This is a genomic window from Arthrobacter sp. E44, assembly GCF_041877125.1.
Lineage (GTDB): Bacteria > Actinomycetota > Actinomycetes > Actinomycetales > Micrococcaceae > Arthrobacter.
The window spans coordinates 1-57,255 of sequence record NZ_JBHDJA010000015.1; the positions used below are offsets into that span (position 1 = coordinate 1).

The window sequence follows — 57,255 nt, forward strand, 5'->3', positions numbered from 1 at the left end:
CCTCGGGGCCGGCGTCGGCAATGCTCAGCAGCACCTTCCCGGTAGCGGGATCCTCGACGTCGAACGTCTTGCCCGAAGCGGCGTCGCGCCACTCACCATCGATGAGCAGCCCGGTGGGAACGGAGGCCAAAAGCCGGGTTTCGCGCTCGGCGGTAACGGCCGGCTGTGCAGTGACAGTCACGATGACTCCCTCGTCAGTAGGGTTGTGGCAGCCCGCCGCCGCGGTTCGGAGTGACCGGGATCATGGGGCTGATTAACAGCCAGACTACTGCGGGGCACCGCCAGGGTCTACGCCGTTGCGCACTGCAGAATCGCAGCTTTGCTGTGCAGCTGCACAGGAATCGGAAGGCCCCTGCGGAGGTTACCGGGCGGCGAGCACAGCCGAATACAGTTCCCGCTTGCTCACGCGCGCGTCATCGGCAACGGCGGCTACAGCCTCCTTCAACCGGATGCCCTGGTTCACCAGCTCGTTGACTGCCGCGACGTGGTCTTCCGGGGTTCCGGCTGCCTGTTCCGGCGCACCGCCGAGCACCACGGCGATCTCGCCGCGCACCTCATTCTCCTCAGCCCAAGTGAGGAGTTCGCCTACAGTGCCGCGGATGACTTCCTCGTACGTCTTGGTCAGCTCCCGGCAGACGGCGATGGGACGGTCCGGGCCGAAGCGCTCCCGCAGGGCCCGCAGCATGGCTTCCAACCGGTGCGGAGCTTCGAAGAAGACCATGGTGCGCCGCTCCCCCGCGAGATCGGCGAGGCGGGAGGCCCTTTCGCCGGCTTTGCGGGGAAGGAACCCTTCGAAGCAGAACCGGTCCGTCGGCAGGCCGGACAGCGCCAGTGCCGTGAGCACGGCTGAGGGGCCGGGGACGGCGGTGACGGTAAGCCCCGCCGCAATGGCGCCCTCAACCAGCCGGAAACCGGGATCCGAAACCGCAGGCATCCCGGCGTCGGTCACCATGAGGAGCGTGCTGCCGGCACGCACGTGGTCAAGGAGTTCGGCCGTCCGGGTGGCCTCGTTGTGTTCGTGGTAGCTGATGACGCGGCCGGTCACGGTAACGCCCAGGCTCTGGACCAGGCGGTGGAGCCGCCGGGTGTCCTCGGCGGCGACGATGTCTGCCGTGCCCAGCAGTTCCACGAGCCGGGCGGAGGCGTCGCCGGTGTTCCCGATCGGTGTGGCGGCAAGGACGATCCGCCCCACAGTCGAAGGGGCGGGCTCGGGGAGGGGGCTGGGGTTCGGGTCCACCTACCAAGCCTACTGCTGCCGGGTCTTCCAGCCGCAAAAGGTAGCATGGGGCTCGTGACGCAGACCTCGACGCGGCCCGCCGGGGCCTGGAAACGCAGCCTGGCGGCATCCCCTTCAGCAGGCGCCACAGCGGTGGAGCCTCACGGGAAGGCTGCCCAGTCCTGGATCAGCCGGCCGGATGAGGCGTTCACCGTCGAGGCGCTGCGGGCAAGGCTGATTGGTACCGGTACCTCGTGGCGTGACTACCCGCCGTCGCTCCGTCTTTGGTTCGTCCTGGTTCCGGTCCTGACGGCAGTCATTGGCGGCCTCCTCCGGTTCATCCGCCTCGAGGTTCCGCACAAGCTGGTGTTCGACGAGACGTACTACGTCAAGGATGCCTACTCCTACCTCATCAGCGGCTACGAACGCAGCTGGCCGGACAAAGCGAATGATGCCTTCAACACCGGCAATCCCGACGTCCTGCTGGGCACCCCCGAGTATGTGGTCCACCCGCCGGTAGGCAAATGGATGATCGCCGCGGGCATGTGGCTGTTCGGGCCGGAGAACCCGTTCGGCTGGCGCTTCGCCGCAGCCCTCACCGGCACCCTCACCGTCCTGTTGGTCTCCCTGGTCGCACTGAAACTGTTCCGCTCGCTTCCGCTGGCCGGCGCCGCCGGGCTGCTCCTCGCCGTCGACGGCCATCACCTGGTAATGTCCCGGACCTCGCTGCTGGACATCTTCCTCACGTTCTGGATCCTTGCCGCCTTCGGCGCCCTGCTGATGGACCGCGACGACGGACGCCGCCGGCTTGCCGCACGGCTGGCCCGGGCCGCTGCCGCCAACGGCGGGCAGCCGCCGGAAGGTGCGCTGCTGTCCGGGCCGTGGCTGGGCGTGCGCTGGTGGCGGGTCGCCGCGGGCGTCTGCATGGGCCTGGCCGTGGGAACCAAGTGGTCCGGCCTGTTCTTCCTCGCCGGATTCGGCATCCTCACCGTGCTGTGGGACCTCAACGCGCGCCGGGTCGCCGGCATCCGCGGCTGGATCAGCGGCGGCGTGATCCGGGACGGGATCCCCGCGTTCCTCGGCATGGTTCCCGTGGCAGGGCTCATCTATGCCGCCACCTGGACGGGCTGGTTCCTGTCCGACAACGCCTACTTCCGCCATTGGGCGGAAAGCAATCCGTCAGCCGAATGGGGCTGGCTCCCCAACTCCGTCCGCTCCCTGGTCCACTACCACTTGGAAGCGTACAAGTTCCACCAGGGCCTCAGCGCCGAGCACCCTTACCAGGCCAGCGCCTGGAGCTGGCTGGTGATGGGACGGCCCACGTCGTTTTTCTATGAATCCCCGCCCCAGGGCACTCCGGGCTGTGACGTGGAGAAGTGCACATCGGCCATTCTGTCCGTCGGAAATCCGCTGATCTGGTGGTCGGCGGCCATCTCGCTGGTGGTCCTGCTCTTTTGGTGGGCCGGACGCCGGGACTGGCGCGCGGGTGCCGTGCTGGCAGGTGTCGCCGCCGGCTACCTTCCGTGGTTCATGTACCCGGAGCGGACCATGTTCTACTTCTACGCGGTGTCCTTCGAGCCGTTCCTGGTCCTGGCGCTGGTGTACTGCCTCGGGTTGGTCCTGGGCAGGGCCACGGACCCGCCCTGGCGCCGCCGCTCCGGCCTGTACCTGGTGGTCCTGTTCCTTGTGGCGGCGGTCCTGCTGTCGGCCTTTTTCTACCCGATCTGGACTGCCGAAGTCATCCCCTACGTCGACTGGAAGGTCCGGATGTGGATGCCGTCCTGGATCTAGGGCAGGATGTCAACAGAGACCTGAAGGAGCCGCTGCCGCGGCGTGGCAGCGGAAACGGAGACCTGCTGTGAGAGAAGCAAGCACCGAACTGCTGGTTGAGATGGACGCCAACAGCAACGTGACCGACCTGCTGCTGGAGCAGCACGCCGCCAACCCGGCCCGTGCCCTGTACCGCCGGAAGGGCCCCAACGGCTGGGTGGATGTTCCCGTGCAGAAATTCCTCCAGGACGTCAGCGCGCTGGCCAAGGGGCTCATTGCCGGCGGCCTGGAACCGGGTGACACCGTGGCCGTGATGTCCCGTACCTCCTATGAGTGGACCTTGGTGGACTTTGCCATCTGGTTCGCCGGCGGCGTTACGGTGCCGATCTATGAGACGTCCTCCGCGAGCCAGGTGGAGTGGATCATCCGCGACGCCGGGGTCCGGCGGGTCTTCGCCGGCGAACGCGCCATGGTGCAGCTGGTCACCGGCGTGGTGGCGGCCTCTGCCGAGCTCAGCGACCGCCTGGTCAACGTGGTGCGGATGGATTACGACGGCGAGGCCCCCGACCTTGCCAGCCTCGCCGCTGCAGGCGCCGGAGTCAGCGACGCTGAACTGGAGCGGCAGCGCACCCGTGCAGGCCTGGCGGACCTCGCCTCGCTGGTATATACGTCGGGCACCACGGGCAAACCCAAAGGGTGCGAGATCACGCACGGGAACTTCGCCCTGGTGGCCAAGAACATCGTGGCGTTCCTGCCGGAGATCCTGCAGAAGGATATGGCGCGCACTTTGATGTTCCTGCCGCTGGCCCACGTCCTGGCCCGGGCGGTCCAGGTGGTCTGTGTAGCCGCCGGCGCAACCGTGGGCCACAGCCCGGGGGCGGCGCAGCTCCTCGAAGACCTTGGCACCTTCCGGCCCACGTTCCTGCTGGTGGTGCCGCGCATCTTCGAGAAAGTCCGGGCAACGGCCGCTCACAAGGCGGCGGTGGCAGGCAAGGGACGGGTGTTCGATGCCGCGTCCGCTGCAGCCATTGCCTACTCGCGCGAACAGGACCGGCTAAACCGTGGCGAGGGTCCCGGCCCGGGACTGCTGAGCCGGGCCCGGCACGCGGTGTTTGACCGGCTGGTCTACCCGAGGCTGCGACAGGCGTTCGGCGGCGAGGTGGAGTACACCGTCTCCGGGGCCAGCCCCCTTGCTTCGGAAGACGCACACTTCTTCCGGGGGGTGGGCATTCCCGTCCTCGAAGGCTACGGGTTGACCGAAACCACGGCGCCGTGCACCGTGAACACACCCTCCCGCAACAGGGTGGGAACGGTGGGCATCCCCATCCCCGGGACCACCATCCGCGTGGCCGAAGACGGCGAAATCCTGGTCAAGGGAATCGGTGTTTTCCGGGGGTACCACGACAACCCGGCCGCGGACGCCGAAGCGTTCGTGGACGGCTTCTTTCGCACCGGCGATCTTGGCGAGCTGGACAAGGAGGGCTTCCTCACGGTCACGGGCCGGAAGAAGGACCTCCTGGTAACGGCCGGCGGCAAGAACGTTGCCCCCGGGCCGCTGGAAGAGATGATCCGGAGCCACCAGCTCGTGGCCCATGCAGTGGTGGTGGGTGACGGCAAGCCCTACGTATCAGCCCTCCTGACCCTGGACCCGGAAGGCGTTGCCGACTGGCGCGCCGAGCGGGGCCTGCCCCCGCTCCCCCTCAGTGAAGCGGCCAGTGACCCCCAGGTCCTGGCTGCCCTTCAGGAAGCCGTGGACCTGGCAAACAAGATGGTGTCGAAGGCGGAGTCCGTGCGCACCTTCCGGCTGCTGGACGCTGAGTTCAGCGTGGAGTCCGGGCACCTGACGCCGTCGCTGAAACTGAAGCGGTCCGCCGTCGTCAGGGAGTTCCAGGCGGAGATCGCCAAGATCTACGGCTGAGAGGCCTTTTCCTGCTCCGCCGTTTCCTGGTCAGGCTTTCCCTGCCCAGCCCTTGCCGGCTCTTCCCCGCGTCCTACGCCACGGCGGCGGCGCGTGGGCCAGGTAAGCACCAGCGTCACGATGGAAGCCAGGAGCACCATCGCCGCGATGGCGATGCCGGCATCCATCCAGAACTGGCTGGGGAACAGCCGGATCAGGGTATCGTCCAGGCTGAAGGTCCAGGACCCGTCGGCGAAGAAAATCCGGTGGAACTCGGTAAAGAACTGCTGCCAGCCCAGGGCCGCCAGCGTACCGAGGCCCAGGATCAGGACCAGCGTGATGATGGAGCCGGCGAAAAGGCCGCGCCTGATCCCGCCGGTGCTGCGCTTGCGCAGGTACAGGATGGCGATCAGGGCAAGGAGGAGCAGCAAAACGCCGGCGCCGAAGGTCGACAGGATGACAACTTTGACGTCCGCCATGTGGCTGACTTCGCCGTCCTTGAAGAGTTTTTCGCCGCTGCGGCTCACCAGGTCACCCAGGTAACGCGGGCCCGCCCAGTTGCTGAGGTAGTCCACGGCGTAGGAACCATAGGTCATCCGGTCGTCGGTGTTGAAGCCGTAGCCGTCGCCCGGGAAGCCGGGCCGGTTGTATTCCACCCAGAGGAAGAGCGGGCTGGTCACGGCCCGGACGGCCAGGATCAGGAGGATAACCGGATAGATGACCGCGAGCAGGACCTGCATGACGCGCGGCGCCACCGGCTTGGCATTGGCCGCGCTTTCACGCTGCGCGTTGCGGCGCTCCACTTCCTCCTCCGGGGGACGCACGTGCAGTGCCGACGTCGGAAGGGGTTCCTTGAACACAGGAGAATCGGTGCCGTCCCGCTGGTCCGCAGCGGATCCGGTCGTGGAGGACCCGGTTGCGGACGAGCCGGCCGTCGACGCACCGGCTGCCGAGAGCCCCGCACCGGGACGCGCGGAGGCAGGATTCCCAAGGGCGGAAGATCCGGCTTCCGCAGCCTTCCGGTCGGCCCGGCTTTCAGGCTGTGCGGAATTGCGCGTGTCCCGGCGTGCCTCGCGGTTGCTTTCACTGCCGGTCACTCCCGTGCCTGGTCCTCCCCCGCCGGGCATGTTTCCGTCAGACAGGTCAGCGGCGGTCCTGCCCCCAGGGGTTTTGTCCCCACTGGTCTTATCAGCACTGGTACCGTCTGCATCCGACTTGTCAGCATTCGGCTTGTCTGCATTCGGCTTGTTCCCGTCGGACGTGTCTCCGTCCGTAGGCGCCAGCCAGGAGAACGCGGGCTCGTCGGAATCCCCGGACGTATCCAGGAAAGGTTCCGGCTGCGGCGCAGCGCTTTTGGCGCGGGCCGGTGTTTCGTCATTCACAGCAGCGTCACTTCCGTTGGGTTCCGCACCGGTCCCAGTTCGCCGGCGCGATTGATTCTGCAGACGAGCCTACCGTCCGGAACTTCCGCTCGGCGAGGAACCACCCCGGCAGGATTACAACGATTCAGGCAGCGATTTCCGTGTAGCCGGCGTCTTCCCGGCGGATGTCCCCGCGTTCCCCCGACAGGAACGCCCGCCTGCCCCACACCAGGACATACACCCAGTACGCGGCGAGTACGGCCGCGCCAATGCCGATCCTGGCCCAGGGGGGCAGTGGACTGGGGGTGACGAACCCTTCAACCAGCCCCGAGACGAAAAGAACGAGGACCAGCCCCAGGGCCACCGTGACCAGTGACCGGCCTTCCTCGGCCACCGCCCGGCCACGGGTGCGGGGGCCGGGCGCGACCATGGCCCAAAAGATCCGCAGGCCCGCGGCAGAGGCAATGAAGACGGCGGTGAGCTCCATCAATCCGTGGGGCAGGATGTAGCTGTAAAACACATCGGACTTGCCCGCTGAGGCGAAGATTCCGGCAGCGACGCCCACCCCCTGCGCATTGCTGAACAGGATCATCGGAACCCACACCCCGGTAATGCCCAGGGCCACTGCCTGGGCACAGATCCACGCGTTGTTTGTCCATACGGCGCCGGCGAAGGACGCTGCAGGGTTTTCCGAGTAGTAGTTGATGAAGTCCTGGTCCACGTACTGGGCTGCGGCGGTTTCGGACGCCACGGCCCGAAGGGCTTCAGAGGATGTTCCGATCCATATGGCGTAAGCAGCCGCGATGAGGACGAATGCTGCGCCGCAGGCCAGAGTAAGCCAGGCCAGCCGGTACAGCGCAGCCGGAAGGGCCACCACGAAGAACCGCGCCAGGTCGGCCACAACGTTGGACCTGGCGCCGGTGAAGCGGGTCCTTGCCAGGGCCAGCGTGGCGGACAGGGACGCCGACAGCCCGCTTTCCGGGGCCACGGAACGGACCAGGGACAGGTGCCCGGACGTGGACTGGTAAAGCGCCAGCAATTCGTCGGCTTCGGCGCCTGTCAGCCTGCCTTTGCCGGCAAGCTCCTGCAACCGCGCCCATTTGTCCGCATTGACGGCGGCAAAGGCATCCATGTCCACGGCTACAGCCTAACGCCCGGCATTAGACTTTGAGCGTCCGCACCAACCAACATCAGCTGCGAAGGGCAGGGCCGCAGGGTGGGTCCAATCATCACCGGAGAGGCCGTAGTACTCGAGCTTCGGCCCGCCAGTTTCGCCGCGCGCGCCCTGGGCCTGGCCATCGATGTCGTGGTCCATGTTGTCCTGCTCGTGCTGGTCATGATTGGCTTGTCGGCCGCCGGCCGGGATCTTGACCCGGCGGCCGCACGCGCCCTTGGCCTTGCCGCCGTCGTGTTCTGCCTGGTGGTGGTGCCGGTGGCTGTGGAGACGCTGAGCAGGGGCCGGTCGCTGGGCAAGCTGGCCACGGGCCTGCGGGTGGTCCGGGAGGATGGCGGCGCCATCCGGTTCCGGCACGCCGTGATCCGCGGACTGACCGGTTTTTTGGAAATCTACCTGACGTTCGGCGGCCTTGCCCTTGCCGTGGCGCTCTTCAACGATAAGTCGCGGCGGCTGGGCGACCTGCTGGCCGGAACCTATGCCGTCCGAAGCCGGGTGCCGGCTGAGCAGGCCATTCGGGTCTTCGTGCCGCCGTACCTGCAGTCCTGGGCTGCCGCCGCGGACATTGGCCGCATCCCGGACGCCACGGCGCGCAGGGCAGCACAGTTCATCCGCCAGGCTGGCCGGATGGCCCCGCTGTCCAGGGCAGGCATGGCCGCCTCGATCGCCGCCGAACTGTCCGCCCACGTAGCCCCTGCCCCGCCGCCCGGAACGGGCCCCGATGACTTTCTGGCCGCCGTCGTTGCCGAACGGCGGAACCGGGAATTCACCAGGCTGTCGCAGTCACGCCGCCGGTACACCGAGACGGGGCAGCGCCTGCAGCGGTTGCCGTTCGGCAACTGACCCTAGTTGTCGTATTCGCTCCACGGGATGTTCCAGTCGCCGAAGCCGTCGGTGTGCGCTGCGTAGTCACCTTCGGTATTGATGATCTGGACCACGTCCCCGGTTCCCATGTTGTCGAAAACCCAGGCCGCTCCATCCGGGAGGAAACCAATGCAGCCGTGGGACACGTTGGTGTTGCCGATGTACGGATGCGCGGACTCAAGCGCCTGGTGGATATAGGCCCCGCTGAGCGTGAGGCGGATGGTGTACTCGACGTCCGCCTCACCGTAATAGGCGGGGTCGTCGGGCTTGAGCCCGATGCTCGCCGCCCGGAAGTGGTCAAATCGGTTCTTCTCCATCAGCACCGCGAATCCCTTGGCCGAGGGGAACCGCTTGTCCCCCATGCTGACGGGCAGGGTCTTCACAGGCTGGTCATTGATGCTCAGCGTAAATGTATGCGCTGTGGCATCGGCGATGGCTACCTTCTTGTCGCCGATGGAGACATTCACCTTTTTGTTGAAGTTGGCAATCTGGCCGTTCCCGAGGTCAACGCCGAAGAGCTGCATGTCCATGGTGATGGTGGAGTTCGCAGCCCAGAAGTTTTCGGGACGATACCGGACCATGGTGTCGCTGTACCAGTGGAAAGCCCCGGCCTGCCCAGCCGTAGTGGTGATCTTGATGGCCTTTTCAACGGCGGCCCGGTTAGTCACGGGCTCGCTGAAAATGATCTGCAGTGGCTGGCCCACACCCACCTTCATGCCGTTCAGCGGGTAGATGGCAGCGTCGGCCTCATGGGAGCTGGACACGGTATTGAAGGACTGGGTGGTGCTGGTTTCGCGTCCTGCTGAATCCTTAACCACGTAGGTGTAGCTGTACTCGGTATTGAACTCAAGGGGGCCGGTGGCGGACCACGTCGTCCCGCTGGGGTCTATGCTGCCGTCGACGGTCTTCCCCGCCGTACTGGCGAGGGTGACGCGCTGGATGATCCCATTGCCCACCTTCAGGGAAACCGGTGCGGCCGGGTTCACCTGCTTGGCGCCATTGGCGGGGACGGCGTCCAGTGCCACCGGTGGGACAACGGGGGACGCGATGCCGGGCGATGTCCGCAGTGCGGAGCCTGCTTCCGATTCCAGGGGTCCGCCGGCAAGGCCCGGGGCGACGGCGGCGAAAACCCCGCCCACGGCAGCCAGGACACACACGGCAACCACGGCAAGGATTTTCTTGGTTTTCCCCCGGCGACGGGGCTTTACATCAGGCTCCATGTTTTTGATCCTACGTGCAAAAAATAACGGCCCGGGCGCTTGTCCAGCGCCCGGGCCCTTACGTCTCAGTAACGATAGTGTTCGGGCTTGTACGGGCCCGCGACGTCGATGTCCAGGTATTCTGCCTGGTCCTTGGTCAGTTCAGTGAGCTCGACGCCCAGTGCGGCCAGGTGCAGCCGGGCCACCTTCTCATCCAGGACCTTCGGCAGGACGTAGACCTTGTTTTCGTACTCGTGCTGGTCCCGCTTGGTCCACAGCTCGATCTGCGCGATGGTCTGGTTGGCGAACGAGTTGCTCATGACGAAGGACGGGTGGCCCGTGGCGTTGCCGAGGTTAAGCAGCCGGCCCTCGGACAGGACGATGATGGAGCGCTCCGCGTCGGCGCCTTCGTCGAAGACCCACTCGTGGACCTGCGGCTTGATCTCAACCTTCTTGATCCCGGGGATGCGGGCCAGGCCGGCGATGTCGATCTCGTTGTCGAAGTGGCCGATGTTGCCCACGATGGCCTTGTTCTTCATGCCGGCCATGTGCTCGGCCAGGATGACGTCCTTGTTGCCGGTGGTGGTGATGAAGATGTCGCCCTGGGCCAGGACCGATTCCAGCTTGGCCACCTGGTAGCCGTCCATGGCCGCCTGGAGCGCGCAGATGGGATCGATCTCGGTGACGATGACGCGCGAGCCCTGGCCGCGCAGGGCTTCCGCCGCGCCCTTGCCGACGTCGCCGTAACCGCAGACCACGGCCACCTTGCCGCCCATGAGCACATCCGTGGCCCGGTTGATGCCGTCCGGCAGGGAGTGGCGGATGCCGTACTTGTTGTCGAACTTGCTCTTGGTCACCGAATCGTTGACGTTGATGGCCGGGAAGAGCAGCTTGCCCTGGTCGGCCAGCTGGTATAGGCGGTGCACACCGGTGGTGGTTTCCTCGCTGACGCCCTTGATCGTGGCTGCAGTCCTGGTCCACTTCCGGGGGTCGGCGGCAAGGGAGCGGCGGAGCACGTCGAGGAAGATGCCGTATTCTTCGGAGTCCTCGGGATCTGCGGAGGGAACATTGCCCACGGCCTCGAACTCCACGCCCTTGTGGACCAGCATGGTGGCGTCGCCGCCGTCGTCAAGGATCATGTTGGGGCCCAGTTCGGGGTTGGACTCAGCGCCGGGCCAGGTCAGGATCTGCTCGGCGGTCCACCAGTATTCCTCGAGGGTCTCGCCCTTCCACGCGAACACCGGTACGCCCTGCGGGTCTTCGACGGTGCCCTTGCCTACCACCACGGCCGCCGCGGCTTCGTCCTGGGTGGAGAAGATGTTGCAGGACGCCCAGCGGACCTCCGCGCCCAGCGCAGTAAGGGTCTCGATCAGCACAGCGGTCTGCACGGTCATGTGCAAGGAACCGGCGATCCGGGCGCCCTTGAGCGGCTGGGAGGGGCCGAACTCCTCACGGAGGGACATCAGGCCGGGCATCTCGTGCTCCGCGAGGCGGATCTGGTGGCGGCCGGCTTCCGCCAGGGAGATATCGGCAACCTTGTACTCAAAAGTCATGGGTGGTCCTTTGCTTGGTCCGGGTACTGGTCCAGTCCCCGTTCTGCTGTTTCTGTGAGAGCCAGTGCAGGTGAAGCGGATGCAGGTGGATTACTGCCCTGCTGCAGCGGGATCGTGCTGGTCCGAACCTGCCGAGGCTGCTGCGGCCAGCAGTTCCGGAGGCAGCAGCAAAGGGATCCCGTCCTCGATGGCGTACCGGTTCTTCACGCCGGAGTCCCCGGCGGCAGTGGCCACCAGTTCCTCCCCCTCCTGGACCAGGGGCGATCCGGTCACGGGGCAACGCAGGACGGACAACAGCTCGGGGCTGATCTTTGGCATTTGTTCATGCTCCCTGGCGGGCGCGCTCGCGCCGGTAGCGGAAAGGATGTGCAGTCTTTAGAGTACCGCCAGATACGGGTCAGGAAGGTTCGCGAAGGATCCGCAGGTGGCCCCGGCGTACCCCTTCAGTGCCTGCCGGGGCTTCCAATGCCGAATGGTGGCCCCGTTGGGCGGGCGGCTGCGCCTCCGGCGGCAGGGCCGCGGCGTCGCGGACGGCATTTGCCAGGGCCAGCAGGTCATCCGGCCCAGGCTGCTGCGGAGTGGACGGCATTGCCAGGCGGAGTACTTCCCAGCCACGGGGAACCGTCAACGAATCGGCGTGCTGCTCGCAGAGGTCGTAGCAGTGTGGTTCGGCGTAGGTGGCCAACGGCCCCAGGACTGCCGTGGAGTCTGCATATACGTACGTCAGGGTGGCTACCGCCGACTGGCGGCAGGCAGACCTTGAACACTGACGGATAGCTCCCACGACATCACAGACTATCCCTTCGCCGGGCAAAAACTGCGCATTGCGGGGCCTACGCAGAGGCGCGCGGCGCCGCCGGGCGGATGTATCGCGTAAATCCCCGCCCGGGTTTAGAGTCGATGTATGCAGTCATCGAACCATGAATCAGGTTTTTCGGTCCGGTTGGCTGACCCGGATGCCCCCGCAGCAACGGGCGTGGAGACCGCCGGCAGGAGTTTCTTCAGGCGCCGCCGGAACCGGCATGGGCGCGGCCTTCGCGGCGAGGTGATGTTGCCCACGCATCCGGGCTACCGGACCCGCGGCGACCGCTTTGACGACATGGTGCTGGACTCCGCCCAACGGTTGCACGACATCTGGGGCAAGACCCTCGACGGCGTCAGGTTTGGCGTGGATGAAATCCCGCCGGACCTTGAACAGCTGGCCGCCAACGCGGCCCCTGCACCCATGGGCGCCTATACCCCCGCTGCGGGAGAGGAAGGACCCACGATCACGGTGTACCGGCGGGTGGTGGAGCAGGCCTGTTCCAGCGTGGAAGAGCTCCAGGACCTGGTCCACGACGTGGTGGTGGAGCACACGGCGGAGATGCTGGGTGTCGCGCCGGAGACGCTTGACCCCGTGTACCGACGCCGCTACTGAACACCGGGCCTAGTAGCCCAAGGTGACCGGGACTGTTTCCTGGCCGGCCGCAGCAGCGAGGAACGCCAGGGACGAGACGTCGTTGCGTCCGTCCTGGCCCACCAGAACCGCCCCGTAGGCGGCGTCGCCGGATGCGGAGACCACATAGCCCACGACGTCGGCCCCCTCGGCCTGGTCCGGGACGGTAATGGTCGCGGTGGTGCCACCAGCGATGTCGGCGGTGGCGGCTGCCCGCACCTTTCCATCGGCAGTGATGGGTGCATACGTGATGGTGGCCCTGGCGTCCAACGCCCCGAACACCAGCTGGCGGAGGCCGCCCTTAGGGATGGGAACCACGTGCTGGCTGCCAAGCCGCACGGCCGAAGGAGCCCAGGCCAGATCGGATGGCTGCCCTGCCCGGAGCCCGCGCCCCATCCGCGCCGCGGCGACAAAGGAGACGTCAGATGAGGCCGCCACGGTGTATTGGCCGGCGGGTACACCGGCCAGGGAGACCTCGGTGGTGGATCCGGCCTTCGCGGTGATGACGCCGCCGGACGGAAGGGCGCGCTGGCCATCCCGTCCATACAGCTTGACTTCCACTACCGCATCGGAGGCGCCGGGAACCGTGAGCTCGAGGGCCGGGCCGGCATCCTTATAAGCGGCCTGGGCCGTCAGGGGAGCAGTGCCTGCGGGGTCCTGGATGTCCACGCCCGTCATGATCTGGCGGACAGCAGGGGCAGTCCCGGGGCCAATGAAATCCACGCCGCCCGGAGTGAGGCCACGCAGCACGCTCTGCTGGATGGATGCGGCCACCGGGCCGCCGGCGCTGCGAACGTGCACGCTGAGGCTCGGCTCGTTGGGCGCAAGGCCGGCCAGGACCACGCTGCGGGTGGTGCCCGGGGCAACCAGCAGGCCGCGACTGCCCGGCGTCTGCACCTGACCGCCCGAACCAAAGAGTTCAAGGCTCACCGTGGCAGGGGTGCTGGAGGCATTGGTGAGTGCCAGCACGGAGGTGCGGCCGACCGTGGTGCTGGCACCCGCCAGCCATTGGTCGTTCGAGGGTTTCCCGCACGTGGCAGCAGCACTTCCCTGCAGGTCACCGTCACTGGCCGTGTATTTCATGGCGGCGGCGGCCGACGCATTCTGGTTGGCTACGGCCTTGGCGCTCAGGACACTTACCTGGTCCATGGACCGGTCGGCTGCAACTCCCGCCAGGAGCTGTTGGGGGGCTGCGGCCGTCGGTGCCGGACCAGGATCCTTGGAAATCTCGACGGCGGCTGTTCCGTCCAGGTGCGCGAGCCGGCTGCCGGGGAGCACACCTCCGGCGCTCAGCACGGCGGCACTGACCCTGGTCGCCGCAGTAGCGGACTCGGGCCGGAACTGGGCGTCGGTACCGGTGCCGGTTCCCTCCAGCAGCCGGGCGGGGCCGGGGCAGACGCCAAGGCTGGCTCCCGCCGGGACGGCTGCTTCCGCGGGCGGCAGGGTCCGGCTGGACGCGGGCGCGGCCATCAGCGACCCTCCGGCCACCAGGGCCCCTGCGCCGGCAAGGATGAGGACGCCCGCCGCAATTCCAGCCACGGACGCTGCCCGCCCCTTGCCGCCTGTCACACGGCTGGCGCCGCGGCTGGATGTTTTGCTGTCTTCGCCGCCCGTTGGCGCCGTTTCCCCGGCCTGGGGCTGCTTCCCCGCCTCGGCGGAAGGAATGCCGGCGGGTGGGGTCTGCTCATGCATGTTGGTGTTCCTTACGCAGGGAGCCCTCGTCGCGCGAGAGACCGGTCCGCGGGCGCCGGGCCGGCATGGGGATTGCCAGGATGACAGTCAGTCCGATCACCGTGATCTGGGCAGCGGCAGCCCAGAACGACCACGGGTTCTCGTAGCGGACGGTGAGCTGGCCGGCCGCCGCTGGAAGCGTAAAGGCCTGGGACCAGCCGTCGGTGGTGGAGGTCAGCTTCCGGCCGTCGAGCCAGGCACTCCACCCCGGGTCGGCCCGCTCCGCCAGTACCACCAGCCGGCCTTCCGGCCCCGCAGGGACGGCGGTGTTGACGTCATCGGTTCCGGAGGCGACCAAAGCGGTGGCCGCGCCACGCGGATCCACGATGCGGACGCGATGGGCCACTTCAGCAGCCTGGAGGACCGGCTGGTTCAGTGGGCTGATGCGCCAGAGCCAGCCAACGTCGGTCTGTCCTACGGCCACAAGGCCGGGAACTGCGTCCATCCGGCTGGCGGTGAGCTGGGCTGCCGTGTCCGCTGCCCGGAGCACCACGAATCCAACCCCGAGCTGTTCCAGGTCGGTGCGCGGATCCACACCCTGCCCAGCGACAAGGGTGGCCACCACGCGGCGGACAGCCGCGGTGACGTCGTCGTCGCCACGGACCTCTTCGGCACCCGGCGCGCCGATGATGTTCCGTGCAGAGGCGATGGCGGAGAGACTGTCCAGGGTGGTGCCTGCCCCACGCATCAGCGACGCACTGAAGGTTCCGTCTTCTCCGGTGCTGAGCAGCAGGGTCCGTGTTTGTTCCGGCCCGGTCCCCCGGTCGACGGCGGTGGCGGGCAGGGAGCGCCCCGTGGAGGCTTCCACAAGGCGCGGCGTGCCCAGCTCTCCCCCGGTTCCGGAACCTGCTGCCGCGGCGGCAGGAGCGCTCCCCAGGGGTGTAGTGGCCTGGGTGGCGGCAGTCCCCGCCGGACGCAACATGTTCTGCGCTGACCAGGCAGCCATCCCGGCCAGCGGTCCGGCCAGCACCACCACAAGGCCCAGCGCCAGCCCTGCGCGCGCTGCCCTTCCAGTCCTCGTCCCGGTGCCCGACGCCCGGTCCGCCGTGGACAGGAGTTGCTCGGATCCGAGGATTGCCGCCGCAAGGAGGGCAAAGGACACGGCAGACACCACAGGTCCGGTGAACGGCGTGACCAGCACGCCGGCGTTGAAGCCGGTGGCGAGGTGGCTGGCGAACCAGCCGGCGGCCAGGGCAATAACAGCCACGATCCAGAAGCACCTGGCAATCCGGGCCCGACGCCGTGCACTGAAGAGTCCCACGATGGCAAGGACCAGCACCGGCCCCGCGATCAGCAATGCGAGCAGGAGCGCCCAGGGCACGCCACCGCCGGCAAAGGCGGCCAGTCCCTGAAGCCCGGCTGCGGGGTCGAATGAGAGTGGCTGGCCCAGGACCTGCTGCCACAGCGGGGCAGCGTCGAATCCCAGCGGCAATCCGGGATCAGCCAGGATGGCACGCGGCCGGTCGAGTGTGGAGAGGGAAAATGGGATAAACAAGGCGGCGGCGGGCAACAGCGCCCACCACACGGTGCGCCCGCGCCGCCCCAGCAGCAGGCCGCAGAGCACGATGACCACCGTGGCCGGGATCAGCAGCGAGGGGGCGGCCGCGGTCGTGACAGCCAGGGCCAGGCCCGCAGCTGCCGCGGCCGTCCACGAGGGAAGGCCGTTGATCCCCGCCTTGGCCGGGGGCTGTTCGGTGGAGTTGCGTTCAGTTGATGCGCCGGCGTTGAACCGGCCGTGGCCCACCGCGGAGCCCGTAGCCCGCAGCAGGCCCAGGACCACCAGCGGAAGCATGATGTGCGCGATCAGCGCGCCTGCCCGCCCCTGGTTGAGTGCGGCCTGGAGTGCGGGAGCGGCTGCCCAATAGAGCGCAGCCACGAGGCGGAGCCGGCGGCGCACAGTCAGCCCGCCGGCAGCGAACCAGGCGGTGAGGCCGGACAACGGGGCACCGAGCAGGAGCAGCCAGGCCATGGCCGGATTCGCGTCCCCTCCGCCCAGGACTCCGATGATCCACAGCACGTAGTCAAAGGGGTCGCCGCGGCCGGGAAGGCCCGCGCCCAAACTGATCCACCAACTGGAGGCGTTATGCCAGATGTCCCCCAAGCTCGCGGAGACAGGAAGCAGGGCACCTCCGGTTACCGCTCCGGCCCGGAACAAACCTGTGAGCGCCAATAGGGAGGCCACGGATGCGATGATGACGGCGGCCAAGGCGCCGTTGCCCACCCAACCGCGTTTGGTGGTGGCCAGGGCTGCGAAGTCGTCCGCGGCGTCACCGGTGGGCTGGTTCGCCAGCGGATCCTGCACGAGGTGGTCAGCGCCGGACCCGTCGGATCCCAGCGCCTCCATCAGCGACCGGCGGTGGCTCCACACCTCCCGCCGGGGGGTCTGGAGTTTGCGGATGACGGACCGGCGGATGCGCCGTGACCGCTTGGCTGTCCGGCGTGCCTTGGCCACGGCGCCCGGCCTGCCCAACGCGGCGCACGTGGCGAGAAGCTGGGAAATGCCGTGGCCAGGGTCCTTGACGACGATGCTCAGGACCAGCTTGAAGAGGCTGCCCAGCAAGGCACCGATGCCGTGGACCGGCACCATCCAGAGCGGGCTGTGCTTCAGGCGCAAGTGGACCTGGGCCTTGCGCGCCGCCGAGGGGTTTCCAAGGGCATGCGGACGGTGCGCCACATGGAACATCCGGGCTGCGGGAACCACCACCACGCGGTGGCCTGCAAGGCGGTTCCGCCAGCAGAAGTCGACGTCGTCTCCGCTGCCGGGCAGGGCCGGATCGAAGCCGCCCAGCTGGTCCCAGACATCCCGGCGCACCAGCATGCCGGCGGAATTGACGGCAAAGGTATCGGTACGGCCGTCGTACTGGCCCTGGTCCATTTCATCGGCATCGATCAGGGTCAGACGCTCGGCCCACCGGCTGGTGGAAAGACCTACATCGATAAGTCTTCGCGGCGAATGCCAGTCCAGGTGCTTGCAGCCGGCAACGGTGACCGAGGGCGCACGCTCCACGGCGCCCAGGAGTTCGGCAAGGGCTTCGGGCGCGGGCGCGGCATCATCGTGCAGCAGCCAAATCCACTCGGTCCTGCCACCGTCGCCGTCCCCGTGGACGGGGACCAGCTCCGCGAGCGCAGCGGAGACGGCGGCGCCCATGCCGCCTTTGCTCCGCGGGTAGCTGAGAACCTCGGTTTCCCCCAAAGCCTCCCGCAGGAGGCGGTAGGAGTCGTCGCCGGACCCCGTGTCCACACCCACGGCACGGTCAACGGGCCGGGTTTGGGACGCCAAAGCTGCAAGGGTTCTGGGCAGATAGGCACTGCCGTTGTGGGCAACCACAACGGCAGTGACGTGCACATCCTGAAGAATTAGATTGCTCGCTTCCTAAGCCGCCGGCGCTCACGCTCGGAAAGGCCTCCCCAGATGCCGAACCGTTCGTCATTGGCCAGCGCGTACTCCAGGCACTGCGACCGTACGTTGCAGGCACCGCAGACCTTCTTGGCATCGCGGGTGGAGCCGCCCTTCTCAGGGAAAAAGGCTTCCGGATCCGTCTGCGCGCACAAAGCATCCGTCTGCCAGCCCAGCTCGCCCTCGTCGTCGAACTCCTGCTGCAGCGGCAGCCCGATCCACACCGGCTGGGTGGTACCGGCCGCAGCCAGCTCCATAGGCGGATCCAGGTCGTCTTCCGGCTCAGCACCGCCGTCGAGGAGGGCTTCGTGTGCCGCGAGGAACGCGGTTGCCTGGTCCTCAAGAACAGTGGTGGAGTTCTTGTTGTACCGCTCCGCAGCATCAGGATCAGCGGGGTCCACGTACCAATCGCTCGGCACCCCCCGCGCACGGTACTTTGCCGTTGCCTGACCGGCCACGACGGCATCTTCCTGGATACGCTCTGCTTGCCCCACGGCGACCCTCCTGATGGTTCAGCGACTGCCTGGATACGTGGACACTCGGTTGTGTGCCGGTATTTACGCAATTGCTTTAGTTACCTAATTACACGTGTGTAACTAGGGCGAGTCAAGCCGTTGCCGGGATAATAGACAGTCGAAGCCGGGAAATTTGCGCACGCCACGCCCGGGTTTTCCTTCCGCTCCGGCGTGGCGGAAGGGTCTGGCCCGTAATTCCCGGCAGGAAAGCCGCCAATCCCCCGTGTTAGCGGGGAAAATACCTGCTCTTCGCAGAAATAGCAAGCACACTTAGCAATGCGGGTGATTAACATCACGATCAGTTCCCCTGGCTTGGCGGCCGCGGCTGGCGCGGGCATCCAGGTAAGCCGGGCATCCAGGTAATTCGGACAGTGGCAGGATGAACGCATGACATCAATTCCCGCGCTCGAACTCACGGCCGCCCTCCGCTCCGGAAACTCCACGGCACCACGCCTGACCTGGTACGGGCCCGACTCGGAGCGGGTGGAACTGTCGGGCCGGGTCCTGGACAACTGGGTGGCCAAGACGAGCAACCTGCTGCAGGACGAACTGGATGCAGAACCGGGCATGCGGCTCCGGCTCGCACTTCCGGCCCACTGGAAAGCGCTGGTATGGGCACTGGCCGGCTGGCAGCTGGGACTGGAAACAATGCTCGACGGCGGCCAGGCGGACTTCCTTGCCACCGACAATCCCGCCGGTTCCGACGGACAGTACGACGCCGGCGTTGCCGTTGCCCTGCCGGCCCTCGCCATGCGCTGGGGCGGCGACCTTCCTGCCGGTTGGCTGGATTATGCCGCTGAGGTGCGGTCACACGGGGACGTGTTCATGCCCCACGCCGATCCTGACCCGTCGGCCCGCGCCGTGCTGACCAGCCAGGGGCGAAGTGTCCTGCATCAGGACCTGATCACCGGTTTTGCCGTGCCGCATACAGAAGGCGCCAGGCTGCATGTTCCTGCCGATGCCGGACTTGAAGCTGTACTCGCGAATGCGCTGGGCGCATGGCAGCAGGGCGGCTCCATAGTGCTGACCCATCCCGATGTGGCGATCACCGACAAACTGATGGCCGACGAACGCATCCACGGAAGCTAGCGGCCGTTGGCTAGGCCTGGGGGCCGCCGTCGGCGGGAGTCGGTGCCGGGCGTTCCGCGGCACCCGCACGCTCCTTGTGGGGGTGGGCTTCGATGATCTCGTGGTCGTGGGAGAACTCCGGTTCCTGGTCCAGTTCCTGGTTGAACACCAGGAACCGGTAGGCGAAGAAGCGCATAACCGTGGCGACCAGGATGCCAACCACGCCGGCGAGGAACAACAGGTTCTTGTTGTCGATGCCCATGCCGTACTTGGCCAGGGCGGTGAAGCCTGTAGAGATGCCAATGCCGATTCCGTTGATGATCACGAACATGATGAACTCACGGAGTACGTTGGCCTGGCGGCGGTGGCGGAAGGTCCAGAACCGGTTCGCCACCCACGAAAAGACTGTGGCCACGGTGGCTCCCACAAAGCGGGCCTTCGCCTCGCTGTCGGACATGGGGCCGTGCATCAGGTAATAGGTCAGCCCGTTATCGATGACGAACGCGACACCGCCGACCGCACCAAACTTGGCCACCTCGCGCCAGAAGAGTGAGGCGAGCCCCCGGATACGATCTGCAAGTGTGCTAAACATGACCCTCCATGGCCGTGACGAACTGTGGGCCACTCGGCCAAAGGACCATTTTAGCCCCAAAGCCTTACAGCGCCCCCCGGATGCAGGAGCCGGGTACCCCTCCCCGCGAAAATGTCCGTCCCCCACCGGGCCGCAAAAGCGTCGATCCGGCGCGTCTTCGGTAGGCTGGCATATGTGACTTTTCCAGTGATAGGCGTGGTTGGCGGCGGCCAGCTCGCGCGAATGATGGCCCCTGCCGCTACAGCACTCGGCTTTGAACTCCGCGTCCTCGCCGAAGGTGACGACGTGTCGGCGGTATCGGCAGTACCCACTACTCCAGTGGGCGACTACAAGGATCTGCAGACGCTCCTGGACTTTGCCAAGGGCCTGGACGTGATGACGTTCGACCACGAGCACGTGCCCACGGACCACCTCCGCGCCCTGCAGGAGGCCGGAGTCAACGTCCAGCCCGGACCGGACGCCCTGGTCCACGCCCAGGACAAACTGGTCATGCGTGCGGCCATCGACCGGCTGGAACTGCCGAACCCCACCTGGGCATCCGTGGCCGACGTTGACGCGCTGGTGCGCTTCGGCGATGAAACCGGTTGGCCCGTTGTCCTGAAAACCCCGCGCGGTGGATATGACGGCAAGGGCGTCAGGATCGTCGGCTCGCCGGAGGAGGCCGCCGAGGCGGCTGACTGGTTTGCCGCCATGAGTCCCCTGCTGGCCGAGGCCAAAGTGGAATTCACCCGCGAACTCTCCGCCCTCGTGGCGCGCAGCCCCGATGGCGAAGCCCGGGCCTGGCCCGTGGTCCACACCATCCAGGTGGACGGTGTTTGCGACGAGGTGATTGCTCCGGCGCTGGACATCCCGCTGGAGGTGGCGGCAGCCGCTGAGGACGCCGCACTGCGCATCGCCGCCGAACTGGACGTGACCGGCGTCCTTGCCGTGGAACTCTTCGAAACGCCGGGCACCGGAGCCGGATTCCTGATCAACGAACTGGCCATGCGGCCGCACAACACCGGCCACTGGACCCAGGACGGCTCCATCACCAGCCAGTTTGAACAGCACCTCCGTGCCGTCCTGAACCTGCCCCTGGGCGCCACCGATGCGCTGGCGCCGGTGACGGTGATGAAGAACTTCCTGGGCGGGGAAAACCAGGACTTGTACTCCGCCTACCCCATGGCACTCGCCGCCGAACCCGCCGCGAAAGTCCACTGCTACGGCAAATCTGTACGGCCGGGACGTAAGATCGGCCACGTCAACCTGGTGGGAAGTTCCACCGCGGAGGTGGGCTCGGTCCGCCGACGGGCCACGGCCGTGGCCGGCATCATCCGTGACGGGCGGGTATCCGCCGAAGAACCTGCAGCGATTTTCGAGGAGAAGGCATGAGCGCCGACAGCACCCCCGCCGCATCCGGCACCAGCCCGCTGGTGGGCCTGGTCATGGGCTCCGACTCGGACTGGCCGGTCATGGAGGCCGCGGCGGACGCCCTGGCCGAGTTCGGCATCCCGTTCGAAGCGGACGTGGTCTCAGCCCACCGGATGCCCACGGAAATGATCCGGTACGGCCAGACGGCGCACGAACGCGGCCTGCGGGTCATCATCGCCGGCGCCGGCGGTGCCGCCCACCTGCCCGGCATGCTCGCCAGCGTCACGCCGCTTCCCGTCATCGGCGTGCCGGTCCCCCTTAAGACCCTGGACGGGATGGACTCCCTCTTGTCCATCGTCCAGATGCCCGCCGGGGTGCCGGTGGCGACGGTCTCCATCGCCGGCGCGCGGAACGCCGGGCTCCTGGCCGTTCGGATGCTCGCGTCGGGTACCGACGAGCTCGCTGCCTCCCTCCGCGCTGACCTCCTCGACTTCGCCGCGGACCTCAACGCCGTTGCCGCCCGCAAGGGCGCAAACCTGCGACAGAAAGTAAGCGAAGTCTTCCCGGACGGCTCCGGCGCCCTTCGGGGCAGCCGTTAGGGCGGCGGGCATGGCCAGCAGCAGCAGCGTGCTCAACACCGGGCCCGGGGCGTCCCTGACAGACCCCGTCCGCTACCCGGTCAGCGCTTCCTCTCCGGTCCGTACCAAGCGCGCCTTCGTGCTGGTCCTGTTGACGCTCCTGGTACCGGGCAGCGCGCAGCTAGTTGCGGGCGACCGGAAGCTGGGGCGGACGGCGCTGCGCATCACGCTCTGTGTGTGGGCCATCCTGCTGCTGGCGGCGGTCCTGCTGTTGCTGGACCGGAGCATGGTCATCAGCATTGTCACAAATCCGGTCACGTCGCTGGTGCTGGTGGTCCTGTTGGCCGCGCTGGCCCTCGGCTGGGCATTGCTGTTCCTCAACACCCTGAGGCTGATCCGCCCCGTCCTGCTGGCACCGAAAGCGCGCCCCGCCGTCGGCATCGCCCTGGTGGTTGCCCTGGTCCTGGGCAGCGGCTCCATGGGTTACGCCGCCTACCTGCTGAACGTGGGACGCAACGCCATCGGCAATATCTTCTCGTCCGGCCCGGCCATCAAGCCGGTGGACGGCCGCTACAACTTCCTTATGATGGGTGGCGACGCAGGTGATGACCGCACCGGCCGCCGGCCGGACAGCCTCTCGGTGCTGAGCGTGGATGCTGAGACCGGCCAGACCGCCATCATTTCCGTCCCCAGGAACTTCCAGAACGCGCAGTTCAGCGAGGGCTCCCCCATGCGCGCCCTCTACCCCGACGGCTACAACTGCGGCGACGAATGCCTCATCAACGCCATCAACACAGAGGTCACCAACGAGCACGCCAACCTTTACCCCGGCGTGGCGGACCCAGGCGCACAAGCAACCATGGAGGCCGTCTCCGGCACGCTCGGCATGCAAATCCAGTCGTACGTCCTGGTTGACATGCAGGGCTTCTCCACGCTGATCAATGCCATGGGCGGCATCCGGATCAAGGCGGGCGGGTGGGTTCCCATGAGCGGGTACTTCGACGAAACCACCAAGACCCACGGGATGCCCCTCGGCTGGATCCCGGCCGGCGACCAGACCCTCAACGGGGACCAGGCGCTCTGGTACGGACGCTCGCGCGAATACGTTGATGACTACTCCCGCATCCAGCGCCAGCAGTGCGTGCAGCAGGCCATGCTGAAGCAGCTCGATCCCACTACCCTGCTGTCCAAGTTCGAGGACATTGCCAGCGCGGGAACCAAGGTGGTGGAATCCAACGTCTCCTCCGCCCAGCTGGGCAGCTTCCTGGACCTCGCCATCAAGGCACGGGGCAAGGACGTCAAACGGCTCACCATCGGGCCGCCGGACTTTGACCCGTCCTTTTCCACCAACCCGGACTTCGACCAGATCCACGAGCGGGTGGACCAATTGCTGGCGCAGGCATCCGCCAAGGGCGCACAGTCGGCAGGAATTCCCGACGACGGCACGGCAGTTCCAGGGGCAGGCGACGGACATGTCCAGGCGGCCGGGCCCGTGCCCGCCACCCTGCCCACGGGCGGCAACGCCGTGCAGCAGCCCTCGCCGTCGGACTTCACCCCGGTGACCACCACGCCCGACGGCGAGCCAATCACCGAAGAGATGCTCACCCAGCTCAAGCTCGAAGGAAATGAAGAGGCCATCCGCCAGCTCGTGGCCACCAACGGACAGTGCCGCCCGCTTTAGCGGCAATGGCGGCCGGCCCATCATCAATGCCCATCCACCAAGGAACGGAACGGTTTTGTACGAGATTGAGAACGTCCTCCGGGACTACGCCTGGGGTTCGACGACGGCCATCGCCTCGCTGCTGGGCCGTCCCGAGTCGGGTGGCCCGGAGGCCGAACTGTGGATCGGCGCGCACCCTGACTCGCCGTCGGTGGCCCACGTGCCGGAAGACGGCACCCGGAGCCCCCTCGATGCCCTGATCTCATCGGACCCGGAACACTTCCTGGGCGCGGAATCCGTCAACGCCTTCGGCCCCCGGCTGCCGTTCCTGGCCAAGATCCTTGCCGCCGCGCAGCCCCTCTCCCTCCAGGTCCACCCGAGCCTTGACCAGGCGCGGGCAGGGTTCGCGCGGGAGAACGCCGCCGGGCTGGATGCCCATGCCGCGAACCGTAACTACAAGGACGACAACCACAAGCCGGAGATGATTCTCGCGCTTACTCCGTTCGAGGCGCTGTGCGGGTTCCGGCCCGCCGCCGAAACCCGGGAGATCTTCGAGTACATCACCCACGCCTTCCCCGAGGAAACCTCCTCCCCCGCGCTGGTCCAGGCCCTGATTGACGATCTCGCCGCCGCGGACGAAGGCGCAGGACTGCGCCGGGCCTTCGAGCGGCTGATCACTGGCGGCCAGGGCGTGGCTGAAGATACTGCCCTGGTGGTCGAAGCCCTGCTGTCGCGCGCTTCCCTGGAGCCGTACCAGGCCGAGCTGGGCACGGTCATCAGCCTTAACGAAAAGTACCCGGGCGACCCCGGCGTGCTGATCTCGCTGCTGTTGAACCGGATCTCGCTGACGCCCGGGGAGGCTGTCTACCTCCCCGCCGGGAACGTGCACGCCTACCTGCACGGGCTGGGTGTGGAGGTCATGGCCTCCTCGGACAACGTCCTGCGCGGGGGCCTGACGCCCAAGTACGTGGACGTCCCGGAACTCCTGAACACCATCGATTTCCACCCAGTGGCAGTGCCCATGCTGGACGCCCAGAAGACGGTGATGGACCAGGAACTGTTCCGCGCCCCGTTCAAGGAGTTCCAGCTGCAGCGCATCGAGCTGGGGCCGGACTCGGGACCCGTACCCCTGGCGCAGTCCGGCGCCGCGGTGGTCATTGTGGTGGCCGGCGAGGTGTACCTTGACTCACCCAGGGGCGACCTGCAGCTGTCCAGGGGCCGGAGCGCGTTCATCGCGGCCGCGGAAGCCCCCGTCAACGTCCACTGGGTGGCCGGAAGCGCCGAGCCGGCGCTGGCCTTCGCGGTGACCACCGGACTCTAGCCCCGGGAAAGAAGGGCGACGACGGCACCCAAGCGGGTGCCGGCGTCGCCCTTCTTTCCTGGCTCAGTCAGTTGCCCGGGCGCAATTTCCGGACCAGCGGGCCGACCCGTCCGGCCGCGCCTTTCAGTAGTTGGCGACCCTTCTGGAGGCCCTTGCGCGCCAGCGGCATGGCCTTGGCGTATGCGGGGTAGAAGGGCGAGAGCGGCTTTTCCCAGGTCCCCAGCAGCATGTTTTCGTGCCTGGCGAACTGCTTCTTGAAGTCGGAGATGCCGTCGTTGAGCAGGCCGTTGAAGTCGTACCGGCTGCAGCCGTCCTCGCGCATGGACTGCAGGGCAGCCCACTTTACGCCGTAATTCACGCGCTGTTTCTGCCCCTCGGCGGAGACGCCGCCGTAAAGTTCGAAGGCGGTGGTGCCGCTGCGCGACAGCCACGTGAACGCCAGCAGCTGTTCGCCGTCGAACGCTCCGATGATGGGCGAGGCGTCACCGAGGTTGTGGAAGATGTCGCGGTAGTACTGGTCCTCATGGATGCCGAAGCCCGCCCGCTCGGCGGTCTGGTGGTAGATGGCCAGGACCTGTTCCAGCTCGGAATCGTTCTTGACCTTGCGGAATTCCACGTCGCTGCGCATCGACTTGCGGATGTTGGCCCGCGTGGACTTGGACATCTCCGCCATCAGTTCGTCATCGGTCCGGGTGAGGTCCAGGATGAGCGTTCGCGGGATCAGCACCGTGTTGGTGGACTCCCTGAATCCGGCAGCGGCCACGGCACCGGCGAAAGCGGAGTCCCGGTCCCAGTCCGGTTCGATGCTGAGGGCCACGCCCCGGTGCCGGAGGGCAGCGTGTTCGGCCAGCCGGTTGAGGACCACCTGGGCATCTTCGACGGAGCACATGGGGCCGCGCGGAATGTAGACCAGTGCCCGGAATGGGACGGGAAGGCTGCGGACCAGCAGCTGGGCGGCACCGATGGTTTCATCCCCGGCCTTGACCAGGACCCGGTCCACGGACCAGCCGTGCGCCGCCTTGGTCTCGCCCCAGCCCCACAGCTGCTGCGGATGCCCCTGGAACCGGTCAACGTGCTCGTCCCAAAGGGCGCGGTCAGTACAGGGCACAACAGCAGGAATCATGGCTTAAACCCTATACCAAGGCATTAACGGCAAAACCCCGGATGCGCGCGCGGCGCCCCGGGGCTTTGCGAACCTGCACCGACGGGAATCAGCTCTTGCGGGCGTAGTTCTCCCACTTGCTGGCCTGGTGCTCGCCGTCAACGAAGCGGATGGTGCCGGACTTGGAGCGCATCACGATGGACTGGGTCAGGACCTTGTCCTTGGAGTAGCGGACGCCCTTGAGCAGGTCGCCGTCGGTGATGCCGGTGGCCGCGAAGTAGCAGTTGTCGCTGGAGACGAGGTCGTTGGTGGACAGCACGCGTTCCAGGTCGTGGCCGGCGTCGATGGCCTTCTGCTTCTCTTCGTCGCTGGTGGGCCACAGGCGGCCCTGGATGACGCCGCCCAGGGACTTGATGGCGCAGGCGGCCACGATGCCCTCGGGGGTTCCGCCGATGCCCATCAGCGCGTCCACGCCGGTTCCGGAGCGGGCTGCGGCGATGGCGCCGGCAACGTCGCCGTCCATGATGAACTTGGTGCGTGCACCGGCTTCGCGGATTTCCTCCACCAGCGGGCGGTGGCGGTCGCGGTCAAGGATCATGACGTTCAGCTGGTTGACCTTGACGCCCTTGGCCTTGGCAATCAGGTGCAGGTTCTGCTTGACCGGCAGGCGCAGGTCCACCATGTCCGCGGCTTCGGGGCCGGTGACCAGCTTCTCCATGTAGAACACGGCCGAGGGATCGAACATGGAGCCGCGTTCGGCAACGGCCAGGACGGCCAGCGCGTTGTTGATGCCCAGGGCGGTCAGGCGTGTTCCGTCGATCGGGTCAACAGCCACATCCACTTCGGGGCCGGTGCCGTCGCCCACGCGCTCTCCGTTGAACAGCATGGGGGCTTCGTCCTTTTCGCCCTCGCCAATCACCACGACGCCGTTGAAGTGGACGGTTTGCAGGAAGGAACGCATGGCATCGACGGCTGCGCCGTCAGCGGTGTTCTTGTCGCCGAAGCCAACCCAGTGGCCGCCGGCGATGGCGGCCGCCTCGGTGACGCGGACGAGTTCAAGGGCAAGGTTGCGGTCCGGCTCGTCGTGGCCCACCGCAAGGGACGGTGAAATCGTGGAGTACTTCTGGGTCATGGACGCTGGTGACACGTGAACCTCTTCTTCGAGTGGCGATCATTGAACCCGCCCGCCGGTGCAGCAGAACGGTGATTCCTCTGCTATCGATCATAGTCGCGGCGCCTCGCCATGGGCGGCCCATGACGCGGTCCCGCAATGTACCTCTGGAGGTGGTGCCGGGCCGCGGCCGGGCCCGAATGGAAGTCCGGCTCAGGGATGGGCGACTATAGAGGGGTGAACGACATGCAGGAAGCCACCAGTCCCAGCTCCGGCGAGGCACAGCCCGAAGGCCGCCCCGCCGCTTCCGGCAGCAGTGCGGAAACTCCCGTCAAGCCCGTCATTCCGGCGGCGGCCGCCAAGCGGGCCAACGCCTCGGTGATCGGCATGATCATCGCCCTGGTGCTCAGCATTGCGGCGTTCCTGCCCGTGGTCCTGATGAATCCCCAGCCCAAGGGCGAGGGCTTCCGGCCGGACGTCGATGTTGCATCGGTGGCGCGGAATGCGGCAGATGTGGCTGGATTCACACCCGTTGCGCCGGACACCGGCAACGCGTTCCGTGCGAACTACGCCCGGTGGGAGGGCGGAACGGCCAGTGGCGTGCCCACGTGGGAGGTTGGCTACCTGACCCCCAAGGCGTCCTTTATCGGATTGGTGCAGACCACCAAGGCCAACCCCACCTGGCTCCTACAGCAGACCAAGAATGCACCCGTCACCGGCTCGCGGAACGCCGGCGGCAAGGAGTGGGAACTGCGGGATACCGGCAAGGGCGAAAAGTCGATGATCCTGAACTACAAGGGCAGCACCGTCGTCCTCTCCGGGGCCGCCCAACTGGACGAGTTCGCAACACTGGCGGCCGCCGTCGTGGCCTCCCTTGACGCCAACCCTGCCGTCACAGTTTCACCGTCCGCCACTGCCGCGCCTTAATGTAGTAAGCATGGCTACTAACCTCACCCCTGCACTGGCATGGCGCCGCCTGCGCGAAGGCAACGAACGTTTCGTAAACGGCGAGTCCTCCCATCCGAACCAGAACGCCTCACGGCGCTCCTCACTGGTGGAGACCCAGAACCCCTTCGCGGTGATCTTCGGCTGCTCCGACTCCCGCCTTGCGGCTGAAATCATTTTCGACGTCGGCTTGGGCGACGTCTTCGTGGTCCGCACGGCCGGGCAAGTAATTGACGACGCCGTCCTGGGCTCCCTGGAATACAGCGTCGCCGTGCTGGGGGTGCCGCTGATCGTGGTGCTTGGGCACGACAACTGCGGTGCCGTCACGGCCACCAAGGACGCCGTTGAGACCGGCGAGATGCCGGCGGGATTCATCCGCGACCTCGTGGAACGCATCACCCCCTCCGTCCTCACCTCCCTGCGGAACAACCAGCCCGAGGTCAACGACATGGTGGTGGAGAACGTCAAGCAGATGTCGCAGCGCCTCGCGGACAGCTCGCGTGTGATTTCCACCGCAATCGAGGAGGGCCGGACCGCAGTCATCGGTCTCTCCTACCGCCTGGCAGAGGGCCGCGCCGACCTTGTTTCCGGAATCGGCGAGCTCTAAAAGCAACTTGCCGGCGGTCCAACGGGCCGCCGGCAATGCACCCTTAACGGTTTTCGATGGGGCGCCCGATCGCCATAAGCTAGCCCCATGACTTCCACTGAAGAGTTCCGCATTGAACATGACACGATGGGCGAAGTCCGCGTCCCCGTGAACGCACTGTACCGCGCGCAGACGCAGCGGGCAGTGGAGAACTTCCCTATTTCCGGCAAGACCCTGGAGCGCACCCACATCGAGGCGCTGGCCCGGGTCAAGAAGGCAGCTGCCCAGGCCAACGCAGAACTGGGCGTGCTCGACGGCGAGCTGGCCAAGGCGATTGCAGACGCTGCCGATGAGGTGGCCGCCGGCAAGTACGACGGCGACTTCCCCATCGACGTCTTCCAGACCGGCTCCGGCACCTCCTCGAACATGAACACCAACGAGGTCATCGCCGAGCTGGCCACGCGTGCACTGAAGGCGGCCGGCAGCGACAAGGTTGTCCACCCGAACGACCACGTCAACGCCTCGCAGTCCTCCAACGACGTGTTCCCCACCTCGGTCCACGTTGCGGCCACCTCCGCGCTGATCAACGACCTCATCCCCGCCCTCGGCTACCTGGCCGAGTCGCTGGAGCGCAAGGCCGCCGAGTTCAAGGACGTCGTCAAGTCCGGCCGCACCCACCTCATGGACGCCACCCCGGTGACCCTGGGCCAGGAGTTCGGCGGCTACGCGGCCCAGGTCCGCTACGGCATCGAGCGCATTAACGCCTCACTCCCCCGCGTTGCCGAGGTTCCGCTGGGCGGCACCGCCGTAGGCACCGGCATCAACACCCCCGCCGGCTTCCCGGAGCGCGTCATCGAACTGCTCGCCACGGACACCGGCCTGCCGCTGACCGAGGCCCGCGACCACTTCGAGGCCCAGGCCAACCGCGACGGCCTGATCGAGGCATCCAGCCAGCTGCGCAACATCGCCATCTCCTTCATGAAGATCAACAACGACCTTCGCTGGATGGGTTCGGGCCCCAACACGGGCCTTGGCGAAATCGCCCTCCCGGACCTGCAGCCCGGTTCGTCCATCATGCCCGGAAAGGTCAACCCGGTCATCTGCGAGGCCTCCATCATGGTGGCCGCCCAGGTCATCGGCAACGACACCACCATCGCCTGGTCGGGCACCAACGGCGCCTTCGAACTCAACGTCGGCATCCCGGTGATGGCCGCCAACCTGCTGGAGTCCATCCGCCTGCTGGCCAACACCAGCCGGGTCATGGCGGACAAGATGATCGATGGCATCACGGCCAACGTGGAGCGCGCCCGCTTCCTGGCCGAGGCATCGCCGTCCATCGTCACGCCGCTGAACAAGTACATCGGCTACGAGAACGCCGCCAAGATCGCCAAGACCGCCGTCAAGGAAGGCCTGACCATCCGCCAGGCCACCGAGAAGCTGGGCTTCGTCGGCGACGGCGAAGGCAAGGTCTCCGAAGCCGACCTGGAGAAGGCGCTGGACGTCACCACCATGACGTCCCCGGCCCACAAGGCCTGACGTCCCCCGGCACAACCGGCTAACGCTCGACGGCGGCCGGTCACCTTTCGAACGGAAGGTGGCCGGCCGCCGTCGCACTTTAACTCAGAAGCAGCAAAGTTGCACTGGCCCAGGCGTCGAGCTGGTTTCCCAGGGCCGCTGACCGCCGTCGGACACTTGTCCTGGCCGCTGCCGGGCTGGCTGCCGGCACTTGCCACTCACCGGCGGCAGCCAAGAAGACCAACACGGTGGCCGCAATTTTTTTTGGGGGGGGGTGCGGCGCCCCTGTTTCATTTGCGCCCGGGAGTCCCTACGGTTCGAAGTGGACGGCCCCGGAAGGTGCCAGGGCCTGGCGGATGCTGGTGAGGTGTCCGGGCATGAGTTCGGGAAGCTCGTCCGGGCCGAACCAGCCGACGGCCAGGGATTCGTCGTCGTTGACCCTGGCCTCGCCGGTGACGTAGCGGCACAGGAACACCACGTCCAGGAACTCGCAGACATCGCCGTTGGGATAGGTGAACGGACCCACCGCGCCGACCGACACCACGCGTTCGGCTTCGGCCACGACGGCCGTTTCCTCAAAGATCTCCCGGACCAGGCCCCGGGCAGGCTGCTCTCCCGGGTCCAGCATGCCGCTGATGAGTGCCCACTGCCGGTTGTCCGCCCGCTGGGCCAGCAGGATCCTGCCCGCATCATCCACCACTACCCCGCGGACCCCGGGAACCCAAAGGGGGTCGTTGCCGATCTTCTTGCGCAGCTTCAGGACATATTCGGGTGCAGGCATAACCACAGCCTATCCAACAGGTCCTTGCCGCATCGCAAAGCGCTCAGGCGGGCAGCAGCATGGCGGCGGCGGCCCCGGCGAGCATGAACGGGCCGAACGGGATGGCGGACTTCAGGGTTCCCCGCCGGGCCGCCAGCAGGGCCACGGACCACAGCCCGCCCAGCAGGAAAGCCAGGAAAGTTCCCGCGAACAGGTGCCCCCAGCTGAGGTAGCCAAGGTACATGCCCAGTACTCCTGCGAGCTTGACGTCGCCAAAGCCCATGCCCGGCGGATAGATAAACCGGAGCACGAAATAGAACAGCCACAGGATGCCTGCTCCGGCCACCACGCGAAGGGCAGGAGTGGCCAGGATCGCTCCTGTGTCTCCTGCGTCCGGGCTGGCCCACGCTACTGCGGCCGCCGGGAGCAGGAGCGCGCCCGCCACCGCGTAGGACGGGAAAACGATCCTGTTGGGCAGGAGGTGGTGCCGGACATCGATGATGGTAAGCCGGACGGCCATCACCGCAAAGTACAGGCAGGCCGCCAGGACCAGCCAGAAGGCCAGCGGGGTGTGCTGCCAGAGGTCGCCGAGTCGTCCGATCACTCCTCGGATGCTACTGGATGCACCCATTCCGGCCGTAGCGCCCCCGCGTAAAATGTGGATATGTCCACCTGGGACTCCCGCCGCCGCCCCGCTTCGGACCCTGCTGCGCCCGGCCCTCCTGCCGCCCCGGCCGACCTGGCCGGCACGTTCCGGAACCTCTGCCGGTCATCCCCTTGGAAGTGGCAGTCGCTGAGGTTTGAGTACTGGGACCAGCCCTTTGAATCCGCCCCGGCTCCCGGCGCACCTTTTGTGCGTGCCTGGTTGCGCCGGCCCGGGGCGCTTCGGCTGGAAAGCCCGGAAGGGCTGGTTTTGCACAGCACCACGGGCATCAACGATTCCAAAGCCGACTTCTATGTGAGCGCCACCCGAAAGTCCTGGCTCCTGCCTCCCCACCTGGTCACGCCCGTGTACGACGACGGCGGGCTGGTGCGGCGCCGGCCTGAAGCGGCCTACGGCGAGCCAGGGTTCGGCAACGGCCGCTTTGCGGCTGCGCTGGACCCCGTGGAACTCGCCGGCAGCGCTCCTGTACCCATCGAGTTTCCGGGCAGCAACGCCCTGGATATCCGGGAGGTCCGGCAGGGTGACCACGAGGGCCGGCCCGTCCTTGAGGCGGTTGTGGCGCCCAGCGCCGCCTACCGGCCCGCTGATCCGGCCGCCCCGCTGTGCCTTCCGGGCACTTCCCGGCTTCGCGTGGACGCCGGCACCGGCGTGTGCGTTTCCAGCAGATCGCTGGAGGCCGGCACGGAAGGATATGGCCATTGGATCCGGATCCTTGCCGTGGATGAGTACATGCTCGACGACCTGTTCCTGGCTCAGTCCATGAACCTCACCGACGTCCGCAGGCACATCAGCTGGGACGTTCCTGCCTGACGTGACAGGTCCTTCCGGCGCGGATGGACTACGCTTCGCGGATGACGACAATGAGCTCCATCTGGCCCCTGTTCGACCTCACCCTGGCCACGCCGCGACTGGAACTCCGTCCCATCACCGACCAGGACATCCCCGCAGCCGTCGAAGCGGCCCGCAGCGGCATCCACGAGCCCGGCAGCAACCCCTTCAGCAATCCCTGGACAGAGCTGCCCGACGACGAACTCGGCCCCAACATGGCCCGCTGGTACTGGCGCTGCAGGGCCGAGTGCACGCCGGAAAACTGGACGCTGCTCCTGGGCATCTGGCACGAGGGCCAGTTCATCGGCTGCCAGGACGTCGGGGCCAAGGACTTCCCGGCCCTCAAGACAATGTCCACCGGCTCGTGGCTCAAGCAGTCCGCCCAGGGCCGGGGCCTTGGCAAAGAGATGCGCGCCGCCGTCGTCCTCTGGGCCTTCGACTGGCTCGGCGCGGAAGTCGCCGAATCTGAGGCCGCCGCCTGGAACGAAGCCTCCCTGGGCGTATCCCGCTCCCTCGGCTACGAACCCAACGGCACCACCCGCAAAGCCTGGGGGAGCCAAGTCCAAACAGTCCAACTGGTCCGGGTCACCCCGGAAACGTTCAAGCGACCCGACTGGGAGCTGCGGGTCGAGGGCCACGAAGCAGCAGCGCGGTTCCTCGGCATCGCCTAAAGAGAGGGCCGTGGCCCGGCGAACCAGGCCACGGTCCCTGCGTTGGTGACTTAGCCCTCGAGGAGTTCCGTCACGAGCGCTGCGATGGGCGAGCGCTCGGAGCGGGTGAGGGTGACGTGGCCGAAGAGCGGGTGTCCTTTGAGGGTTTCGACGACGGCGGCGATTCCGTCGTGGCGGCCCACGCGGAGGTTGTCCCGCTGGGCGACGTCGTGGGTGAGGACGATCTTCGAGTTTTGGCCGATGCGGCTCATGACCGTGAGGAGGACGTTCTTTTCGAGGGACTGGGCCTCATCGACGATCACGAAGGCGTCGTGGAGGGAGCGTCCGCGGATGTGGGTGAGCGGCATGACTTCGAGCATGCCGCGGTCCATGACCTCCTCCACCACTTCCTGGCTGACCAATGCGCCCAGGGTGTCGAAGACTGCCTGCGCCCAGGGGTTCATCTTCTCCGACTCGGAGCCCGGCAGGTAGCCGAGTTCCTGGCCGCCCACGGCGTAGAGGGGCCTGAAGACGATCACTTTGCGGTGTTCGCGGCGTTCCAGCACCGCCTCGAGGCCTGCACAGAGGGCCAGTGCGGACTTGCCGGTACCGGCGCGGCCGCCGATGGAGACGATGCCGACGGCGGGATCCATCAGCATGTCGATGGCCAGCCGTTGCTCGGCGGACCGGCCGTGGAGTCCGAACACGTCCCGGTCGCCCTTGACCAGGCGGACCTGCTTGTCGGCACCCACCCGGCCGAGCGCCGAGCCGCGGTTGGAGAGTAGCACCAGCCCGGTGTTGACGGGCAGTTCGGCGGCGGCGGGGATGAAGACAGGCTCGTGGCCGTACAGGGTGGCGATCTCCTGCTCGTCGGCTTCCACTTCGGCGACGCCGGTCCAGCCGGAGTCCTTGACCAGTTCGTTGCGGTATTCGTCAGCGGTGAGGCCCATGGCGGAGGCTTTGACCCTCATGGGCAGGTCCTTGGAGACTACGGTGACGTTGCGTCCCTCGTTGGCCAGGTTCTTGGCCACGGCGAGGATCCGGCTGTCGTTGTCGCCGCTGCGGAAGCCCAGGGGCAGGACTTCGGAGGAGATGTGGTTGAGCTCCACCATCAGGGTGCCGCCCTCGTCGCCAATGGGGAGGGGCTGGTTCAGGCCGCCATGCTTGACCCGGAGGTCATCCAGGAGCCGCAGGGCCTTCCGGGCGAAGTAGCCCAGCTCCGGGTCGTGCCGCTTGGCTTCGAGTTCGGTGATGACGACGACGGGGACAACCACCTCGTGTTCGGCGAACCGCAGGAGTGCGCGGGGATCGGAGAGCAGGACGGAGGTGTCGATGACGAAAGTGTGGATGTCGGCTTCCCTTCCGGAGACAGCAAAACCGGCCGCAGCATCAGTTGCCGCGCCGGTTTCAGAGGTGTTTCGCTCAATGCGAGAGGTAGCTTTCCTGCCCTGTCCAACCAGGACCTCGGGCAGTTGTTCAGAAGTAGCCACATCGACTCCAGCCCCGGGCGCAAGCCCGGAATTGTTAGTGGTGAGGCGGCTCGGCCACGAGGCCGGGTCCGGCCTCCCATACAACCGGTGCGATGTTTCGCTCCATGTACTGGCCTCCCCGATCAGCCGGCGGTTTTGCCTGCTGATGGATATAACGTAAATCCACAGCAGGCCATTTCCGCAACCATTTGGCGGCGATTTCTCCGGCGGATGTATGAACTCGTGGTGAACCGGGGGTTTCAGGCCCCAAAGCGCCGTTGCCGGCCCGCGTAGTCGCGCAGGGCGCGGAGGAAATCCACCTTGCGGAAGGCCGGCCACAGTGCCTCGCAAAAGTAGAACTCGCTGTAGGCGCTCTGCCACATGAGGAAGCCTGAAAGCCGCTGCTCCCCTGACGTCCTGATCACAAGGTCCGGGTCCGGCTGGCCGCGGGTGTAGAGGAAGCGTGAGATGTCATCGACGCACAGGTCATCGGCAAGCTTTGAGATGTCCATGCCCTTGGCGACGGCGTCATGGAGCAGTTCCCGGACGGCGTCCACGATCTCCCGGCGGCCGCCGTATCCCACGGCGACGTTGACGTGGATCTTCTCCCGGACGGGGGTCCTGGCGGTGAGCTTGTTGAGCCGTTCGGCCAGGTAGTCGGGAAGCAGTTCAGGAGCACCCATGGCATGGACCGAAATGTTGGCGTCCTCGTCCAGCCGGTCCAGCGTGTTGGCGATGATGCCCATCAGGAGATCAAGTTCCTCGCTGGAGCGGTTCATGTTGTCCGTGGACAGCATGTAGAGCGTCACCACCTTGACGCCGAGTTCCTGGCACCAGCCGAGGAATTCGTGGATCTTGTCAGCGCCGGCCTGGTGGCCCTGACTGGTGGGTGCATTGAACTGTTTGGCCCAGCGGCGGTTGCCGTCCACCATGACACCAATGTGTCGGGGAATCCGGTCCCTCGGGAGGTCCTTGAGCAGCCGGCGCTCGTAATAGCCATAGAGGAACCCGGGCAACTCCACGCGTCCACTCACCTGACTTTCCTGCCGTACGTACATCCACATCCTAGGCTACCGCCGGCGGGACCCCGGGACCGGCGGCATGGAACAACAACAGCGCAGCATTGTTACCGACGGGTAACTTACCGCCCCGTAAGTTATTCTGGGGGCATGGACAGCAACTCCCCCACGGACTCCCCGTCACCCCGGCGAGAGGACCGGAACGCCGACTCGAAACCGGAATCCAACACCGTGGATGACGCCGCCGTCCGCCTGGCGGAACTGCTGATGATCAAGCCGAGGTGGCGGGGCTGGATCCACACGGTCACCGCGCCGCTGGCTCTGGCCGCGGGCACCATCCTGGTGGCCCTTGCGCCCACCCCGGACCGCAGGATCACCTCTGCCGTCTACGCTGCCACCGGCGTCCTGCTGTTCGGAGTCAGTGCGGTTTACCACCGCGGCAACTGGTCCCCGCGCGTGAAACTCGTCCTGAAGCGGCTGGACCACACCAACATCATGTTGGTGATCGCCGGCACCTACACACCGCTGGCATGGACACTCCTGGAACGCCAGCAGGCAGTGGTGCTCCTATGGGTGATCTGGTCAGGGGCCATCCTTGGCGTGCTCTTCCGGCTGCTGTGGACTGATGCGCCCCGCTGGCTCTACGTGCCCATCTACATCGCACTGGGCTGCGGCGCCCTCTTCTACCTGCCACAGTTCTTCCAGGCGAGTGTCCCCTCGGCCGTGCTGATCTGCGTGGGCGGGGTCCTCTACATCACTGGCGCTGTTTTCTACGCCCTGAAGAAACCCAACTTCAGCTACCACCACTTCGGCTTCCACGAACTGTTCCACGCCCTCACGGTGCTCGCCTTCGCCGCCCACTTCGTGGCGATCGCACTGGCCGTCCTCGCCTAAAGCCGGCAGTCCTCTTCGAGGGACCGGACGCCCCCGGGAACATGCCTACTCGCGCGGCTGCGAAAGCCCGTTCGCCGGGCCGTTGCCCTTGAAGTCCGGCGCAGAAGGGTCCGCAGAAGGGTGCGTGCCGTCGTCGAGCCCGTCCTGGACGTCCGCCGCGTCCACGTCTGCCGCAGCTGCCGCCGCCATGCGCTCTTCCTCCACCTGGGCGCGGTAGCGCACCCTTCGGATCCGCCGCACCATGTCAACGATGAGCAGGGCGGTTGCCACCACAAAGAAAGCCGTCATGATGAACCCCAGCAGGCCCGGCGTCACCTGGTCCTCGGAGATGCCGTCCCGCAGCGTGGGGGTGGGCATCGGGGTCGGCGTGGTGGCGAGGGTGAGGAGCAGAGAATGCACGGTGGATACCTTCTGGTGGAACGGATGCAGCAGGCAGCGGACGGATGGGGCCGTCACGGGCCCATCTTCTACGCGGGATAGAAATAGCCTGCCTTGTCTATCTTAGCCCCGCGAACAGGTCCTTCTCGGGGAGTTCCGAGTGCACCCGGGAGTGGATCAGCGAATAGTCCTCCCACGGCCAGACGCGGCGCTGCATGTCCGGCGAAACGGCGAAGAAGAACCCGAGGGGGTCCACCTGGGTGCGGTGGGAGCGCAGCGCATCGTCGCGCATTTCGAAAAAGTCGCCGCAGTCAATCTGCGTGGTGGTGGGGTGCGCGGCCGGCGGCGGGGTGTGCCCCTCGGCGTCGGACTCCAGCCAGGCTGCCAGCCGCTCGGCGTAGGGCGACTGCAGCCCGGCCTCTTCCAGCGCAAAGTGCAGCGCGCGGAACCGCTCGGGGCTGAAGGCGCGGTCGTAATAGAGCTTGCTGGGTTCCCAGGCCTCCCCCGCGTCCGGATAGCGGCTGGGATCGCCGGCGGCTTCAAAGGCTTCCACCGCAACGCGGTGGGCCATGATGTGGTCCGGGTGCGGGTATCCGCCGTTCTCGTCATAGCTGAGTATGACGTGCGGTTTGAAGGAACGGACCAGCCGCACCAGGGGCGCTGCCGCTTGGTGCAGCGGCAGCGTGGCGAAGGAACCGGCGGGCAGCGGCGGGAGCGGGTCGCCTTCGGGAAGGCCTGAATCGACAAAGCCGAGCCACCGCTGGCGGATGCCCAGGATGGCGGCGGCCCGCTGCATCTCGAGCCGGCGGGCGCCCGCCATGTCCCGCTTGGGATGCGGTTCACCTTCGACGGCAGGGTTTTGGATGTCGCCCCGGGACCCGTCCGTGCAGGTTGCCACCAGTACGTCCACTCCGGCTGCCGCGTACATTGCCATCGTCGCAGCGCCCTTGCTGGACTCGTCATCCGGGTGGGCGTGGACCGCGAGCAGCCGGAGCGGCACCTGGGAGTTGCTGGACGCTGTCATGGAAGGGACGGCTCCTTATTTTTCTTTTGCGGCTAGTGGCAGCTTACGGATGATGGTCGCGGGAACATTGCCTCACCGGCAGTTGCAGCCACCGCAAGGCGGCGGCGGAAAGGGAACTAAACTGGTCTGGTGACTTCCCCGGACCAGCCGGCCCAACCCGCGCCCGCAGACACTAGCCTAGCCAATCGCTATGGTGCTAAAAAGCGCCGGCTCTCCCCCAAGGCCGCGCGGGCTGCGATCGCCGTCGCGATGGCCGCCGGCATCGGGTTCCTGGCCTGGGTCACCACCTCCAATTCCCTTTCCGGCGTGACGTACAAGGACGTGGGGTACAGCACCACCGATGCCACGCTCGCCGAGGTGGACTTCCAGGTCACCCGCGAACCGGGCAATCCGGTCAAATGCGCCGTGAAGGCGCTGGATTCCAAATTCGCGGTGGTGGGCTGGAAGGTGGTGGACATTCCGCCATCGGCGGCTGATGGAACGGCCGACGGCGGCAGGACAGTGGCCCAGCGCGTCACCTTGCGCACGGAGTCGGCGTCCGTGTCCGGCGTGGTGGACAGCTGCTGGATCCCCCGTGGAGAGTCATAGGGCATGTGATCTGCAACGCTTCCCTGTTGGGTTATCTCCAGAGGATTGACTACAATAGAGAGATACCTTTACCCCGCTGAGCTGGTTACTGTTCCACAAGTGGCCACCGTGGCGGGGTCTTTTGCATGTAGGACCACTAGAGGAGAAGTCCGTGTCTACCACCAACAGCGCATCTGCAGCCTGGCTGACCCAGGAAGCTTTTGACCGCCTGAAGGCAGAGCTGGACCACCTTTCCGGCGCAGGCCGGGCGGAGATCGTCCAGAAGATTGAAGCAGCGCGGCAAGAGGGGGACCTCAAGGAAAACGGGGGCTACCACGCGGCCAAGGAGGAGCAGGGCAAGATCGAAGCCCGCATCCGCCAACTGACGGCCCTGCTCCGCGATGCCCATGTGGGTGAAGCACCTGCCGATGACGGCATCGTGGAACCCGGCATGATCGTAGTGGCCAGGATCGCCGGTGACGAGGAGACCTTCCTGCTCGGATCACGCGAAATCGCGGGCGACTCGGACCTGGACGTCTTCAGCGAGAAGTCGCCCCTCGGTTCTGCCATCCTGGGCCACAAAGAGGGCGAGAGCCTCAGCTACGTCGCGCCCAACGGCAAGGAGATCAAGGTGGAGATCCTTTCCGCCAAGCCGTACACCGGCTAGCCCTGGCCCTGCACGGCACAAGCTGTGTGATGAGGCAGGAAGCCATGCCGGCTGAAGAGCGGCGGCCGTCCCCACAGGGACGGCCGCCGCTCTTCTTTTAGTTCATGGTGGGGCAGGCCGCGTTGAGGGCCTGCCCTTAGAGTCCCCGCCCAATGGCTGGGGTGCGCGGACGCAGCAGCAGGGCGGCCACCACCCCGCCGGCCGCACCGCCAAGGTGCGCCTGCCAGCTGACATAGCCGGCTACGAAGGGCAATGCGCCGAGCAGGATGCTCCCATAGCCCAGGAAGAGAACCACGGCGAGCAGGATCTGCCGCCAGCTGTGGTTGAAGAACCCTCGGACCAGGAGGAACGCGAAAAGCCCGAACACCAGGCCGGAAGCACCCACCGTGACACCGTTCCCGATGAACCAGACGGTCAGGCCGCTGCCCAGCCAGCTGAAAGCCAGGGCGGTGAGGAAGACGCGCAGCCCGGAGAGGAACACCAGGAAGCCGAAGATCACCAGGGGCAGGCTGTTGGACAGGAGATGGTTCAGGTTTGCGTGCAGGAGCGGGAAGGTGAAGATGTCCAGCAGTCCGTCGGGGCTCCTGGGCCGCAGGCCGAAGGTCCGGGTGAGGGCGCCCATCATCAGGGTATTGACCACTTCAATGGCGAACAGCAGGGCCAGGAAACCGCCCAGCACCACCAGTCCGCCCTTTGCGCGGGCCGCGATGGTCTGCCGCTCGGGGCTTCGCCCGTTACCGGTGAAGCCGTTACCCAATCCGGCCATGGCCGCTCCTAATGCACCACGATCGGCTGGAAACCCTCGGCACGCAGTGCGCTGAGGACCTGCTCCCCGTGCTGGTGGCCCTTGGTCTCCAGGTTCACGGTGATGGAGACGTCGCCCATGCTGATGGAGCCCCCCACCCTGGTGTGGTCAAGGCCGGTAACGTTGGCATCGTTTTCGGCAATGATGCGGGCGATGGTTGCCAGTGAACCGGGCCGGTCATCAAGCATCATGCGGACCGTCATGTACCGGCCTGCGGCGGAAAGGCCGCGCTGGATGACCTTGAGCATCAGCATGGGGTCGATATTGCCGCCGGACAGCACGGCCACCGTGGTGCCCGGGTTCTCGATCTTGCCGTCCATGAGGGCGGCCACGCCCACTGCGCCCGCGGGTTCCACCACCATCTTGGCCCGTTCCAGCAGGAAGATCAGGGCACGGGCCAGGGAGTCCTCGCTGACCGTGACAACGTCGTCCACCAGTTCCCGGATGATGCTGAAGGGCAGCTGCCCCGGCCGCCCCACAGCGATGCCGTCCGCCATGGTGGAGACCTTCTTGAGCGGCACCAGCGCATCTGCGGCGAGCGACGGCGGGTAGGCTGCAGCGTTCTCCGCCTGGACGCCGATGATGCGGATCTCCCGGCCAAGTTCGCGGGCGCGGGCCTTGATGGCCACGGCGACTCCCGCCAGGAGGCCACCGCCGCCCACACCCATGAGGACGGTGTCCACGTGGGGCACCTGTTCCAGGATCTCCAGGCCCACAGTCCCCTGCCCCGCCACTACGTCCACATTGTCGAACGGGTGCACGAAGACCATGCCGGTTTCATTGCTGTAGCGCTGGGCTTCGGCGAGCGCCTCGTCCACGTTGTGCCCGTGCAGGACGACTTCGGCGCCATGGCTCCGCGTGGCGGCAAGCTTGGGCAGTGCTACGCCCAGGGGCATGTAGATCCGGGCCTTGATGCCAAGACTTTTGGCAGCGACTGCAACGCCTTGGGCATGGTTGCCGGCGGAGGCCGCCACCACGCCGCGCTTCTTCTCGTCAGGAGAGAGCCGCGCCATCCGGACATAGGCTCCGCGGACCTTGAACGAGCCCGCACGCTGCAGGTTCTCGCATTTGAAGTAGACGTCCCCGTCCACCATGCCGCCCAGCGCCCGGGACGACTCCACGGGTGTGCGCGCGATAATCCCATCAAGCAGCTTCTGCGCCTCAAGGACATCGTCCAGCGTGACGGGAAGGGTTTCAAGGATCTTCACGGACTACTCTCCTCTGGGTTCTGCCCCTGGGCCCTCCACGGAGGAGGAGGTGCGGGCATCACGGTGTTCGGCTGCAGTGCCGGCCGCCGTGTCCCTTCCTGCGTCGGATGCAGAGGGTGGTTCAACGTCCTGGATGGTGTTGTCCCCGCCCGCTCCGGCTGTAATGGGCTTCCCGGCGACAACCGGCACCTGTTCATGTTCCCACGTTCTGGCCGCGATGTAGCGAATGGCCGAGTTTGCTACGGCCAGGATGGGCACTGAGAACAGCGCGCCGGGGATGCCGGCAAGGTAGGAGCCGGCGGCGACGCTGAGGATCACGGCCACCGGGTGGAGCGATACTGCCTTGCCCATGACCAGCGGCTGCAGGATGTGGCCCTCAAGCTGCTGGACCGCGAGGACGATTGCCAACATGATCAGGGCGTTGACGGGTCCATTGGCCACCAGCGCCAGCAGGACGGCGACGGCGCCGGTCACCAGGGCGCCCACCACGGGGATGAACGAGCCAAGGAACACCAGAACTGCGAGGGGAAGCGCCAACGGGACGCCCAGGATAGCGGCGCCTACGCCGATGCCAAGGGCGTCGACGGCGGCGACGAACATCTGGATGCGCGCATAGCTGACCATGGAGGCCCACCCCTTGCGGCCTGCGCCGAACGTGGCGGCCCTGGCCTTGCGCGGAAGCATCCGGACCAGGAACGCCCAGATCCGGTCACCTTCCAGGAGGAAGAAGATGAGGATGAAGAGGGAGAGGAGCATTCCGGCTGCGAAGTGGCCGGCGGTGCTGCCGACGGACAGGGCCCCGCTGACGATGCTGCTGCTGTTGTTCTGCACCGCATCGGTGGCTTCCTTGATGTACTGGTCGATCTGGTCTGCGGTGAGATGCAGCGGACCTGCGGACAGCCAGTCCTGGACCTGCCGAACGCCTTCCAGCGCCTGCGAGTAGAGTTCGCTGAAGCCGACGGCCAGCTGCCTGCCCACCAGGGCGAGCGCACCGACAATGACTCCGATGAAGCCCAGGATGGTGACCGCGACGGCGAGCCCAGCCGGAAGTCCGCGCCGCTTCAGCCAGGCTGTCACCGGGCTGAGCAGCCCGGCGAGGAGGGCGGCCACCATGATGGGGATGATCAGGAGGGTGATGTGGCTGAGCAGCCACACCAGCGTCCCTGCCATCAGGAGGATCAGGCCCAGGCGCCATGACCAGGACGCCGCGATGCGGATTCCGTAGGGTATGTCCCTGTCCAGCTCACGGTCAGTCAGGACGCGCAGGGGCGCAGCCGCGGCCGCCGGTGCTGGAGCGGTACGGGCGGGCGCTGTATGGGCAAGGGTAACGTCGTCCTCTTTAGGCGTCATATCCCCATACTTCCCCAGCAGCGCCCCAATGCAAACTAGAGGCAGGGCAAACTACCGGCCCGCCCCGCCTGGCGTGTAGTCGATGCCCCATTCCATGCTGAAGGACTCTCCCGGGGGCAGCCATCGAAGGCCGTCACCGGAGTTGAACGCGTTGGCTGGTCCCGTCATGGGCTCCACGGCCACAGCGCGGGTCCGGCCCGGGTACAGCGTGCTCACATAGACGTGGACGTAGCGGCAGGCTTCATCCTGCCAGAGCGACACCGCGCTGCCGTCGGCCGCGGCCAGGGTGTGCCGGGCCTTTCCGTCCTCGTACTGCAAGTCGGTCAAGGCCACGTCCACGGCTATGTCCGCAACGTGCCGGCCGGAGCGGAAGTCGGTGTCCCCGTCCACGGGGGCAGAACTACGCGGGATCAGGCGCTCATCGGTCACCAGCCGGGTATCGGCGGCAACGGTCAGCTGCAGTTCTTCCACGGGGGCGTCGCCAACGCGCAGGTAAGGGTGCGCGCCGAGGACGAACGGTGCAGCTGCGTCAGAATCATTGGTGAGGGTTTGCCGGACGTGCAGCCCCAGGTCTCCCGAGAGCTGGTACTCCACGCGGTGCCGCACCAGGAACGGGTAGCCGTGCTGCGGGAAGACTGCCGCCTCCAGTGCGACGGCGTGCGGGGACTCCCCCACCAGCGCGTAGCCGGTGTTGCGGAGCAGGCCGTGGCTGGCGTTGTTGCGGGACACCTCGGTGATGTCCAGTTGCTGCTTCCTGCCGTCCAGGATCCACTGCCCGTCCTCCACCCTGTTGGCCCAGGGCGCCAGCGTGATGCCGGCACCGCCGGGGGCGATCTCATCATCGCCATAGGTCTCGGTCAGCAGGACCTCTCCCCGCGTGAAGGAGCGAAGTCCGGCGGCGAGTTCGGTGACCACGGCAACGGCATCGCCGCGCCGCAGCTCGTATTGCCGGCCGGTAGCGCATGGCCGGGCTGCGGAGGGTGCGGTAGTTCCCTGTTCAGAAGAGGCTGTCATGGCCAATACCGTACAACGCGCGGCCCGGGTCTTCGCATACGCCGCACTGTTACTTTTTGTTGTTAACTATTCATTCTTGAGCGTTTATGCGAGACTTTTTGCATGACAGGGATTACCAGCACCACACTCTCCGACGGCCGGGAGCTGATCTACTTCGACGACGCCGGCACCACGACCTCGCGCGCGGAACACCTCACCACAGACCACCGCGGGCTGCCGCCGCGGGGTGAACCGGGCGAGGTCCGCTTCGATGCGCTGACGGACGAATGGGTGGCCATCGCCGCACATCGCCAGGCCCGTACCCACCTCCCCCCGGCAGACCAGTGCCCCATTTGTCCCACCACGCCGGGCAACGCTTCCGAAATTCCTGCCGCCGATTACGACGTTGTGGTCTTCGAAAACCGGTTCCCCTCCTTGGGGCCGGCCCTGGGACCAGTGCCGGACGGTGCCGCATGGGGAACGAAAGGACCTGCCTACGGCCGTTGCGAAGTAGTGTCTTTCACCCCCGAACACACGGGGTCCTTCAGCGGCCTGACCCCGGAGCGCTCCCGCACGGTGATCGAGGCGTGGTCGCAGCGCACCGCTGCCCTCAGCGCCATGGAAGGCATCAAGCAGGTCTTCCCGTTCGAGAACCGCGGGGCCGATATCGGTGTGACGCTGCACCACCCCCATGGCCAGATCTACGCCTACCCATATGTCACACCGCGCGCAGGAGTCCTGGGTGCCGCCGCCAGGAAGTACTACGACGCAAAAGACGGCAGGGACACCCTGACCGGCTCGCTGCTGCGTGCCGAACGGGAAGACGGCAGCAGGATGATCCTTGAAGGCAGTCACTTCAGCGCCTACGTGCCTTTCGCAGCCCGCTGGCCGCTGGAAATCCACCTCGTTCCGCACCGCCATGTCCACGACCTGGCCGCGCTGGGCGGGGAGGAGAAGGATGAGCTGGCCCAGGTCTACCTGGACCTGCTCAAACGTGTGGATGCGCTGTACCCCACGCCAACGCCCTACATTTCCGCTTGGCACCAGGCGCCGCTGGACGACGTCCTCCGGCCGGCCGGCTACCTCCACCTCCAGCTGACTTCCCCCCGCCGGGCCGCCGATAAACTGAAGTACCTGGCCGGGTCGGAGGCAGCCATGGGCGCCTTCATCAACGACACGACGCCGGAAATCGTGGCGGAGCGGCTGCGCGCAGTGGTGGTCCCGCCGTCGTCCACGCCTGCTGCCGCCATGGCGGCCACCCCGGAAGGAGCCTCAGCATGAGCATTCAGGAACAGGACCAGGCCGGCACGGCACCTGCCGCCCGTGTAGACCTTGACGCCCGCTTCGAGCAGGAGTTCGGCAGCGCGCCCGACGGCGTATGGCAGGCTCCGGGGCGGGTGAACCTCATCGGCGAACACACCGACTACAACGAGGGCTTCGTCCTTCCCTTCGCCATCGACCGCACCGCCCGCGTGGCCGTTGCCGTCCGCCGGGACGACACCGTACGGCTGCTGTCCACCTACGGGGACCAAGGCGTGGTCAGCACCACCATCGGCTCGCTGCAGCCCGGCACAGCGAAGGGCTGGACCAAGTACCCCCTGGGCGTCGTGTGGGCCCTTCGGGAGAAGGGCATCGAGGTCCCCGGACTGGACCTGCTCCTGGACTCAAACGTGCCGCTCGGAGCCGGCCTCTCGTCGTCGCACGCCATCGAATGCGCGGTCATCACGGCCCTCAACGACCTCACGGGCGCCGGCCTGGCTGCCCAGGACATGGTGCTCGCCACCCAGCGGGCGGAAAACGACTTTGTCGGAGCGCCCACGGGCATCATGGACCAGTCCGCGTCGCTGCGCGGCTCAGAGGGCCACGCAGTCTTCCTGGACTGCCGGGACCAGACGGCAAGCCTGGTGCCCTTCGAGACGGGGCCCGCGGGCCTGGTGCTCCTGGTGATCGACACGAAGGTGTCGCACTCGCACTCTGACGGGGGCTACGCCTCACGGCGCGCATCCTGCGAGCTGGGCGCCGAAGTACTGGGAGTGAAGGCCCTGCGGGACGTCCAGGTGGGCGATCTTGAGGAGGCCAGCGGCCTGCTGGACGAGGTGACATTCCGGCGGGTGCGGCACGTGGTCACCGAGAATGACCGGGTGCTCCAGACCGTTGAGCTGCTGGGCGGCCCCGGCCCCAGCGCCATCGGTCCCCTGCTGGACGCGAGCCACGCCTCCATGCGCGACGATTTCGAGATTTCCTGCCCCGAGTTGGACCTGGCTGTGGACACCTCGCGGGCCAACGGGGCCATCGGCGCCCGCATGACGGGCGGCGGGTTCGGCGGAGCAGCCATCGCGCTGACCCCTGTGGACGCCGAACAAAAGGTGCGTGACGCCGTCGTGAAGGCTTTCGCCGACGCCGGCTTCACCGCACCGGACATCTTTACTGTCACCCCTGCCGCCGGGGCCATGCGGATTGCCTAGCCGGGAGGCGGCAGCATGATGCCTTAAACGGCCGTGGGCCCCACCGGTTTGGTGGGGCCCACGGCCGTTTAACCTACGACGGCGGAAGCTGCCTGGGTGCCTAGTCGTCGCCGCGGAGGATGGCCAGCAGGCGGATGATCTCCACGTACAGCCACACCAGGGTGACGGTCAGGCCAAAGGCCGCCGTCCAGGAGAAGCGCTGAGGGGCGCCGCTGCGGACACCCTCCTCAATGCTGGTGAAGTCCATGATGAGCGAGAAGGCAGCAAGCCCGATGGCCAGCAGGCCAATGAAGACGCCCAGCGGGATGCCAAAGATCTCGACGGAGGTGCGCAGGCCGAACGGGCTCTGCACGGCGCCGGTCCACATCATGATCATGTTGATCAGCGCGAACACGGCGTAGCCGATAACGGCGATCATGAAGAACCGCATGGCGCGGGGCGTGGCCCGGACCTTGCCGCTCTTGAAGAGGACCAGGGTCACAGCGAAGACGGAAAGCGTTCCAATCACGGCCTGCAGGCCGACGCCGGGGAACATGCCGTCGAGGATCCGGGTCAAGCCGCCGAGGAAGAGCCCTTCCAGGGCCGCGTAGGCGAGGATCAGTGCCGGAGAGGGCTGCTTCTTGAAGGTGTTGACCAGGGCCAGGACGAAGCCGCCCAGTGCGCCGACGATCATCAGCAGGGAGGCCAAACCCTGCGCCACCACAAGGGTCACTGCGGCGCCGGCAATCACTGCACCGAGGCAGGCCGCGGTCTTCATGATGACGTCGTCAAAGGTCATGCGGCCGGTGTCTGCGGGACCGGCGGACGGCTGGGCGTACATCTGCCGCAGCTGTTCGTCGGTCATGTTCTGCGGCTGCGTGCCCCAGCCCTGCTGGCCGTAGGGTGCCTGGCCGTATGACGGCTGGCCGTATGACTGCTGGCCGTAGGGAGCGCCATAAGGAGCCTGCGGGACAGGCGGTGCCTGGGTGGCTCCACGGAAACTTTTTCCGTTGAAGATCGGGTTGCCGCCAAGTGCCATTGCGGTGTTCCTCCATGTGGGTGTGGGTGATGGTTTTGTTACGCTACCAATTCCCACGTGGCGGCGGCCGGGAAAGTTCCCCAGGGGCCCGGTTGCAACCGAACCGTGACCGTTGCGTTGCTATGCGCACCGGGCCCCGTGAGCCGAACTATCCCACGCCCAGGTAGGCCTCCTTGACCGAAGAATCCTCCAGCAGTTCCTTTCCTGTGCCGCTGCGGGTGATCTCCCCCGTTTCCAGCACGAAGGCGCGGTGGGCGCCCGCCAGTGCCTGGTTGGCGTTCTGCTCCACCATCAGCACGGTGGTGCCCTGGTTGTTGATTTCCTTGATGATCCTGAAGATTTGGCGGATGAACTGCGGTGCCAGGCCCATGGAGGGCTCGTCCAGCAGCAGGAGCTTCGGGTTGGACATCAGGGCCCGCCCGATCGCCAGCATCTGCTGCTCACCGCCGGACATCGTGCCGCCGAACTGCTTCTCCCGCTCCTTCAGCCGGGGAAACAGGTCGAAGACGCGGTCCAGGTCCTTCGCCACGCCGCTCCTGTCCTTACGGCCAAAGGTTCCCATATCCAGGTTTTCCATGACGGTCATGCCGGGGAAAATGCCGCGCCCCTCGGGGGCCTGCGAAATCCCGTGCACCACCCGGATGTGGGCCTTCATCTTGGTGATGTCCTGGCCGGCAAAGGTGATCTTGCCTTCGGAACAGTTCAAGAGGCCGGAGATGGTGCGCATTGTGGTGGTCTTGCCGGCGCCGTTGGTACCGATCAGCGCCACCACTTCACCTTCGTCCACCGTGAAGGAAATGTCGCGCAGGGCCTGGATCCGGCCGTAGTGGACAGATACGCCCTCAAGCTCAAGCAACGTCATCTTCGGGCTCTCCTAGGTAGGCGGCAATAACGCGCGGATCCTCGCGGATCTCCCGCGGCAGTCCGTCCGCAATCTTCTTCCCAAACTCCAGCACGACAATCCGGTCTGTCACGCCCATCACCAGCTTCATGTCGTGCTCAATCAGCAGCACCGTGTAGCCCTCGTCCCTGATGGTGCGGATCAGCGCCATCAACTCCTCTTTTTCGGCCGGGTTGAAGCCGGCTGCAGGCTCGTCAAGGCACAGCACCTTTGGGTCCGTGGCCAACGCCCGTGCGATTTCGAGCCGGCGCTGGTAGCCGTACGGGAGTTGCCGGGACAGGACGTGCGCATGACTGCCGATGCCCACGAAGTCAAGCAGGGCCATGCCGCGCTCGATGGCCGACTTTTCCTCCCTAATGTGCGTGGGCAGGCGCAGCAGCGCTCCGCCGACGCTGGTCCGGTGCCGTGCGTCCAGGCCCACCACCACGTTCTCCAGGGCAGTCATTTCGCCGAACAGGCGGATGTTCTGGAATGTTCGTGACAGGCCCAGGCGCGTGATCTTGTGCTGCTTGATGCCGTTCAGGACCTGGCCTTCCAGCACCACCTTCCCACTGGATGGTTTGTAGACGCCGGTCATCGCGTTGAAGCAGGTGGTCTTCCCGGCGCCGTTGGGGCCGATCAGCCCCAGGATCTCACCCCGCTTGATGTTGAAGCTGACGTTGTCCAGCGCCACCAGGCCGCCGAACTTAATGGTCAGGTTCTGCACCTCAACAATGTTGTCGCCCACCTTGACCGCAATATCGCGGTCCGGAGCCACCTTTTCTGCCAGTTCCTGGTCCACTCCGGCCTCGGCCAAAGCTTCCATGTCCAGTTCCGGCGCCACCGGAGCCGCGGTGCCCTCCGGGGTTGCGGCCTCGTGTGCCGGCTGCTCTTCCACGCTGCTGGAGCCTGCGTGCCTTTCCTCGGAGCTCATGCCTCCGCTCCTCTCTGCCCGGCGGCGCGGGTATCAGGACCGGGCGCCGGCGTGTCGGTGTCTTTGGGTTCGGTGGCATCGCGGCTGGCGACCTTGTTCAAAGCCGTCCTGCCGTACGCGAGCAGCCGCTGCCGGGCCGGAAGCAGCCCCTGGGAACGGAAGATCATGATCAGCACCAACGCAACGCCGAAGATCAGGTATTTGTACTCGGCGATGGCCGTGAACCTGAGCGGGATGTAGCTGACCAGGGCTCCGCCAAGAATGGCCCCTACCTTGTTGCCGGCGCCGCCCAGGACGACGGCGGCGAGGAACAGGATGGATGTGGTGACGTCGAACTTCTGGTTGTTCACGAACCCCACCTGGCCGGCGAACAGGGCACCGGACAGGCCGCCGACGGCAGCACCGATAGCGAAGGCCCACACCTTGTATTTGAAGGTGGGAACGCCCATGATTTCCGCGGCGTCCTCATCTTCGCGGATGGCGATCCAGGCCCGGCCGACACGGCTGCGTTCCAGGTTGCCCACCAGGAGGGTGACGATGATGATGATGGTCAGGGTCAGCCAGTACCAGGGCACACCGTTTGAGTTGGAGAAAATGGGCGTGCCGTCAGCCGCGGTCCCCGGCGGGTGACCGACGTTCTGGAAGCCCACCTGGCCCTTCATGGCCGGGATGATCGTGGCCAGGATGCGGATGATCTCCCCGAAGCCGAGCGTCACGATGGCAAGATAGTCACCCCTGAGCCGGAGCGTGGGCACGCCCAGCATGACGCCGAAGAACATGGTGACCGCCATGGCCACGGGAAGCGTCCACAGATAGGGGATGTGCAAGTACGGCGAATCCGGGCTGGTCAGCATGGCCGCAACGTAGGAACCCACCGCGAAGAAGGCGACGTATCCCAGGTCCAGCAGTCCCGCGTAGCCCACCACGATATTGAGTCCAACCGCGATCAGTGCAAACCGGGCCATGTCGAAGCAGGCCAGGGCGAAGTTGTTGCCCGGCTCAGTAGTTAAGATCGGCGGGTTGATCAGCGGCAGCAGGTAGGCCAGCACCACCACAACCACCAGGAATGCCCATTGCTGTTGGCGGGACAGGGCCTGCCACCGGTCGGAGAAGCTATTGCGTTTCCCCTTCTGCCGGAGCGCGCTTCTGCCGGGGGATGTCGAGGAGGAGGCTTCGCGGTCCTCTGCAGCCTGTTCGGCCGCGGCTGTCCGCAGCGGCGTGGGGCCATCCGTCATACTCATGCTTTGCTCCTTCCAAGGGAGGTGCCAAGGATGCCTTCAGGCCGCAGCAGCAGCACGAGCACCAGCACCACGAACGCCACGACGTCGGTCCACTGCGAGTTGCCCAGCAGGATCTGGCCGTAGTTGCCGATCAGGCCGAGCAGCAGGCCGCCCAGCAGGGCACCGCGGACGTTGCCGATGCCGCCCAGTACCGCGGCCGCGAACGCCTTGATGCCAAGGACGAACCCACCGCTGTACTGGACACCGGACGGGATCTTCATGACATAGAACAAGGCGGCGGCTCCTGCAAGCAGGCCTCCGATGACGAAGGTGGTAATAATGATGCGCTCTTTGTTGACGCCCATCAACGTGGCGGTGTCGGGGTCCTGGGCGACTGCGCGGATGCCGCGGCCGGTGCGCGACTTGCTGATGAACCTGTCGATGCCCACCATCATGATTACCGCGGCAATGATGATCACCAGCTGTTGGGAGTCGATGATGGTGCCGAAGACATCGAAGATGGGTGTGGGCCGGAACATCGTGAGGGCAAGCTCAGGGCTGGGACCACGCCACAGGTAGATCAGGTACTGGATGGTGAAGGAAGCGCCGATGGCGGTGATCAGGAAGACCAGGCGCGGGGCGTTCCGCCGGCGGAGGGGCTTGTAGGCGATGCGTTCCAGCAGGAAGGCCGTCACCGCGGAGGCAAGCATGGCCAGAACCAGCGCCAGCAGCAAGTTGAGGATGATGGCCCAGATATCGAGCCGGGGTGCGGAAGGGCCAAAGCCAAGGCTGCTGAGGGTGAAAAAGACTGCGTAGCAACCGACGATGAACACTTCCGAGTGGGCGAAGTTGATCAGGTTGAGCACGCCGTAAACCAGGGTGTAACCCAACGCTACGAGCGCGTAGATGGCTCCGAAGGTGAGGCCGTCAAAGGTGGCGCTCCAGAAGTTTTCGGCCAGGGACGGTATGTCGAAGGTAATCCAGTCGTTTTCCGTCGGGAGTAGTGGGACAAGAGTGGAAAGCATGGGAACGTCCTGATCCAGTTGCACGCGGCTTTGTGGGCCCGGCCGTGGGACTTGTGTCTAGTGACCTGGGTTGGTCGTGAAATGCTGCCAAGCGAAGAAAAGGCTGTGGGGGCCGCATCTGCTGGCCCCCACAGCCGAATCCTGCTTGACTGCTACTCCCCGATGGGGCCGACGGGGACGATCTTGCCGTTCTCCACCTTGTAGCCGTAGACGGTCGGGGCCTGGAGCTCACCCTTGGCGTCCCACTTGTAGTGCTTGCTCAGGCCGTCCTTGTCGTAGGCCTTGACCCAGGCCAGCAGGTCCGCGCGGCTTTGCTTGCCCGCATCGATGCCGGACAGGAGGACAGTAGCGGCGTCGTAGCCTTCGATCGAGTACGTTCCGGGTTCTGCGCCCTTGGAGACATCCTTGTAGGCGGAGGCGAAGTCGGTGATCAGTTCACCGGGGATGCAGGGGCAGGTGAAGTAGGCGTTGTTTGAGGCGTCGCCTGCCTGCTTGATGAACTGGTCATCCTTGACGCCATCCGGCGCCACGAAGGTTCCGGTGAAGCCCTTGCCAACCAACTGCTGGTCGAACGGTGCACCCTCGGCGTAGTAGCCGGCGTAGAACACGGCGTCGGCCTTTGCGTTCATGATCTTGGAGATGACTGCCGAGAAGTCCTTCTGCCCGGTGGTCACCTTTTCTGTTCCGGCCAGTGCGCTGCCAAGTCCGGCGGAGGTGGACGTGCCAAGGCCAATGCCGTAGTCGGAGTCGTCCTGGACCAGGTAGACCTTCTTGGCGCCAAGCTTGCCGGTGAGGAACTTCGCTGCTGCCGGGCCCTGGACGGCGTCATTGCCGAGGCCCCGGAAGAAGGTGGTCCAGCCGTTTTCGGTCAGCGTGGGGTTGGTGGCCGACGGCGTGATGTGGACCAGGCCCTTCTGCTCGAAGATGTTGCCCGTGGCCTTGGATTCGCCCGAGAACGGCAGGCCGACTACACCAACGATGTCCGGCTCGCTCACCATCTGGGTGACGGGGCCGGTGGCCTTGTTGGGGTCACCTTCGGTATCGAACTTCTTGAACTGTACCTGGCAGCCGGGGTTGGCCTTGTTGTGCTGGTCGATGGCCAGCTGGATGCCGTTGAAGATGTTGACGCCCAGCTGCGCGTTGGGACCGGTCTGCGCGCCTGCGTAGGCCAGCGTGGTGGTCGCGGGGCAGGTGGCCTTGCCGTCACCGGCCGGCTTGACGGCACCGGCGGGGACATCCACTTTCGAAATGGCGGGGATGTTCACCTTGCCGGACGAACCCGAGCTTTCGGTGGTGCCGGGGCCCGCCTGGTTGGCACAGGCCGACAGCAGCATGCTGAATGTGGCTGCTGCTGCCAACGAGGTGAGGACTTTCTTTCGGTACATTTGTCTGCCTTCCGAAACAGGGCCATGCGATGCGCGAACGGATCAATGGGGTGCCGAGGCACTCCGAATTGGACCAGGTATTCCTGATTTAGGTTCAAGCTAATGCATAGACAGCAACGAAACTAAGTGACTGAGGTCACAGCCTTATAACAGTCGTTGCCTATGTGGAATTAAACGCAGGAAGCCGCCTGCAATCACAGGCGGCTTCCTGATGGCGGCACTGGTCGTGGCGGTATGGACAGTTGTACCCCAGGTGGGACTCGAACCCACAACACGCGGATTTTAAGTCCGCTGCCTCTGCCAATTGGGCTACTGGGGCGCCGGGTCAATGGTACCTGCCAAGGCGGCCCTGGCTGGAAACGCCGACGGCGGCCGGCCCCGCGAAGGGGACGGCCGCCGTCGTACGCTGTGAAGCGTGGTGGAACAGACGCTCTACTTGGCGTTGGCCGCCACGGTCTCCTTGGGAGCTGCGGCAGCGGTGGAACCGGAGCCGCCGGCCGGCACGGCTGCGGGAGCAGCTGCAGGCTTCGGGGCCGGGGTTGCTGCCGAGACGAAGGCGCCCCGGGGGTTGTCCAGGTCCAGCAGCTGGGTGGTGTCGCGGCCGGCGAAGAAGCCGATGATCCAGTTCAGGATGACGCGGAACTTGCGCTCAAACGTGGGCATGGCCATGCCATGGTAGCCGCGGTGGGCCAGCCAGGCCGGTGCTCCCTTGAGGCCGATGCGGCCCAGGAGGTTGATGTTGGCAACGCCCTTCCACTCGCCGAAGCCGGCCACGGCACCAAGGTTCTTGTGCTTGTAGTCAGTCAGCGGCTTGTCCCAGCGGGAGGCCCAAAGGTTCTTGGCGAGGCGCTTGGCCTGGCGCAGGGCGTGCTGGGCGTTGGGCACGCAGGTGCCGTCGGGCAGGCCCTTGCTGGTGAGGTCCGGTACAGCGGCGATGTCGCCGGCTGCCCAGGCGTTCTCCACGATGCCTTCGTCGCCGGAGATGCGCAGGTCCGGCAGGACGCGGACGCGGCCGCGGGGCTCCAGCGGGAAGTCCGTGGAGCGGACCATGGGGTTGGCCTGCACGCCGGCGGTCCACACCAGGGTGTCTGCCTCAAATTCCTGGGCGGGGGACTTGTCCGGCAGGTTGATGAGCTTGAGGGTGCCTTCGGCGCTGTCCAGCGAGGTGTTCAGGAGAACCTCGATGCCGCGGCTGCGCAGGTGCTCCACCACCCAGTCAGCCTGCTGCGCGGTGACCTCGGGCATGATGCGGCCCATGGCCTCGACCAGGACGAAGCGCACTTCCTCCTGCTTGACGCGGGGGTTGTTGCGCACCGCGGCGCGGGCGAGGTCTTCCATCTCGGTGATGCATTCGATGCCGGCGAAGCCGCCGCCGACCACCACGAAGGTGAGTGCCCGGGCGCGTGCGGCGGGGTCCGTCATGGTGGAGGCAACCTCGATGCGCTCGAGCAGCTTGTTGCGCAGTGCAACGGCTTCCTCGATGGTCTTCAGGCCAATGCCCTTGTCCGCCAGGCCCTTGATGGGGAACGTGCGGGTGATGGCGCCGGCTGCGAGCACGACGTCGAAGTAGGGAACCTCAAAGTTTTCGCCGCCGTCGGCGGGAGCCACCACAGCCTTGCGGTTGACGTGGTCGATCGAGGTGACGCGGCCCTGGATCAGTTCCGTCTGCTTGAGGTGCTGGCGGTGGGAAACCACCGCGTGGCGGGCTTCGATGTTGCCGCCGGCCACCTCGGGAAGGAAGGGCTGGTAGGTCATGTAGGGCAGGGGATCAACGACGGTGACGATGCCACCGGCATTCGCGATCTTCTTCTGCAGTTTCAGTGCTACGTACAGGCCGACGTACCCGCCGCCGACGACGAGTACCCTGGGACGGTCCTGGAGCTGTGGGGTGGTTGCCATACTTTAAAGGATAGCGCAGTTTGTGAAAATCTTCACTAACTTGGACGACGGTCCGTAACGTGGGAATTCCGGGGCGGATGCACCTTTTCCAGCACCCCTGTATCGGGTTCTTCGGTGGCAAGCGCAGGGTTGCGGGCGGCCCTGCGAAGCTGGATGCCGGCTGCCGCGATGATCGCGATGAAGAGGACACCAAACCCGATCACGACGGCGGCGCCGATGGCACTGTCCCGCTGGGACGGCGCCTTGGCAGCGGGAACGGTTGCTTCGGGCAGGGTGGGTTCGGCACTGGGCACCGGTGCGGCGGTTGGCGCCGGGGTTGCGGGAGCAGCGTTTCCCCGCCTGTGGACGCGGATCCATTCGGCGATGGTGCCCAGCGGGTTGACCGACACCTGCGGGACATCGGCCTTGAGGGCAGCCTCGGCGTTGAGGATACCGTAGCCGTACAGCGGGTCCTTGCCCGGGGCTCCCGCGTCCTTGGCCGTGGTGATGATCCGGTTGATGACCTGTTCAGCGGTCATGTCCGGCCACTTGGAGCGGATCAGTGCTGCCACGCCGGCAACGATGGGGGTAGAGCCCGAGGTTCCAGCCCACTCCGCGTAGCCTCCACCGGGGAGGCCGCCAAGGAGGTTCTCGGCAGGTGCCGCCACGCCGATGCTGATCCCTTGTGAGGAGGCGTCCACGCTGGCTTGGTTCTTGCGGTCCAGCCCGGCGACGGTGAGGACGCCGGGGATGGTGGCAGGGGCGCCAACCTGGGTGTTGCCGCCCACCCGGTTGCCCGCCGCAGCAACAATGACCACGTCCTTCTGTTCCGCGTAAAGGAAGGCCGCGTCCCAGCTTTGCGGCCACTGCGGGCTTGTGCTGCCCAACGAAATATTGATCACCTTGGCGCCGTTGTCCACGGCCCAGCGGACTGCCTCGGGAATCTGGTCCTGGTCGCTCTTGCCCGAAGGGTTGGGTGAGCCAAGCCAGGTGGAAACCGAAAGGAGCTGTGCTTCCGGCGCCACTCCCATGATGCCGTCGGGCGGTGTACCCGCCGGTCCCGGGCTGGGGCTTGGGCTTGGGCTTGCCGGCTGGTGGCCGCGGCCGGCAAGCATCGTGGCTACCAGGGTCCCGTGTTCGGGCTTCGAGCCCACGCTCTTCTGGCCGTCGGGCCGGCCGGAGCCGGAGGCGTCGTACCCACCGACGACGGCGCCTTTGAGGTCCGGGTGCTGCGCGTCAATGCCGCTGTCGATGACGGCTACTTTGACGCCTGCGCCCTTTGACACTTCCCAGGCCTTGGTGATGCCGGAATCTGCCAGCCAGTATTCTTTGTCGCGCCACTCATCGGCCCGTGCGGAGGGTGCCGTGAAGAGGCCCGCGCAGAAGCAGCACGCAGCCAGGAGGACGGCCATCAGGGCCGCCGCCGCCCGCGGCAAGAAGCGGGTGGAAGCTGTTGTGGAATGCATGGGCCTACCCGATGCTCAGGGCGATGCCGTCGAGGATGTCGTGCTCGCTGGCCGTGGCTGCGGTAATCCTCCCGCCGGTCAGCTCCCCCATCCGTTCCAGGATCCGGCGCCACACCAGTCCCCCGGCCCCGATGACGTCCACGCGTCCGGGGTGCATGTACGGCAGGGCCGCGCGCTTGTCCCGGGTCATGGTGAGCAGGTCGGTGGCGGCGGCGCGAACCTCCGCAATCGGCAGTTCCGTGCCGTGGATGGCGTCAGGCGAGTATTCCGGCAGGCGCAGGGCATGGGCGGTGATGGTGGTGACGGACCCCGCAACACCGACGACGGCGGTGGCGCGTTCCAGCGGTACATCGCGTCCGGCGCGGGCTATGGCGGCGTCCACGTCGGCTTCCGCTGCCGCGATCTCTTCAGCGGTGGGCGGGTCGTCCCGAAGGTGCCGTTCAGTGAGGCGGACGCAGCCAATGTCCACCGACTTCGCTGCCGTCACGCCGTCGGCGGTGCCGAGGACGAACTCGGTGCTTCCCCCGCCGAGGTCCACTACCAGCACCTGGTGGCCGTCCAGGATGGGCAGGACGCTGCTGGCACCGGCAAAGGACAGTGCCGCTTCCTCGTCCCCGGAGATGACTTCCGGCTCCACGCCCAGGAGCTCCCGGATACCGTCCACGAAGATGTCCCGGTTGCGTGCATCGCGGCTGGCGGAAGTGGCGACGAACCGGATCCGCTCAGCACCGTGTTCCTTGATCAGCCGCGCATAGTCAGCGGCTGCGGCGAAGGTCCGTTCAAGTGCCTCGGGCGCCAGTTCGCCAGTGGCGTCCACGCCCTGGCCCAGCCGGACCACGCGCATCTCGCGGACAACGTCGGTCAGGTCCGTGCTGCCGTTGGCGCGGTGGATGTCCGCGATCAGGAGCCGGATGGAGTTGGTGCCGCAGTCGATGGCGGCCACGCGCGTCATTCGGCGGCTCCTGCAGTGCCGGCGGCTTTCCGCACGGGCGCTGGCCGCCCCACGATATCGGGCAGGCCCTGGGGCCCGTGGCGGCTGAGGTCCCGGGATGGTGCCTCGCCGGTGGTGTCCCAGGCGCCGTCGCAATAGCACTTGTCCGCCGTCCACCACTCGCTGATCATTCCGATCGCCTGATCGCCGAGGGGGTTGACGCCGCTGCCCGCTGCCAGGGAGTGGCCCACCAGGACATGCAGGCACTTGACGCGGGTGGGCATCCCGCCGGCGGAGACGCCGGCGATTTCGGGCACCGGGCCGATGCCCGAACGTTCCCCAATGGCTTCGCGGGCCGCCAGGTACTCCTCGTGGGCTGCCCGGTAGGCAGCGGCGAGTCCTTCGTCTGAGGCCAGCTGCTCGTTCATGCTGTTCATGACCCCTGCCGCCTCAAGCCTGGAAACGGCGGACGTGATCACCGGGTGCGTCAGGTAGAAAGTGGTGGGGAACGGAGTGCCGTTGCTGAGGCGCGGTGCGGTGGCCGCCACCAGTGGGTTGCCGCAGATGCAGCGGGCGGGAATCTCCACGACGTCGCGGACGGGCCGTCCCAGCTGCCTGCTCAGTACTTCAAGGTCGTGTGCTGTCGGTTGGCGGGATTCGTCCCGGGCGGCTGCCGTGTTGTTTTCCACTGTCGCGGGCCGTCCTTCCTTGTGGGGTTCAGTCTGTGGCCGCGCGCCTGATGGACTCCCACAGGGAATCCACCCACGGCAGATCGGCGGGGTCTTGTGCTGCTGCTGCGCCGGCGGGGCTACTGCTTTCTCCGGCCGGCTCATCGCT

The 57,255-nt window shown here is 66.4% G+C and carries 53 protein-coding genes, 1 tRNA gene and 1 pseudogene (1 of these 55 only partly in view); 19 read left to right on the top strand and 36 right to left on the bottom strand.

The features are described 5' to 3' along the window. A pseudogene (locus ACETK3_RS13995) lies at positions 1-181 on the bottom strand (NAD-dependent succinate-semialdehyde dehydrogenase); the annotation flags it as partial. Positions 182-361: 180 nt separating this feature from the next. Further along, complete coding sequence (gene rsmI / locus ACETK3_RS14000) at positions 362-1,237, bottom strand: 16S rRNA (cytidine(1402)-2'-O)-methyltransferase (protein ID WP_306969413.1); 876 nt, start codon at positions 1,235-1,237, stop codon at positions 362-364. A 45-nt stretch (positions 1,238-1,282) separates the two neighbouring features. Here rsmI and ACETK3_RS14005 point away from each other — a divergent pair, with 45 nt between their 5' ends. Continuing rightward, positions 1,283-3,007 carry a dolichyl-phosphate-mannose--protein mannosyltransferase gene (locus ACETK3_RS14005; protein ID WP_373993079.1) on the top strand — a complete coding sequence of 575 codons (1,725 nt, stop codon included), beginning with the start codon at positions 1,283-1,285 and terminating at the stop codon, positions 3,005-3,007. Positions 3,008-3,074: 67 nt separating this feature from the next. Further along, positions 3,075-4,904 carry a long-chain fatty acid--CoA ligase gene (locus ACETK3_RS14010; protein WP_306969409.1) on the top strand — a complete coding sequence of 610 codons (1,830 nt, stop codon included), beginning with the start codon at positions 3,075-3,077 and terminating at the stop codon, positions 4,902-4,904. On the opposite strand, the gene ACETK3_RS14015 is transcribed toward ACETK3_RS14010, so the two are convergent. Continuing rightward, positions 4,895-6,265, bottom strand: a complete 1,371-nt coding sequence (locus ACETK3_RS14015) for a TIGR01906 family membrane protein (RefSeq protein ID WP_373993080.1) — start codon at positions 6,263-6,265, stop codon at positions 4,895-4,897. The two genes, ACETK3_RS14010 and ACETK3_RS14015, sit on opposite strands and share 10 nt — an antisense overlap. 124 nt (positions 6,266-6,389) lie before the next feature. After that, entirely contained in the window at positions 6,390-7,382 is a 993-nt protein-coding gene (locus ACETK3_RS14020; protein ID WP_373993081.1) for a stage II sporulation protein M, read from the bottom strand. Between the two features lie 78 nt (positions 7,383-7,460). Between ACETK3_RS14020 and ACETK3_RS14025 the strand changes: the two genes are divergently transcribed. Beyond that, positions 7,461-8,261, top strand: a complete 801-nt coding sequence (locus ACETK3_RS14025) for an RDD family protein (RefSeq protein ID WP_236821622.1) — start codon at positions 7,461-7,463, stop codon at positions 8,259-8,261. Positions 8,262-8,263: 2 nt separating this feature from the next. Here the strand turns inward: ACETK3_RS14025 and ACETK3_RS14030 are convergent, their stop codons facing one another. The 4 genes from ACETK3_RS14030 to ACETK3_RS14045 all read right to left on the bottom strand — a co-directional run bounded on the left by ACETK3_RS14030 (position 8,264) and on the right by ACETK3_RS14045 (position 11,818). After that, entirely contained in the window at positions 8,264-9,502 is a 1,239-nt protein-coding gene (locus ACETK3_RS14030) for an Ig-like domain-containing protein (protein ID WP_373993082.1), read from the bottom strand. A gap of 65 nt (positions 9,503-9,567) precedes the next feature. After that, the gene (ahcY, locus tag ACETK3_RS14035; RefSeq protein WP_373993083.1) at positions 9,568-11,034 is read right to left on the bottom strand and encodes an adenosylhomocysteinase; all 1,467 of its coding nucleotides are present in this window, start codon (positions 11,032-11,034) and stop codon (positions 9,568-9,570) included. Between the two features lie 90 nt (positions 11,035-11,124). Then, positions 11,125-11,352 (bottom strand): Trm112 family protein, encoded by a 228-nt coding sequence (locus ACETK3_RS14040; RefSeq protein ID WP_236821619.1) that lies wholly within the window; start codon positions 11,350-11,352, stop codon positions 11,125-11,127. Between the two features lie 79 nt (positions 11,353-11,431). Beyond that, entirely contained in the window at positions 11,432-11,818 is a 387-nt protein-coding gene (locus tag ACETK3_RS14045; RefSeq protein ID WP_236801659.1) for a DUF3499 domain-containing protein, read from the bottom strand. Positions 11,819-11,938: 120 nt separating this feature from the next. Between ACETK3_RS14045 and ACETK3_RS14050 the strand changes: the two genes are divergently transcribed. Further along, positions 11,939-12,451, top strand: a complete 513-nt coding sequence (locus ACETK3_RS14050; protein ID WP_237430136.1) for a metallopeptidase family protein — start codon at positions 11,939-11,941, stop codon at positions 12,449-12,451. Between the two features lie 9 nt (positions 12,452-12,460). Here the strand turns inward: ACETK3_RS14050 and ACETK3_RS14055 are convergent, their stop codons facing one another. The 3 genes from ACETK3_RS14055 to ACETK3_RS14065 are packed head-to-tail and all read right to left on the bottom strand — an operon-like array spanning position 12,461 to position 18,091. Continuing rightward, on the bottom strand, positions 12,461-14,161 hold the full coding sequence (locus ACETK3_RS14055) for a DUF5719 family protein (protein ID WP_373993084.1): 1,701 nt from the start codon (positions 14,159-14,161) through the stop codon (positions 12,461-12,463). After that, positions 14,154-17,528, bottom strand: a complete 3,375-nt coding sequence (locus tag ACETK3_RS14060; RefSeq protein WP_373993107.1) for a glycosyltransferase family 2 protein — start codon at positions 17,526-17,528, stop codon at positions 14,154-14,156. The genes ACETK3_RS14055 and ACETK3_RS14060 overlap by 8 nt, the downstream gene beginning before the upstream one ends. A gap of 29 nt (positions 17,529-17,557) precedes the next feature. Then, complete coding sequence (locus ACETK3_RS14065) at positions 17,558-18,091, bottom strand: WhiB family transcriptional regulator (RefSeq protein ID WP_237430134.1); 534 nt, start codon at positions 18,089-18,091, stop codon at positions 17,558-17,560. 408 nt (positions 18,092-18,499) lie between these two features. Here ACETK3_RS14065 and ACETK3_RS14070 point away from each other — a divergent pair, with 408 nt between their 5' ends. Beyond that, on the top strand, positions 18,500-19,201 hold the full coding sequence (locus ACETK3_RS14070) for a TIGR03089 family protein (protein ID WP_236821615.1): 702 nt from the start codon (positions 18,500-18,502) through the stop codon (positions 19,199-19,201). Between the two features lie 10 nt (positions 19,202-19,211). Here ACETK3_RS14070 and ACETK3_RS14075 read toward each other — a convergent pair whose 3' ends face one another. Then, positions 19,212-19,772 (bottom strand): GtrA family protein, encoded by a 561-nt coding sequence (locus ACETK3_RS14075; protein ID WP_236801628.1) that lies wholly within the window; start codon positions 19,770-19,772, stop codon positions 19,212-19,214. A 222-nt stretch (positions 19,773-19,994) separates the two neighbouring features. Here ACETK3_RS14075 and ACETK3_RS14080 point away from each other — a divergent pair, with 222 nt between their 5' ends. Genes ACETK3_RS14080 through manA form a run of 4 tightly spaced genes read left to right on the top strand, consistent with a single transcriptional unit; the run spans position 19,995 to position 24,681 of the window. Continuing rightward, positions 19,995-21,143, top strand: a complete 1,149-nt coding sequence (locus ACETK3_RS14080) for a 5-(carboxyamino)imidazole ribonucleotide synthase (RefSeq protein ID WP_237430482.1) — start codon at positions 19,995-19,997, stop codon at positions 21,141-21,143. Then, positions 21,140-21,721 (top strand): 5-(carboxyamino)imidazole ribonucleotide mutase, encoded by a 582-nt coding sequence (purE, locus tag ACETK3_RS14085; RefSeq protein WP_236801626.1) that lies wholly within the window; start codon positions 21,140-21,142, stop codon positions 21,719-21,721. Before ACETK3_RS14080 ends, purE begins: the two co-directional genes overlap by 4 nt. A gap of 10 nt (positions 21,722-21,731) precedes the next feature. Next, a complete protein-coding gene (locus ACETK3_RS14090; RefSeq protein WP_373993085.1) occupies positions 21,732-23,381 on the top strand; it encodes an LCP family protein in 1,650 nt (549 codons plus the stop codon). Between the two features lie 55 nt (positions 23,382-23,436). After that, positions 23,437-24,681, top strand: coding sequence for a mannose-6-phosphate isomerase, class I (manA, locus tag ACETK3_RS14095; protein ID WP_373993086.1), 1,245 nt, complete (start codon positions 23,437-23,439; stop codon positions 24,679-24,681). 67 nt (positions 24,682-24,748) lie between these two features. Here manA and ACETK3_RS14100 read toward each other — a convergent pair whose 3' ends face one another. Both ACETK3_RS14100 and glpX read right to left on the bottom strand, forming a co-directional pair. Next, a complete protein-coding gene (locus tag ACETK3_RS14100; RefSeq protein WP_236801610.1) occupies positions 24,749-25,804 on the bottom strand; it encodes a peptidoglycan bridge formation glycyltransferase FemA/FemB family protein in 1,056 nt (351 codons plus the stop codon). Between the two features lie 88 nt (positions 25,805-25,892). Continuing rightward, complete coding sequence (glpX, locus tag ACETK3_RS14105) at positions 25,893-26,915, bottom strand: class II fructose-bisphosphatase (RefSeq protein ID WP_236802806.1); 1,023 nt, start codon at positions 26,913-26,915, stop codon at positions 25,893-25,895. 225 nt (positions 26,916-27,140) lie between these two features. Between glpX and ACETK3_RS14110 the strand changes: the two genes are divergently transcribed. The 3 genes from ACETK3_RS14110 to ACETK3_RS14120 all read left to right on the top strand — a co-directional run bounded on the left by ACETK3_RS14110 (position 27,141) and on the right by ACETK3_RS14120 (position 29,961). Then, positions 27,141-27,821, top strand: a complete 681-nt coding sequence (locus tag ACETK3_RS14110; RefSeq protein ID WP_306969421.1) for a DUF4245 domain-containing protein — start codon at positions 27,141-27,143, stop codon at positions 27,819-27,821. 10 nt (positions 27,822-27,831) lie between these two features. Next, positions 27,832-28,446 carry a carbonic anhydrase gene (locus ACETK3_RS14115; protein WP_236801597.1) on the top strand — a complete coding sequence of 205 codons (615 nt, stop codon included), beginning with the start codon at positions 27,832-27,834 and terminating at the stop codon, positions 28,444-28,446. An 87-nt stretch (positions 28,447-28,533) separates the two neighbouring features. After that, a complete protein-coding gene (locus tag ACETK3_RS14120; protein ID WP_373993087.1) occupies positions 28,534-29,961 on the top strand; it encodes a class II fumarate hydratase in 1,428 nt (475 codons plus the stop codon). A gap of 289 nt (positions 29,962-30,250) precedes the next feature. On the opposite strand, the gene ACETK3_RS14125 is transcribed toward ACETK3_RS14120, so the two are convergent. Continuing rightward, a complete protein-coding gene (locus ACETK3_RS14125) occupies positions 30,251-30,721 on the bottom strand; it encodes an NUDIX domain-containing protein (protein ID WP_236801589.1) in 471 nt (156 codons plus the stop codon). A 43-nt stretch (positions 30,722-30,764) separates the two neighbouring features. Continuing rightward, entirely contained in the window at positions 30,765-31,304 is a 540-nt protein-coding gene (locus ACETK3_RS14130; RefSeq protein ID WP_373993088.1) for a prepilin peptidase, read from the bottom strand. A 60-nt stretch (positions 31,305-31,364) separates the two neighbouring features. On the opposite strand from ACETK3_RS14130, the gene ACETK3_RS14135 reads away from it, so the two are divergent. After that, positions 31,365-32,174 (top strand): hypothetical protein, encoded by an 810-nt coding sequence (locus ACETK3_RS14135; protein WP_373993089.1) that lies wholly within the window; start codon positions 31,365-31,367, stop codon positions 32,172-32,174. 41 nt (positions 32,175-32,215) lie between these two features. Next, positions 32,216-32,863, top strand: coding sequence for a GNAT family N-acetyltransferase (locus ACETK3_RS14140; protein WP_236821611.1), 648 nt, complete (start codon positions 32,216-32,218; stop codon positions 32,861-32,863). Between the two features lie 50 nt (positions 32,864-32,913). On the opposite strand, the gene ACETK3_RS14145 is transcribed toward ACETK3_RS14140, so the two are convergent. Next, complete coding sequence (locus tag ACETK3_RS14145; RefSeq protein ID WP_236801582.1) at positions 32,914-34,332, bottom strand: PhoH family protein; 1,419 nt, start codon at positions 34,330-34,332, stop codon at positions 32,914-32,916. Positions 34,333-34,571: 239 nt separating this feature from the next. Then, entirely contained in the window at positions 34,572-35,333 is a 762-nt protein-coding gene (locus ACETK3_RS14150; protein ID WP_272910836.1) for an isoprenyl transferase, read from the bottom strand. 249 nt (positions 35,334-35,582) lie between these two features. Between ACETK3_RS14150 and ACETK3_RS14155 the strand changes: the two genes are divergently transcribed. Beyond that, positions 35,583-36,224 carry a hemolysin III family protein gene (locus tag ACETK3_RS14155; protein WP_236802804.1) on the top strand — a complete coding sequence of 214 codons (642 nt, stop codon included), beginning with the start codon at positions 35,583-35,585 and terminating at the stop codon, positions 36,222-36,224. Between the two features lie 45 nt (positions 36,225-36,269). Here the strand turns inward: ACETK3_RS14155 and ACETK3_RS14160 are convergent, their stop codons facing one another. Continuing rightward, the gene (locus ACETK3_RS14160; RefSeq protein ID WP_236802803.1) at positions 36,270-36,623 is read right to left on the bottom strand and encodes a hypothetical protein; all 354 of its coding nucleotides are present in this window, start codon (positions 36,621-36,623) and stop codon (positions 36,270-36,272) included. Positions 36,624-36,720: 97 nt separating this feature from the next. Continuing rightward, on the bottom strand, positions 36,721-37,626 hold the full coding sequence (mca, locus tag ACETK3_RS14165) for a mycothiol conjugate amidase Mca (RefSeq protein WP_236801577.1): 906 nt from the start codon (positions 37,624-37,626) through the stop codon (positions 36,721-36,723). Positions 37,627-37,755: 129 nt separating this feature from the next. On the opposite strand from mca, the gene ACETK3_RS14170 reads away from it, so the two are divergent. After that, positions 37,756-38,214: a DUF4307 domain-containing protein gene (locus ACETK3_RS14170; protein WP_236801576.1), complete on the top strand. Its 459-nt coding sequence runs from the start codon at positions 37,756-37,758 to the stop codon at positions 38,212-38,214. Between the two features lie 151 nt (positions 38,215-38,365). Then, the gene (gene greA / locus ACETK3_RS14175) at positions 38,366-38,860 is read left to right on the top strand and encodes a transcription elongation factor GreA (RefSeq protein ID WP_236801575.1); all 495 of its coding nucleotides are present in this window, start codon (positions 38,366-38,368) and stop codon (positions 38,858-38,860) included. Positions 38,861-38,996: 136 nt separating this feature from the next. On the opposite strand, the gene ACETK3_RS14180 is transcribed toward greA, so the two are convergent. From ACETK3_RS14180 to ACETK3_RS14195, 4 genes are read right to left on the bottom strand one after another with little or no spacing between them, the layout of a single operon-like run. Next, on the bottom strand, positions 38,997-39,626 hold the full coding sequence (locus tag ACETK3_RS14180; RefSeq protein WP_236801573.1) for a rhomboid family intramembrane serine protease: 630 nt from the start codon (positions 39,624-39,626) through the stop codon (positions 38,997-38,999). Between the two features lie 8 nt (positions 39,627-39,634). Beyond that, complete coding sequence (gene ilvA / locus ACETK3_RS14185; protein ID WP_373993090.1) at positions 39,635-40,873, bottom strand: threonine ammonia-lyase; 1,239 nt, start codon at positions 40,871-40,873, stop codon at positions 39,635-39,637. A 3-nt stretch (positions 40,874-40,876) separates the two neighbouring features. Beyond that, a complete protein-coding gene (locus ACETK3_RS14190; protein WP_236801569.1) occupies positions 40,877-42,223 on the bottom strand; it encodes an AI-2E family transporter in 1,347 nt (448 codons plus the stop codon). Positions 42,224-42,274: 51 nt separating this feature from the next. Further along, on the bottom strand, positions 42,275-43,237 hold the full coding sequence (locus tag ACETK3_RS14195) for an aldose 1-epimerase family protein (protein ID WP_306969370.1): 963 nt from the start codon (positions 43,235-43,237) through the stop codon (positions 42,275-42,277). Between the two features lie 102 nt (positions 43,238-43,339). Between ACETK3_RS14195 and galT the strand changes: the two genes are divergently transcribed. Next, on the top strand, positions 43,340-44,497 hold the full coding sequence (galT, locus tag ACETK3_RS14200) for a galactose-1-phosphate uridylyltransferase (RefSeq protein ID WP_373993091.1): 1,158 nt from the start codon (positions 43,340-43,342) through the stop codon (positions 44,495-44,497). Next, the gene (gene galK, locus ACETK3_RS14205) at positions 44,494-45,681 is read left to right on the top strand and encodes a galactokinase (RefSeq protein WP_306969368.1); all 1,188 of its coding nucleotides are present in this window, start codon (positions 44,494-44,496) and stop codon (positions 45,679-45,681) included. The genes galT and galK overlap by 4 nt, the downstream gene beginning before the upstream one ends. A 100-nt stretch (positions 45,682-45,781) precedes the next feature. On the opposite strand, the gene ACETK3_RS14210 is transcribed toward galK, so the two are convergent. The 12 genes from ACETK3_RS14210 to ACETK3_RS14265 all read right to left on the bottom strand — a co-directional run. Next, on the bottom strand, positions 45,782-46,699 hold the full coding sequence (locus ACETK3_RS14210; RefSeq protein WP_373993092.1) for a Bax inhibitor-1/YccA family protein: 918 nt from the start codon (positions 46,697-46,699) through the stop codon (positions 45,782-45,784). Positions 46,700-46,847: 148 nt separating this feature from the next. Continuing rightward, positions 46,848-47,555, bottom strand: a complete 708-nt coding sequence (locus ACETK3_RS14215) for an ABC transporter ATP-binding protein (protein WP_373993108.1) — start codon at positions 47,553-47,555, stop codon at positions 46,848-46,850. Then, entirely contained in the window at positions 47,548-48,513 is a 966-nt protein-coding gene (locus ACETK3_RS14220; RefSeq protein ID WP_236801559.1) for an ABC transporter ATP-binding protein, read from the bottom strand. Before ACETK3_RS14220 ends, ACETK3_RS14215 begins: the two co-directional genes overlap by 8 nt. Continuing rightward, positions 48,510-49,754: a branched-chain amino acid ABC transporter permease gene (locus tag ACETK3_RS14225; protein WP_373993093.1), complete on the bottom strand. Its 1,245-nt coding sequence runs from the start codon at positions 49,752-49,754 to the stop codon at positions 48,510-48,512. The genes ACETK3_RS14220 and ACETK3_RS14225 overlap by 4 nt, the downstream gene beginning before the upstream one ends. After that, complete coding sequence (locus ACETK3_RS14230; RefSeq protein WP_236801556.1) at positions 49,751-50,758, bottom strand: branched-chain amino acid ABC transporter permease; 1,008 nt, start codon at positions 50,756-50,758, stop codon at positions 49,751-49,753. The genes ACETK3_RS14225 and ACETK3_RS14230 overlap by 4 nt, the downstream gene beginning before the upstream one ends. 152 nt (positions 50,759-50,910) lie before the next feature. Further along, positions 50,911-52,143 (bottom strand): branched-chain amino acid ABC transporter substrate-binding protein, encoded by a 1,233-nt coding sequence (locus ACETK3_RS14235; RefSeq protein ID WP_236801555.1) that lies wholly within the window; start codon positions 52,141-52,143, stop codon positions 50,911-50,913. A 245-nt stretch (positions 52,144-52,388) separates the two neighbouring features. Beyond that, positions 52,389-52,462: transfer RNA gene (locus ACETK3_RS14240), tRNA-Leu, on the bottom strand. A 113-nt stretch (positions 52,463-52,575) separates the two neighbouring features. Further along, positions 52,576-54,042 carry an NAD(P)/FAD-dependent oxidoreductase gene (locus ACETK3_RS14245; RefSeq protein ID WP_373993094.1) on the bottom strand — a complete coding sequence of 489 codons (1,467 nt, stop codon included), beginning with the start codon at positions 54,040-54,042 and terminating at the stop codon, positions 52,576-52,578. Between the two features lie 35 nt (positions 54,043-54,077). Further along, the gene (locus ACETK3_RS14250; RefSeq protein ID WP_373993095.1) at positions 54,078-55,487 is read right to left on the bottom strand and encodes a S8 family serine peptidase; all 1,410 of its coding nucleotides are present in this window, start codon (positions 55,485-55,487) and stop codon (positions 54,078-54,080) included. 4 nt (positions 55,488-55,491) lie between these two features. Further along, the gene (locus tag ACETK3_RS14255) at positions 55,492-56,439 is read right to left on the bottom strand and encodes a Ppx/GppA phosphatase family protein (protein ID WP_236801550.1); all 948 of its coding nucleotides are present in this window, start codon (positions 56,437-56,439) and stop codon (positions 55,492-55,494) included. Further along, positions 56,436-57,107, bottom strand: coding sequence for a DUF501 domain-containing protein (locus ACETK3_RS14260; protein ID WP_373993096.1), 672 nt, complete (start codon positions 57,105-57,107; stop codon positions 56,436-56,438). Before ACETK3_RS14260 ends, ACETK3_RS14255 begins: the two co-directional genes overlap by 4 nt. Before the next feature lie 28 nt (positions 57,108-57,135). Then, positions 57,136-57,255, bottom strand: the 3' end of a protein-coding gene (locus tag ACETK3_RS14265) for a septum formation initiator family protein (protein WP_373993097.1). It continues 567 nt past the right edge of the window; the window shows 120 of its 687 coding nt (coding positions 568-687); its start codon lies beyond the right edge, outside the window — the gene reads right to left on this strand; its stop codon occupies positions 57,136-57,138.

Coding starts and splice junctions, on each gene's coding strand:
- ACETK3_RS14005 (WP_373993079.1), top strand. CDS start 1,283: ATGGGGCTCGTGACGCAGACCTCGACGCGGCCCGCCGGGGCCTGGAAA.
- ACETK3_RS14030 (WP_373993082.1), bottom strand. CDS start 9,502: ATGGAGCCTGATGTAAAGCCCCGTCGCCGGGGGAAAACCAAGAAAATC.
- ahcY (WP_373993083.1), bottom strand. CDS start 11,034: ATGACTTTTGAGTACAAGGTTGCCGATATCTCCCTGGCGGAAGCCGGC.
- ACETK3_RS14040 (WP_236821619.1), bottom strand. CDS start 11,352: ATGCCAAAGATCAGCCCCGAGCTGTTGTCCGTCCTGCGTTGCCCCGTG.
- ACETK3_RS14050 (WP_237430136.1), top strand. CDS start 11,939: ATGCAGTCATCGAACCATGAATCAGGTTTTTCGGTCCGGTTGGCTGAC.
- ACETK3_RS14055 (WP_373993084.1), bottom strand. CDS start 14,161: ATGCATGAGCAGACCCCACCCGCCGGCATTCCTTCCGCCGAGGCGGGG.
- ACETK3_RS14070 (WP_236821615.1), top strand. CDS start 18,500: ATGACATCAATTCCCGCGCTCGAACTCACGGCCGCCCTCCGCTCCGGA.
- ACETK3_RS14075 (WP_236801628.1), bottom strand. CDS start 19,772: ATGTTTAGCACACTTGCAGATCGTATCCGGGGGCTCGCCTCACTCTTC.
- ACETK3_RS14080 (WP_237430482.1), top strand. CDS start 19,995: ATGATGGCCCCTGCCGCTACAGCACTCGGCTTTGAACTCCGCGTCCTC.
- purE (WP_236801626.1), top strand. CDS start 21,140: ATGAGCGCCGACAGCACCCCCGCCGCATCCGGCACCAGCCCGCTGGTG.
- ACETK3_RS14090 (WP_373993085.1), top strand. CDS start 21,732: ATGGCCAGCAGCAGCAGCGTGCTCAACACCGGGCCCGGGGCGTCCCTG.
- ACETK3_RS14100 (WP_236801610.1), bottom strand. CDS start 25,804: ATGATTCCTGCTGTTGTGCCCTGTACTGACCGCGCCCTTTGGGACGAG.
- glpX (WP_236802806.1), bottom strand. CDS start 26,915: ATGACCCAGAAGTACTCCACGATTTCACCGTCCCTTGCGGTGGGCCAC.
- ACETK3_RS14110 (WP_306969421.1), top strand. CDS start 27,141: ATGCAGGAAGCCACCAGTCCCAGCTCCGGCGAGGCACAGCCCGAAGGC.
- ACETK3_RS14115 (WP_236801597.1), top strand. CDS start 27,832: ATGGCTACTAACCTCACCCCTGCACTGGCATGGCGCCGCCTGCGCGAA.
- ACETK3_RS14120 (WP_373993087.1), top strand. CDS start 28,534: ATGACTTCCACTGAAGAGTTCCGCATTGAACATGACACGATGGGCGAA.
- ACETK3_RS14125 (WP_236801589.1), bottom strand. CDS start 30,721: ATGCCTGCACCCGAATATGTCCTGAAGCTGCGCAAGAAGATCGGCAAC.
- ACETK3_RS14135 (WP_373993089.1), top strand. CDS start 31,365: ATGTCCACCTGGGACTCCCGCCGCCGCCCCGCTTCGGACCCTGCTGCG.
- ACETK3_RS14140 (WP_236821611.1), top strand. CDS start 32,216: ATGACGACAATGAGCTCCATCTGGCCCCTGTTCGACCTCACCCTGGCC.
- mca (WP_236801577.1), bottom strand. CDS start 37,626: ATGACAGCGTCCAGCAACTCCCAGGTGCCGCTCCGGCTGCTCGCGGTC.
- ACETK3_RS14180 (WP_236801573.1), bottom strand. CDS start 39,626: ATGGCCGGATTGGGTAACGGCTTCACCGGTAACGGGCGAAGCCCCGAG.
- ACETK3_RS14190 (WP_236801569.1), bottom strand. CDS start 42,223: ATGACGCCTAAAGAGGACGACGTTACCCTTGCCCATACAGCGCCCGCC.
- ACETK3_RS14195 (WP_306969370.1), bottom strand. CDS start 43,237: ATGACAGCCTCTTCTGAACAGGGAACTACCGCACCCTCCGCAGCCCGG.
- galT (WP_373993091.1), top strand. CDS start 43,340: ATGACAGGGATTACCAGCACCACACTCTCCGACGGCCGGGAGCTGATC.
- galK (WP_306969368.1), top strand. CDS start 44,494: ATGAGCATTCAGGAACAGGACCAGGCCGGCACGGCACCTGCCGCCCGT.
- ACETK3_RS14210 (WP_373993092.1), bottom strand. CDS start 46,699: ATGGCACTTGGCGGCAACCCGATCTTCAACGGAAAAAGTTTCCGTGGA.
- ACETK3_RS14220 (WP_236801559.1), bottom strand. CDS start 48,513: ATGAGCTCCGAGGAAAGGCACGCAGGCTCCAGCAGCGTGGAAGAGCAG.
- ACETK3_RS14225 (WP_373993093.1), bottom strand. CDS start 49,754: ATGAGTATGACGGATGGCCCCACGCCGCTGCGGACAGCCGCGGCCGAA.
- ACETK3_RS14230 (WP_236801556.1), bottom strand. CDS start 50,758: ATGCTTTCCACTCTTGTCCCACTACTCCCGACGGAAAACGACTGGATT.
- ACETK3_RS14235 (WP_236801555.1), bottom strand. CDS start 52,143: ATGTACCGAAAGAAAGTCCTCACCTCGTTGGCAGCAGCAGCCACATTC.
- ACETK3_RS14245 (WP_373993094.1), bottom strand. CDS start 54,042: ATGGCAACCACCCCACAGCTCCAGGACCGTCCCAGGGTACTCGTCGTC.
- ACETK3_RS14250 (WP_373993095.1), bottom strand. CDS start 55,487: ATGCATTCCACAACAGCTTCCACCCGCTTCTTGCCGCGGGCGGCGGCG.
- ACETK3_RS14255 (WP_236801550.1), bottom strand. CDS start 56,439: ATGACGCGCGTGGCCGCCATCGACTGCGGCACCAACTCCATCCGGCTC.